Below are 56,763 nucleotides of genomic sequence, written 5' to 3' on the forward strand. Positions count from 1 at the left end.
GAGGGAGTGCAGGCCGGGCATGGCCATGTGGTCCTGATTGGGCTGACAGATGCGCATGTCGTACTTGGTGATCTCGTCGCCGTGCTGGCCAACGGTGACGCCGGCCAGACGGACGTAGGGCGCCTTGACCTTGGTGTGGTCGAGATTGAAGCTTTCGACGTTCATCTTGTCGCTCATCGGGCGGACCTCGCGAGTCGGTGGAAATCAGCGGCACATCTTAACGAAATCGGGCCACGGGTGCACGGCAGGCGCCGGTCTCCGTGGCCCTGTTGCCGGGGCCTGACCCCAAGGGGGACTGAAGGGTCTGACCCCAAGAGGGAGTTAGGCTTGAGCGTCGTGCATCTCGGCGGCGAGCAGGGTGTTCTCGAGCAGCGAGGCCACGGTCATCGGCCCCACGCCGCCGGGGACCGGCGTGATGTAGCTGGCACGGGCGGCGGCGGGCTCGAACTCCACGTCGCCGATCAGGCGGCCATCGTCCTGGCGGTTGATGCCCACGTCGATGACGATGGCGTCGTCACGGACCCATTCGCCCTTGACTAGCCCCGGCACGCCGACGGCGACCACCAGCAACTCGGCACGACGCACGTGCTCCTCGAGGTTGCGGGTGAAGCGGTGGCAGACGGTCGTGGTGCAGCCGGCCAACATCAGTTCCATGGCCATGGGGCGGCCCACGATGTTGGAGGCGCCGACCACGGTGGCGTCCAGGCCGCGCACGTCCACGCCGGTGTCCTGCAGCAGGGTAATGATGCCCTTGGGCGTGCAGGGACGCAGCAGCGGCAGGCGCTGGGCGAGTCGGCCCAGGTTATAGGGGTGGAAGCCGTCGACGTCCTTGTGGGGGAGGATGCGCTCGAGGATCGGGCGCGAATCGAGGTGGTCGGGCAGCGGCAGCTGGACCAGAATGCCATCGACGCTCGTGTCGGCGTTGAGGCGATCGACCAGATCCTCGAGCTCGGCCTGGGAGGTCTCGGCGGGCAGCTCGTACTTGATCGACTGGATGCCGGCTTCCTCGCAGGCGCGCTGCTTGTTGCGCACGTAGACGGCGGATGCCGGGTCTTGCCCCACCAGCACGACGGCAAGCCCGGGGACCCGTGCTCCGGCCTCGCGGCGTGCCTGCACCTGGCGTGCGACCTGCTGGCGGACTCGGGCGGCAATGGACTTGCCATCGATCAGTTGGGCGGACATCGAGTTTCCCTCTGGGTGAAAAGAAGACGGTGAGAAAAAGAGCGGCGATTTTCGCATGAGCCGGCGTTCAGGCAAAGCGATCTCGGGGACCGGCCGCGGGGCAGGGCGGTCATGGGGAGCAGGCGGGCGGTGATGAAGACAAAGGAGGATCGGCTAACATCCTGATCAAAGGGCATTGTGGCTTGACGAGCGCGGAGAGATCCGTAAAATACGCAGCGCTCGATGAGGCCCCTGCGGCGGCGTCGAGGCCGTGCAAGAGCCGGCGGGGTGTAGCGCAGTCTGGTAGCGCGCCTGCTTTGGGAGCAGGATGTCGGGGGTTCAAATCCCTCCACCCCGACCACAAGCTGTTGATTGAATAGAAGAAAGTTCAATTTTCTGCTTGCGGTAAGATGCTCGGGAACGTAGAATGCGCCCATAGCTCAACCGGATAGAGCAACGGCCTTCTAAGCCGTAGGTTGCAGGTTCGAGTCCTGCTGGGCGTGCCAGTCCAGATAGCGTCTAAGCGGTCTCGTGTCGGTCGAGCGAAATCGAAATGGTGGATGTAGCTCAGTGGTAGAGCCCCGGATTGTGGCTCCGGTGGTCGTGGGTTCGATCCCCATCATCCACCCCATTTCGATATCACCCCAGGCAGTGGTGGATGTAGCTCAGTGGTAGAGCCCCGGATTGTGGCTCCGGTGGTCGTGGGTTCGATCCCCATCATCCACCCCATTGCCTCCCTTCTTCTTTGTTTTTCAGTGATCTCCCGTCGTTATCGCTTCGTGACGCTGCCATCCATTTCGAGGTGGGCGGCGATTTTGTCGTTTCCGGCAGCTGCGATTGCCGCGTCCGGTCGGACCAGGGCACGGAGAATCGACGATATCCCCTTGTCTAATCGGGTGATCGCCCCCATAACTTCGTGCATGGCGCTTGCCACTGCTGGGCGGGATTCATAGAATCCTTGCCCTTGAATGTTTCAACGCTCTTCACGCAGCGCTTTTTTACACACTGAACGCCCCAGTCGGCAGAGGACAATTCATGCAAGTTTCCGTCGATACGACCTCCCAGATTGAACGCCGCATCACGGTGCAGGTGCCGGCCGCCGAAATCGACGATGCCGTTGCCGCTCGCCTCAAGGACGCCGCCAAGAACGTGCGCCTGGATGGTTTCCGTCAGGGCAAGGTGCCGATGTCCGTGATCCGCCAGCGCTACGGCCGTGGCGTGCGCGACGAGGTGGTCGGTGAGGTGATGCGCGAGCGTTACGTCAAGGCCATCACCGACGAGAGCCTGAACCCGGCCGGTAACCCGCAGATCGAAGCCCACGTCAACGAGGCGGGCAAGGATCTCGAGTTCACCGCGACCCTGGAGATCTATCCGGAAGTCGAGCTGGCCTCCATCGAGGGCACCGAAGTCGAGCGTCCGGTGGTCCAGGTCACCGACGCCGACGTCGACGAGATGATCGAGACCCTGCGCAAGCAGAACGCCGCCTGGGAAGAGGTGGAGCGTGCTGCCGAGGACGGCGATCAGGTCAACATCGACTTCCAGGGCTACCTGGGCGACGAGCCGTTCGAAGGCGGCAGCGCCGAGGGTCACGACCTGGTGATCGGTTCCGGCAGCTTCATCCCCGGCTTCGAAGAGCAGCTGATCGGCGCCAAGGCCGGTGAGGAAAAGGAGCTCAAGGTCACTTTCCCCGAGGATTACCAGGCCGAGCAGCTGGCCGGTCAGGAAGCGACCTTCAAGGTCAAGGTCAACGGCGTCAAGGCCCAGGCCCTGCCCGAGATCGATGCGGCCTTCGTCGAGAAGTTCGGCGTCGAAGACGGTGATCTGGCCAAGTTCCGTGACGAGATCACCAAGAACATGACCCGCGAGGCCAGCCAGGCCGTCGACAATCGCGTCAAGCAGCAGGTGCTCGAGGCGCTGAAGCAGGCCAACGACATCCCGGTGCCGCAGGCCCTGATTCAGCAGGAGACCGACGGTCTCAAGCGTCAGGCCGCTCAGCAGTTCGGCCTCGGCGAGGACTTCGACGTCAGCCAGCTGCCGGACGAGCTGTTCGCCGAGCAGGCCAAGAGCCGCGTGCAGATCGGCCTGCTGCTGGCCGAAGTGATCAAGGTCAACGAGCTCGACGTCTCCGACGACGAGATCAAGGCCAAGGTCGAGGAGCTGGCTCAGCAGTACCAGGAGCCGCAGCAGGTCGTCGAGTACTACATGGGCAACGACCAGATGAAGGATCAGGTCAAGTCCGCGGTCCTCGAGGAGAAGGCCGTCGACGTGCTGCTTGGCCAGGCCAGCGTCAAGGACGTCGAGATGAGCTACCAGGATGCGCTGGCCGCCGCTCAGCAGCAGGGTGGCCAGGCCGACGACGAAGAGGCCGACGAGGCCGAAGCCCAGGCCTGATGGCCGCTTTCACCCTTCCGCCCGCCGTGGGCGGAAGGGTGGACGTCCTGCCGGGATGTCGCTGATCGGCGGTGACGCATGGCGTTTTTCGCCATCGGCGAGGCGCGGCGTTGAATAGTGCGCTATTCACCCCCACCTTTCCCTGAGGTATGAAAACTCCGTGACCCCGCGAGATCAGCCCAGCCCGGCGGGCTACTGGTGTCGCCCCCACACATCGGACGCAAGGACATCACCATGAGCAACGAGTTCGATACCCAATCCGCCGGCGGCCTGGTGCCGATGGTGGTCGAACAGAGCGCACGCGGCGAGCGGGCCTACGACATCTACTCCCGCCTGCTCAAGGAGCGCGTGATCTTCCTGGTGGGGCCGGTCGAGGACTACACGGCCAACCTGCTGGTGGCACAGATGCTGTTCCTGGAGTCCGAGAACCCGGACAAGGACATCCATCTGTACATCAATTCGCCGGGTGGCTCCGTCACCGCGGGGATGTCGATCTACGACACCATGCAGTTCATCAAGCCCGACGTCTCCACCGTGTGCATCGGTCAGGCGGCGAGCATGGGTGCGCTGCTGCTGGCCGGCGGCGCGGCGGGCAAGCGCTACTGCCTGCCCAACTCGCGGATGATGATCCACCAGCCGCTGGGCGGCTACCAGGGTCAGGCCTCGGACATCGAGATCCACACCCGCGAGATCCTCGGTATTCGCGAGAAGCTCAACCAGATCCTGGCCGATCATACCGGTCAGGACTTCGAGACGATCGCCCGGGATACCGACCGCGACAACTTCATGAGCGGCCCTCAGGCGGCGGAATATGGCCTGATCGACGCCGTGCTGGATAAGCGGCCGACATCCTGATAGCGTGAAATCAACCACGCTGTGATTACGTGATTCCCGGCGGCCCACGGGCCGCCGCTGCGAGAGAGGTACGCGAATGGCCGACGGCAAAGGCAAGGACGAAGGCGGCAAGCTGCTGTACTGCTCGTTCTGCGGCAAGAACCAGAACGAAGTGCGCAAGCTGATTGCCGGCCCGTCCGTCTATATCTGCGATGAGTGTGTCGATCTGTGCAACGACATCATTCGCGAGGAGGTGCTCGATGCCGATGCCGAGAGCGACGAGGAGCGTCTGCCTGCCCCCCGCGAGATTCGTCACACCCTCGACGACTACGTGATCGGCCAGGACCGCGCTAAGATGGTGCTGTCGGTGGCGGTCTACAACCACTACAAGCGGCTGCGCTATGCGTCCAAGGACGAAGTGGAGCTCGGCAAGTCGAACATCCTGCTGATCGGCCCGACCGGTAGTGGCAAGACGCTGCTGGCCGAGACGCTGGCGCGGCTGCTCAACGTGCCGTTCACCATCGCCGATGCCACCACGCTCACCGAGGCGGGCTACGTCGGCGAGGATGTCGAGAACATCATCCAGAAGCTGCTGCAGAAGTGCGACTACGATGTGGACAAGGCCCAGCGCGGCATCGTCTACATCGACGAGATCGACAAGATCTCGCGCAAGTCGGATAACCCGTCCATCACCCGGGACGTCTCCGGTGAGGGCGTGCAGCAGGCGCTGCTCAAGCTGATCGAGGGCACTACCGCCTCGGTGCCGCCCCAGGGGGGTCGCAAGCATCCGCAGCAGGAGTTCGTCCAGGTCGACACCACCAACATGCTGTTCATCGTCGGCGGTGCCTTCGCCGGCCTCGACAAGGTCATCCGTGACCGCGCCGAGAAGGGCGGCATCGGCTTCAACGCCGAGGTGAAGAGCAAGGACGAGACCAAGGGTGTCGGCGACCTGCTGATGGACGTGGAGCCCGAGGATCTGGTCAAGTTCGGCCTGATTCCCGAGTTCGTCGGCCGTCTGCCGGTGATCGCGACCCTGACCGAGCTCACCGAGGATGCGCTGATCCAGATCCTCACCGAGCCGAAGAACTCGCTGATCAAGCAGTACGCCCGGCTGTTCGAGATGGAGAACGTCGAGCTCGACTTCCGCGAGGACGCGCTGCGTGCGGTGGCTCACAAGGCCATGGAGCGCAAGACCGGGGCGCGCGGCCTGCGCTCCATCCTCGAGTCGGTGCTGCTCGACACCATGTACGAGATTCCTTCCCTGGAAGGCGTCTCCAAGGTGGTGATCGATGCTTCCGTCATCGCCGGCGAAAGCGAGCCGCTGCTGATCTACTCCCAGCAGGAATCGCAGAAGGTCGACGGCACCGACGGCTGAGACGCCCGTCTCGCGCCGGTGCGCTGCCCGCGATCGGGCCGCGTCGACCCAAGGGCCGCCTCGGCGGCCCTTTTCTTTGCGCCGTCATTGCCTTGGCCTTGCAATGCCGCGTCATCGCCCCCATTCCTTGGGTATCTCCACTGATCGTTTGAGGAAGGTCTGCGATGCAGCAGAACGCCGAACAGACCCTGAGTCTGCCCCTTTTGCCGCTGCGGGACGTGGTCGTCTACCCGCAGATGGTCATCCCGCTGTTCGTCGGCCGTGAAAAGTCCATCCAGGCCCTGGAAGCCGCCATGGAGGCCGACAAGCGCGTGCTGCTGGTGGCGCAGCGTGAGGCCAGCAAGGACGATCCGGATAACGAGGATCTGTTCGACATCGGCACCGTGGCCGAGATCATGCAGCTGCTCAAGCTGCCCGACGGTACCGTCAAGGTGCTGATCGAGGGCGAGTCCCGGGCCGACATCCAGGACATCCTGTCCGTCGACGACGGCTACAGCCGCGCCGAGGTGGTGCTGCGCGACAGCGAACCGCTGTCCGAGCGCGAGCAGGATGCCCTGGTGCGCGTGCTGCTCAACCAGTTCGAGCAGTACGTCAAGATGTCCAAGAAGGTGCCCAACGAGGTGCTCAACTCGCTGTCGGGCATCGAGGATCCGAGCCGGTTGGTGGACACCATCTGCGCCCACCTGTCGCTGAAGATCGACGACAAGCAGCAGCTGCTCGAGATGGATCGCGTGCGCGACCGCATCGAGCATCTGATGGCGCTGATCGAGTCCGAGATCGACCTGCTGCAGGTGGAGAAGCGGATTCGCTCGCGGGTCAAGGACCAGATGGAGAAGTCCCAGCGCGAGTATTACCTGAACGAGCAGATGAAGGCCATCCAGAAGGAGATGGGCGAGCTCGAGAATGCGCCCAACGAGGCCGACAAGTACGAGCAGGCCATCGAGGCGTCCGGGATGCCCAAGGACGCCGCCGAGAAGGCGCGTCAGGAGCTCGGCAAGCTGCGGATGATGACGCCGTCCTCCGCCGAGGCCACGGTGGTGCGCTCCTATCTGGACTGGCTGATCGCGGTGCCGTGGAAGAAGCGCACCCGGGTACGCCATGACCTGGCCCACGCCCAGAAGGTGCTGGACGAGGATCACTACGGCCTCGAGGAGGTCAAGGAGCGCATTCTCGAGTACCTGGCCGTGCACAAGCGGGTCAAGAAGCTCAAGGGCCCGGTGCTGTGCCTGGTGGGCCCGCCCGGCGTCGGCAAGACCTCGCTGGGGCGCTCCATCGCCCGCGCCACCAACCGCAAGTACGTGCGCCTGGCCCTCGGCGGGGTGCGTGACGAGTCCGAGATTCGTGGCCACCGCCGCACCTACATCGGCTCGCTGCCCGGCAAGCCGATCCAGCGCATGAGCAAGGCCGGGGTCAAGAACCCGCTGTTCCTGCTCGACGAGGTCGACAAGGTGGGCATGGACCACCGCGGCGACCCGTCCTCGGCGCTGCTCGAGGTACTCGACCCGGAGCAGAACGACAAGTTCAGCGACCATTACCTGGAGCTGGACTACGACCTGTCCGAGACCCTGTTCATCTGTACCGCCAACTCGATGAACATCCCCGGCCCGCTGCTCGACCGCATGGAAGTGATTCGTCTGCCCGGCTACACCGAGGACGAGAAACTCGCCATCGCCAAGCGCTATCTGGTGCCCAAGCAGCTCAAGGCCAACGGCTTCAAGGACGACGAGCTTGGCTTTGCCGATGAGGCCCTGCTGGAGCTGATTCGCTACTACAGCCGCGAGGCCGGCGTGCGCGAGCTCGAGCGCCAGATCGCCAAGGTCTGCCGCAAGGTGCTGCGCGAGCGCATCGAGAAGGAAGGCAAGGAAGGCGCCCAGGCGCCGGCCATCCTCGCTGCCGCCGACATCGAGGCCTATGCCGGCGTGCGTCGCTACAGCTACGGCCTGGCCGACCAGGAGGACCAGGTGGGTCGCGTCACCGGCCTGGCCTGGACCTCGGTGGGCGGCGAGCTGCTCAACATCGAGTCGGTGGTGACGCCCGGCAAGGGGCGCATCAACAAGACCGGCTCGCTGGGCGACGTGATGAAGGAGTCCGTGAGCGCCGCCCAGACCGTGGTGCGGGCGCGGGCGGAAAGCTTCGGCATCGATCCCGAACGGTTCGAGAAGGAAGACCTGCACATCCACGTGCCGGAGGGCGCCACGCCGAAGGACGGTCCGAGCGCCGGCGTCGCCATGGTCACGGCGATGATCTCTGCCTACACCGGCCGCCCGGTACGCTGCGACGTGGCCATGACCGGCGAGGTCAACCTGCGCGGCGAGGTGATGCCGATCGGCGGGCTCAAGGAGAAATTGCTGGCCGCCAGGCGCGGTGGTATAAAGACCGTGCTTATTCCTGAAGAGAACCGCCGCGACCTGAAAGAGGTCCCGGACAACATCAAGCAGGCACTCGACATCCGGCCCGTGCGTTGGATCGACGAAGTTCTCGAGACCGCCCTGGGTGAAAAAACCGGTGGCCAGGATGAAGAATCTCGAGCGGAAGACAAGGCCTCTTCTCACTCGATGATCAGTACACACTGACGACATTTTTTCCTGCTTGCCGGGGTGAAAACCCCGGCATGACGGGGATTGTCAGGGAAGGTTGCTTGACACGTCTTTCATCGCATTGCTATAAACTATCGCCATGCTGTGATCGCGTCAGTCAGCCGTAAGTCTCGCCGATTAGAGCCAATTTACGTAACAGTCAAGGGGTGAAGTGTGAACAAGTCCGAGCTGATCGAAGCCATTGCTGCGTCTGCCGATATTCCCAAGGCAGCCGCTTCCCGTGCGCTGGACGCCATGGTCGACGCCGTGGCTGACAGCCTGAAGAAGGGCGACAGCGTCTCCCTGGTGGGTTTCGGCACCTTCACCGTCAAGGAGCGGGCCGCGCGTACCGGCCGTAACCCGCAGACCGGTGAGCCGATCGAGATCAGCGCCGCCAAGGTGCCGAGCTTCAAGGCCGGCAAGGCGCTCAAGGATTCCGTCAACTAAGGACACGGCCTTGCCGTCTTCCTGACCGACGTTTCCCTACAGGCGCACCGCTGTCGCGGTGCGCCTGTTTCGTTTTCGGAGCCCCGCAGGCGCCGAGCGTGCTGTGCTCGCCGTCGCGTGGCCAAGGTGGACGCCTGTAAGATGGGCGTCCCGAACCACTTGATCCGCAGAGGCCTGCATGCTGCAAAGTATTCGTGACCGCTCCACCAGTTGGGGTGCCAAGATCCTGGTCGGCGCCGTGGTGGTGACCATGGCCCTGTTCGGCGTGGAGTCCCTGGTGGGGCTGCTGAACAGCGACGTTGAGGAGGTCGCCACGGTCAATGGCGAGCCGATCACGCGTCAGCAGCTCGAGCTGCAGGTGCAGCGGGCGATCCGCAGCGGCCAGGTGCCGCCGGAGCAGGAGCGTCAGCTGCGGGCCGAGACGCTCGACAGCCTGATCACCAACCAGCTGCTGACCCAGTATGCCGAGGAGGGCGGCCTGCATCTCTCCGATGCCCAGATCGACCAGCTGATCGTCACCCTGCCGGAGTTCCAGGACGCCAACGGCCGTTTCGACAGCGAGCTGTTCAAGAATCGTCTCGCCAGCGCCGGCTTCACGCCCATTTCCTTCCGCGCCCAGCTGCGCGAGGACATGAAGCGTCGCCAGCTCCAGCAGGGCCTGGTCATCAGCGAGTTCAGCCTGCCGAGCGAGCAGGAGCGCCTCGCCGAGCTGCAGCGTCAGGCGCGCACCTTCCGTCACTATGCCCTGACCCCGGCCGACCTGGAGGCGGCGCCCGATATCGACGACGCCGACCTCCAGGCCTACTATGAGGCTCATGCCGACGCCTACCAGCGCCCCGAGCAGGTCAAGCTGGCCTACGTGGTGCTCGACAAGCAGGCCATGGCCGAGGACGTCGAGGTCAGCGACGAGGACCTGCGCCAGGCCTGGCAGGATGAAGCGGCCAGCGCCGACCGCCGTGTCTCCCACATCATGGTCAGCTTCGGTGACGAGCGCAGCCGCGAGGACGCGGTGGCCCGCCTGGAGGAGGTCAAGTCCCGGCTGGCCGACGGCGAGGCCTTCGCCGATCTGGCCGCCGACTATTCCGACGATACCTCGACCAGCGATGCCGGCGGTGACCTGGGCGTGATCGGCCGCGGCTTCTTCGGCGAGGCCTTCGAGGACGCGGCCTTCGCGCTCGACGAGGGGCAGGTGTCGGATATCGTCGAGACCGACAACGGCCTGCACCTGATCCAGGTCACCGAGCTCGATCGCCCGCCGTTCGAAGAGGCCCGCGACCGCCTGCGCCAGGACGTGGCGCTGGCGCAGGTCGAAGACGCCTTCAACGACAAGGCCCAGCGGCTGATCGACGAGAGCTTCGCCGCCGAGGACCTGGCCAGCGTGGCCGAGGATCTCGGTCTCGAGCGTCGCCAGAGCGACTGGGTGAGCCGTGATGATGTCGACGGCGTGCTGTCGGAGCCGGGCGTGATGCGCCAGGCCTTCAGCGATGACGTGCTGGAAGAGGGCTTCAACAGCGAGGTCATCGAGCTGGACGAGGATCGCCGCATGGTGCTGCGCGTGGTCGAGCATCGCGATGCCACCACGCTGCCGCTGGACGAGGTGCGCGACCGTGTCGTGGCGGCCGTCGAGGCCGAGAAGACCCGCGAGGCCCTCGAGGCGCGCGCCGACGAGATGCTCGCGTCGCTGCGTGGCGGCGAGACCCTGGGACTCGACTGGCAGCGGGCCGAATCGCTGAGCCGCCAGGCCGAGAGCGGTCTGGCTCAACCGGTGATCGAGGCCGCCTTCCGTCTGCCGCATCCGTCGGAGGGCGAGACCGTCTACGGCCGTGCCAACGACGGTCAGCGGGTGGTGCTGATCGGGCTGGAGTCCGTCACCGAGGGCGAGGCCAATGCGCAGATCGAGTCCTTCGTGGCGCGCATGGCCCAGCAGCTGCGCTCCCAGGCGGCGGTCAACGGCCTGCTCGACCATCTGCGTGAGCAGGCCGAGATCGAGCGTCCCTGACGGTCGACTCGACTCGCGCCACGGTAGAGGCAAGAGGAAGAAGGGGGCTTCGGCCCCCTTTTTTCGTGTCTGTCGTTCGTGTTGTCGCAGCGAATCTGACCGAGCCAGTCGGCTCGCTATTTATACCGTTATCTTTCATGCTTTACCCTCGTTGAGGCGTCGTCCTGGGGCGCGGAGCGGTGAGCATGCGATGATGACCACCGATCTTCCTTCCGTCGACGAGAGTTGCCCATGGCCCGGCCGCCGCTTCGCGATATTCCCGCCCATCTGATCACCGGCTTCCTGGGGGGTGGCAAGAGTACGCTCATCCACCACCTGATCGCGCACAAGCCACCCGGCGAGCGCTGGGCGGTGCTGATCAACGAGTTCGGCCAGGTCGGCGTCGACCAGACGATGTTCGCCGAACGCGACGATGTCGTGGTTCAGGCCCTGCCGGGCGGCTGCCTGTGCTGTCAGCTGGCCACGGTGCTGCAGACGAGCCTGGTGCAGCTTCTGCGACGCGAGCGGCCCGACCGGCTGATCATCGAGCCCTCCGGGCTCGGCCACCCGTCGGGGCTGATCGAGCTGCTGCGGGGAGAGGCCTTCGCCGGTGTGCTCTCGCTTCGGGACGTGGTGACGGTGCTGGATCCGCGGCGCCTGGACGATCCGCGCGCGCGAGGCCACGAGACCTTCCTCGATCAGCTGCGGCTGGCCGACGGCGTGGCCCTGACCATGGTCGATCGGCTCGACGCGGCGCGGGTGACGGCGGCGCGGGACTGGCTGGCCGAGACGCTGCCGGGTGAACGCTGGGTCGTCGAGGCGCCTCACGGTCGCCTGCCGGTCGCGCGGTTGCTCGAGGGTGGCGCTCACCGGGAGGGAGCCGAGCCTGCCTCTCCGGCGGCGCATCGTGCTCAGGCCACGGCTCAGGCCCAGATCCAGACCCAGACCCAGACCCAGACGCCGGGGCTCTTGCTCGATCTCGACGCCCGGGCGCCGCGCGTCGGGGCGCCGGTGCGCGAGAGCGGCGCGTCACTGGGCCATGAAAGCCTCGGCTGGCGCTGGCATGCCGATGAGGTCTTCGCCGCCGCGGCCATCACGGCCTGGCTGGACGCCCTGCCGGCGGCGCTGCGGGTCAAGGGCGTGCTGCACACGGACACGGGATGGGTCACGGTCAATCGCGCGAGGAACGACGCGCCGCTCTCGCCCAGCGAGTGGCGCCGCGACTCGCGCCTGGAGCTGATTGCCGAGGCCGGAGGGATGCCGGACGCCGAGGCGCTCGAGGCCGGGCTTGTCGGCTGTCGTCGATCGGTGACTTGACCTGGATCAGGCATCATTTCGCTCTGTCGCTGGCGGCCTCGCGATGACTCACTAAACTTACTTGCTGTTGAGCAGAGACGGGGCCAGACCCTTCATCGGACTTAGGATTTGCTATCCTAAGGCCGCTGAAGGGTCTGACCCCAAGGTAAAACGAGAGTGTGCCTCAGTCCTGCAGCGGGAAGTCGCGCAGCACCAGCGCCTGTCCCGGGACGCTCTCGATTTCCCAGCCCTGGTCCGGCTGCCAGTCGCCCAGCACGAAGCGACGCGCCGGCGTGCCGTCGATGTCGACGTCATGGATGGCGGGGCGGTGGGTATGGCCGTGAATCATCGTGGTCACGCCGTGCTCGCGCAGGGCCTCGACCACTTCGGCCGGCGTCACGTCCATGATGTCCTCGGCCTTGTTCGAGTTGGCCTCCCCGGACTGGTCGCGCAGCTGCCTGGCGAGCGCGATGCGCTCGGGAATCGGCATGGCCAGGATCTGCGCCTGCCACTGCGGGTCGCGGGCCTTGGCGCGGAAGGTCATGTAGGCCTCGTCCCGGGTGCACAGGCTGTCGCCGTGCATCAGCAGCACCCGCTCGTCGCCGAGGTTGACCACGCTGGGATCGGGAAGCAGGGTGGCGCCGGCGGCTTCGGCGAAGCGTTGCCCGAGCAGGAAGTCGCGGTTGCCGTGCATCAGGTAGATCGTGGTGCCGGCCTCGGCGCGCCGCTTCAGGGCCTCGGCGATGCGCGCGGCGAGCGCGGCGGTGCCGGTGGGGTCGGCGGCGCCGAGGTCCAGCAGGTCATCGCCGATCCAGGCCTCGAAGAAGTCGCCGAGGATATAGAGCGCCTCGGCGCCGGCGGCGCGGGTCTCCAGCCAGTTCAGGAAGCCCTCGGTGATGGCCGGGGCGCCGGGATGCAGGTGAAGATCGGAGATCAGCAGGGTCGACATGGCATCTCTCGCGGGCAGAGGATGAAGGAAAACGCCCCCGCCGGAAGGCGAGGGCGCGGGACTCACGGGGCGAGGACTCAGGCCTCGGCGTCGTCCTGGACGTAGGCGCGCTGGATGATCACGTCCTCGGCCGGCACGTCGGCGTGCATGCCGCGGCGGGTGGTGGCCACGCCCTTGATGCGCTCGACCACGTCCATGCCCTCGACGACCTCGCCGAACACGCAGTAGCCCCAGCCTTGCAGGTTCTTGCCGCGATGGTTGAGGAAGTCGTTGTCGGCCACGTTGATGAAGAACTGGGCGCTGGCGGAGTGCGGGTCCTGGGTGCGGGCCATGGCCAGGGTGCCGCGGGTGTTGGCCAGGCCGTTGTCGGCCTCGTTCTCGATCGGGCCGCGGGTCTGCTTCTGGTTGAAGTCCAGGTCGAAGCCGCCGCCCTGGACCATGAAACCGTCGATCACGCGATGGAACAGGGTGTTGTCGTAGTAGCCGTCGCGCACGTACTGCTCGAAGTTGGCGGCGGTCTTCGGCGCCTTGTCGTGGTTCAGGGCGACATGAATATCGCCGAAATTGGTCTGCAAGATGATCATCATGATGTCCTGTCTTCTCGAAGCGGGATGCCTTGGCGCCCTATGGGCAGGTGGCGCTATAATAGCCGTTTTGCGTCGATGCGCGAAGCCGTGGTCAGGCCCGCGGCGTCGCGACGACAGGCCCGCGTTCAACCAGAGGTTGCCCAATCAACATGACCAGCGAGACCACCAGCGCGCCGAACTTCATTCGCAACCAGATCAGCGAAGAGATCGAGGCCGGCCGACAGGGGAAGATCGTCACCCGCTTCCCGCCGGAGCCCAACGGCTTCCTGCACATCGGCCATGCCAAGTCGATCTGTCTGAATTTCGGGCTCGCCGAGCAGTTCGGTGGCGACTGTCATCTGCGCTTCGACGACACCAATCCGGCGAAGGAAGAGCAGGCCTATATCGACGCCATCAAGGAAGACGTCAGCTGGCTGGGCTATGAGTGGGCCGGCGATGTGCGCTTCGCCTCGGACTACTTCGAGACCCTCTACGAGTGGGCCCAGCACCTGATCCGCGAGGGCAAGGCCTACGTCGATGATCTGTCCCCGGAAGAGATGCGCGAGTATCGCGGCACCCTGACCGAGGCCGGCACGCCGAGCCCCTACCGCGAGCGCAGCGTCGAGGAGAACCTCAACCTGCTGGAGCGCATGCGCGTCGGCGAGTTCGCCGAGGGCGAGAAGGTGCTGCGCGCCAAGATCGACATGGCCGCGCCGAACATCAACCTGCGCGACCCGATCCTCTATCGCATCCGCCACGCCTCGCACCATCAGACCGGCGACACGTGGAAGATCTACCCGTCCTACGACTTCACCCACGGCCAGTCCGATGCCCTGGAAGGGGTGACGCACTCCGTCTGCACCCTGGAGTTCGAGGATCACCGCCCGCTGTACGAGTGGTTCCTGGACAACCTTCCGGTGCCGGCCAAGCCGCGCCAGATCGAGTTCGCGCGGCTGAACCTGAACTACACCCTGACCTCCAAGCGCAAGCTCAAGCTGCTGGTGGACGAGAACATCGTCGACGGCTGGGACGACCCGCGCCTGCCGACGCTGTCCGGCATGCGTCGCCGCGGCTATACCCCGGCCTCGATCCGCAAGTTCTGCGAGATGATCGGCGTGACCCGCGCCGACGGCGGCCTGGTCGATATCGCCATGCTCTACCACGCGATCCGTTCTGACCTCGAGGACAACGCGCCGCGCGCCATGTGCGTGCTCAAGCCGCTCAAGGTGGTGCTGACCAATGTCGCCGAGGACTTCGCGGAGACCTACCGGGTCGCCGGGCATCCGGCCCGCGAGGACATGGGCGTGCGCGAGATTCCCTTCGGCCGGGAAATCTACATCGATCGCGACGACTTCATGGAGGAGCCGCCGAAGAAGTTCTTCCGCCTGGCGCCGGGCAAGGAAGTGCGGCTGCGCAACTCCTACGTCATCCGCTGCGACGAGGTGATCAAGGACGAGGCCGGCGAGGTCAGCGAGCTGCGCTGCTCGGTCGATTTCGATACCCTCGGCAAGAACCCCGAGGGCCGCAAGGTCAAGGGCGTGATCCACTGGGTCAGCGCCGCCCAGGCGGTGCCGATGGAGGTGCGTCTCTACGACAACCTGTTCACCGTCGAGCAACCGGACAAGGACAAGGACGCCGACTTCCTCGAGCACCTCAACCCCGAGTCGCTGACCGTGGTGCAGGCCATGGGCGAGCCGAGCCTGGCCGATGCCGCGCCCGAGAGTCGCTTCCAGTTCGAGCGGGTCGGCTACTTCTGCGCCGACCGCCACGCCTGCCGCGACGGCAAGCTGGTGTTCAACCGCACCGTGGGACTCAAGGATGGCTGGGCCAAGGCCCAGAAGAAGGGCTGACATGCAGATCTACAACACCCTGACGCGTCGCAAGGAAACCTTCACGCCCATCGAGCCGGGCAAGGTGCGCATGTACGTCTGCGGCATGACCGTCTATGACTTCTGTCACCTGGGCCACGCCCGGGTGATGGTGGCCTTCGACGTCATCACCCGCTACCTGCGGGCCCGCGGCTACGACGTCAGCTACGTGCGCAACATCACCGACATCGACGACAAGATCCTCAAGCGGGCGGACGAGAACGGCGAGACCATCGAGGCGCTCACCGACCGCATGATCGATGCCATGCACGAGGACGAGGGCCGCCTGGGCGTGCTGCGTCCGGACGCCGAGCCGCGTGCGACCCAGCACCTGGACGAGATTGTCTCGATGATCCAGACGCTGATCGACAAGGGCTATGCCTACGCGGCGGACAACGGCGACGTCTACTACCGGGTGCGCAGGTTCGACGGCTACGGCAAGCTCAACAACCGTGACCTGGACGACATGCGCTCCGGCGCCCGGATCGACGTCGACGAGCACAAGGAAGACCCGCTCGACTTCGTGCTGTGGAAGGCCGCCAAGCCCGGCGAGGTCAACTGGCTCTCGCCCTGGGGCGAGGGGCGTCCGGGCTGGCACATCGAGTGCTCGGCGATGTCCACCTGCTGCTTGGGCGAGACCTTCGACATCCACGGCGGCGGGCCGGACCTGACCTTCCCGCACCACGAGAACGAGATCGCCCAGAGCGAGGCCGCCACCGGCAAGCCCTACGTCAACACCTGGATGCACGCCGGCGCGGTGCGGGTGAACCAGGAGAAGATGTCCAAGTCGCTGGGCAACTTCTTCACCATTCGCGACGTGCTCGAGCATCACGACGCCGAAGTGGTGCGCTACCTGCTGGTGTCGAGCCACTACCGCAGCCCGATCAACTACGCGCCGGAGTCGCTGGCCGACGCCCGCAAGTCGCTGGAGCGTTTCTACAATGCTCTGGACGGGCTGGCCCTGGACGGGGTCGAGGTACGGGAAGGCGAGGTCGATGCGCGCTTCGACGAGCGCTTCACCGCGGCCATGGACGACGACTTCAACACCGCCGAGGCGGTGTCGGTGCTGTTCGACCTGGCCCGCGAGCTCAACCGCGCCAAGAAGGAAAGCCCCGAGCAGGCGCCGGCCCTGGCCGCCGAGCTCAGGCGCCTGGGCGGGGTGCTCGGCCTGCTGCAGCAGGCGCCGGCGGCCTTCCTGAAGGGCGCCGGGGCCGGCGAGCTGCCGCTGACCGAGGCCGAGATCGAGGCCAAAATCGCCGAGCGTGCCGCGGCCAAGAAGGCCCGCGACTTCGCCACCGCTGACGGCATCCGCGACGAGTTGGCCGCACTGGGCATCGTGCTCAAGGACAGCCGCGAAGGTACCGGCTGGGTGTTCGAGGCGCCGGGCGACTGAGTCCTGATACTCGATCGATCCGCAATGGAAACGCCCGGCCTTGTGCCGGGCGTTTCGCGTCTGGGGGCAGAAGACTCAGTGCGTTTCCTCGCCCAGCGTCTCGTCGACCAGTGCCATGGCTTCGTCGAGGCTGACGGCGACCGCGTCCCAGGGCAGGGTCGATCCGACGAGATGGCAGTGGTAGAGGGCATCGTCATCGATGTCGACACGGTGGATGTCGTTGCCCCGGTCGTCCTGCCACCAGTCGGCGTGGACATGATGCCAGCGCGGGGCGATCCGAGCGTTCATGTTCATGCGTCACCTTCCTTCGTGAGCCGCCCGCTCGGGCGATTGCTCAGCAAGCCTTCCAGATTTTCAGGCGGGGTTCCGTCAGCCCGTGCCAGCGTGAATAGAAATCGATCCGACGCTGGGCGTTGGCGAGGTCTACCGGGCCAAGGTCTTCATGAGGGGCGTGGGCGAGACAGCCGACGTCGACCCGTTCATGGGGCCGGGAGCGCGTTCGGAGGCGTGACTCCTGGCGTTGGCCGCGGCCCATCGGCCGCGCTCGAGGGAGTGAGTGTTGCTCAACGGGCATGTGGGGCAACCGCAGTACCTGGTTCATGTGGCATTCCTCCGAACGGCATGTAACCCAGGGAGCGACTCACTGTCGCCGGTCTGTCGGACCGCCGGGGGCGGTCTTATGGTCAGCATAGTTGAGAAACGCTGTTTGTAAATTCAGGTTACAAAATATGTCGCTCAAGTCCGGCGCGAGAAGGCCGTTAGTGCATCATGCCGGTGGCAGCGGGAGGCGATGGGGCCAGGCATCGTCGACGACGAAGACGCGCTGCCAGCTCGGGGACGAGGTGGTGTCGAGAAGGATGGCGAGCTGAACCGGCGCGCCGCCGCGGAGAAAGTGCAGGCGCAGCCGATGCTCGAGGACCGACAGCGGGCTCATCTGCGGGAGGGGAGGAAACGCCAGCCAGTGAGGCTTGCACAGCCAGGCGCCGAGCGCGTTTTCCGGCAGGCGCTCGCACCAGGCTGGCCAGTCGTGCCAGTGCAGCCACTGGCCGCGCAGGTGGTCGGGCGTGGCCTGGCGCGGGGAGGGCAGAGGCGTCTGCCAGGGGTGGAACAGCACCCCGGGCATGGCCAGGCGCTGACGCAGCCCCGGCACCGGCGCTCCCAGCCGTTCGGCCAGCGCCTGGCGCGCCAGCGGGCGCTGGGCCAGCGGCAGCTGGTGGTGCTCCAGGTGATGGCGCTTGAGGGCCAGGCTGTCGAGCCCGCCGGGGCCGACCCAGCGAGCCTGATCGTCGTCGGCGCCCGGGCCCTCGGTGAGACCCAGGTAGTACTTGATCGCCACCTCGAGATGGACGGGCACAGGATCCGGCGACTCGGCGTAGATCAGGTCGAGCTCGCCCAGGGTACGACGCTCCTGAAGCACCGGCAGGTTGTGGGCGAGCAGGCGGGTATTCGGTGCGGTATCGAGCAGGAACTGCCACAGGCGCTCGTGATAGTGGCCCATGCGGCCCTCCAGGGCCGCGCCGACGTAGCGCTCCAGATCGCTCGGGGCGTCGTCCAGGTGGCTCAGATAGTCGCTCAGGGCGGCGTCGCTCTCGAGACCCAGGCTGCGGCGATCGGGGCGGCCGGGGGTCTCGAGGGTGATCAGGTCAGGTGCTTGCAACAGCCAGGCCAGGTCGCGTACCAGCGGGTGGCGCCAGGGGCGGATGTCATCGCGGAATGGCGGCATGCGGTCTCGCTCCGGGCGTTGAGATGGCGCTCTGACAGCGAAGCTATACAGGTCTTATACTCCAGCATACATTCATTCGGGAAGCGGGTGGTATCCATGCAGCCAGCACTGACACGTCTCGCCGCCATCGCGGCCGGCACCCTGATGACCCTGGGCGCGGCGCAGGCCCAGGACGCCGCCGGAGAGCCGGTGGTGATCGCCTCCAAGATCGACACCGAGGGCTCGGTGCTCGGGCAGCTGATCCTGCAACGCCTGGAGGCCGGCGGCATCGCGGTGGAGGATCGCCTGCAGCTGGGCGCCACCAGCATCGTGCGCACGGCCCTGACCGCCGGGGAGATCGATCTCTACCCGGAATACACCGGCAACGGCGCTTTCTTCTTCGACATGGCCGACAGCCCGGTGTGGAAGGACCCCGAGCAGGCCTATGAGACGGTCCGTCAGAAGGATCGCGAAGCCAACGATCTGGTGTGGCTGACGCCCGCCGAGGCCAACAACACCTGGGCGATCAGCGTGCGCGGCGATCTGGCCCGCGCGCACGAGCTGGCGAGCCTCGAGGACCTGGCCGGCTATCTCGACGACGGCGGCGAGTTCAAGCTGGCGGCGAGCGCCGAGTTCGTCGAGTCGCCCCAGGCGCTGCCGGCCTTCCAGGACGCCTATGGCTTCGAGCTCTCCGAGGACGAGCTGCTGGTGCTCTCCGGCGGCAATACCGCCGCCACCATGCGGGCCGCCGCCCAGCAGACCAGCGGCGTTAACGCCGCCATGACCTACGGCACCGACGGCGGCCTCAAGGCCCTCGATCTGCACGTGCTGGACGACACCCTCGGCGTGCAGCCGGTCTATCAGCCGGCGCCGGTGGTACGCGCCGAGGTGCTCGAGGCGCATCCCGAGATCGAGACCCTGCTGGCGCCGGTGTTCGAGGCGCTGGACCGCGACACCCTGCAGCGGCTCAACGGCGATGTGGCCGTCAACGGCCGTGATCCGGCCAAGGTGGCCGGCGACTTCCTCGACACCCTGGACGAATGAGCCGCGGGGTGAACGAGGAGACAGGGAACAGGGACGTGCCTCGCCCCAACGTCGTGCTGCTGAGCCTGCTGATGGCGACCCTGGTCGCCTGGAGCGGGCTCGATGCCGTCAGCGTGGCGCCCAATCGCATCGTACCCGGCCAGGGCTATGCCGCCTGGGAGGCGGCCGGCTGGCCAGTTTTTTTGATCAGCCTGGCGCCGCTGCTCGCCGTGCTGGCGCTGGCCTGGCGCCCGCAACGATGCCGCCTGCGCTGGGCCCTGGGGCTGGTGGTGGCGATGCTCGCCGCACTGCCGGCCTGGCTGGCGCTGGCCGCGGCCAGGCTGGTCGAGGCCGATCTGCCCCAGGCGCGCATGGGCGTGAGCGCCGGGGTCTGGGTGGCGCTGTTCCTGCTGCTGCTGGCGCTGATCGAGCTGCGCACGCGTTTGGCGCTGTCGCGGACGCTGGGCTGGTCGCTGCTGCTGGTGCCGCTGGCGAGCTTCGCCGCCTGGCTGACGTTCGGCCTCGAACCGCTGGCGCTGCGACAGGAGTTCCTGGCCCGCCGCGACGGCTTCATCTCCGCCATCGGCGAGCATCTGCTGCTGGTCGGCGCCGCCGTCGGCATCAGCCTGGTGCTCGGCGTGGCCCTGGCGCTGGCCATGCGCCGCTGGGCGCGCTGTCGCACCCTGGGCTTCGCGGTGCTCAACTTCCTGCAGACCATCCCCAGCCTGGCGCTGTTCGGCCTGCTGCTGGCGCCGCTGGCCTGGCTGGGCGCCCACGTCGAGTGGCTGGCGGCGCTGGGCGTGAGCGGCATCGGCGCCGCGCCGGCGCTGCTGGCGCTGGTCGGCTACAGCCTGCTGCCGATGGTGCGCAACACCTTCGTGGCCCTCGATGAGGTCGACCCCGGCGTGATCGACGCCGCCCGGGGCATGGGCATGAGCCGCGGCCAGGTGTTCCGTCAGGTGCGTCTGCCGCTGGCCGCCCCGGTGATCCTCGAGGGCATTCGCATCACCACCGTGCAGGCCATCGGCCTGACCGCCGTGGCCGCGCTGATCGGCGCCGGCGGCCTCGGCACCTTCATCTTTCAGGGGCTGGGGCAGGCGGCCATGGACATGGTGCTGCTCGGCGCCCTGCCGATCCTGGTCATGGCGCTGCTCGCCGATGCCTTGCTGGGCGCCCTGACCGACCTTACACGCCAGGGAGAGGCCACATGATCGAACTCATCGGCGTGTCCAAGTGCTTCGATGACACCGCCGCGGTGGACGACATCTCGCTGCGCGTCGAACGCGGCGAGCTGTGCGTGCTGGTGGGCACCTCCGGCTGCGGCAAGTCGACGACGCTGCGCATGATCAACCGCCTGATCGAGCACAGCGACGGCGAGATCCACATCGACGGCCAGCAGATCCGCGACTTCCGCGAGGAGACCCTGCGCCGGCGCATGGGCTATGCGATCCAGAGCACCGGGCTGTTTCCGCACTGGACGGTGGCGCGCAACATCGGCCTGGTGCCGCGGCTGCTGAAATGGCCTCCGGCACGGATCCGCGAGCGGGTCGAGGAGCTGATGGCGATGCTCGGCCTGTCGATGCAGGAATTCGCCGGCAAGTATCCGCGCCAGCTCTCCGGCGGTCAGGCCCAGCGGGTCGGAGTGGCCCGGGCGCTGGCCGCCGATCCCGATATTCTGCTGATGGACGAGCCCTTCGGGGCGCTGGATCCGATCACCCGCGAGACGCTCCAGCACGAACTGCGCGAGCTTCAGTCGCGGCTGCAGAAGACCATCGTCTTCGTCACCCACGACATGGACGAGGCGCTGCGGCTGGCCGATCGGCTGGTGGTCATGGACGGCGGACGCATCCGCCAGCAGGGTCATCCGCTTGAGCTGCTGCGCGAGCCCGCCGACGCTTTCGTCGAATCGCTGCTCGGCGGCGAGGACCGCGGCCTCAAGGAGGCGGCGCTGCTGACCGTCGGCGAGCGGATGATGCCGCTGAGCCCGCGGCTGCTGCCGCGGGAGCGGATCTCCCGCCACGCCACCCTGCGCGAGGCGCTGTCGATGATGCTGTGGCGCCACGCCGAGCGCCTGGCCGTGGTCGATGACGAGGACATGCCGGTCGGCGAGCTGTCGCTGCGCCAGCTGGTGGGGGCGAAGCATCATGAGTGAGGCGGTGAGTCGCCTGGTCTCGCGGGGAGGGACGCGCTGGCTGGTGCCGCTGGCCTGGGCCGTGCTGCTGCTCGCCGCCTGCGTGGGCATGCCCTGGCTCGAGGAGCTGTTCCGGCTGGTCGAGCCGGACAGCCGCAGCGTCGTCTATGCCCGGGCCGATTTCCTGACCCTGCTGGGCCGCCATCTGCTGGTGGTGGCCGTCGCGGCGCTGGCCGCGGTGGCGATCGGCGTCGGCGCCGCGGTGGCGGTGACGCGGCGCACCGGCCGCGACTTCCTGCCGCTGGTCGCCCAGCTGGCCTCGATCGGGCAGACCTTCCCGCCGGTGGCGGTGCTGGCGCTGGCGGTGCCGGTGCTGGGTTTCGGCACCCTGCCGATCATCGTCGCATTGCTGCTCTACGGGCTGCTGCCGATCGTGCGCAACACCCTGACCGGGCTCGAGGGCGTCGACTCCGGCGTGCGCGAGGCCGCCCGCGGCATGGGCATGACCAGCGGCCAGCTGCTGCGCCAGGTGGAGCTGCCGCTGGCCTGGCCGGTGATCCTGGCCGGCATCCGCACCTCGGTGACCATCAATATCGCCACTGCGGCGATCGGCGCCACCGTGGGGGCGAGCAATCTGGGCGACCCGATCATCTCCGGCATCGTCAACGGCAACACTGCCTACGTGTTGCAGGGTGCGCTGCTGATCGGGCTGCTGGCGCTGACCGTGGACAGCGTCTTCGCCCGGCTGCAGCCGGCCGCCGCTTAAGAACGCGGCCTCGCCGGCGTGTGACTTTCGTCGTGCTATCGAAGGTTTTCAGTTTACGTTAACGTCAGAGTCGTGCGTTGATCGACGCCCGGGCGATCCCCTGGCGGTCCGACACAAGAGCGACAACACTGCCCCCAAAAGGGGTAAGGATCACGACGATGACCACGACGCGAGATATTCACGTGCCGGAGTTTCTGGCCGGTGACGAGTTCAGCATTCCCACCTATCGGGTGCTGACCCAGGAGGGCACCCTCTGCGAGGGCGCCGAGGCTCCGACCCTCGAGCGCGACGAGGCTCGGGCCATCTACCGGGCGATGATCGCCACCCGGGTGCTCGACGAGCGCATGATGGCCGCCCAGCGCCAGGGCCGGCTCAGCTTCTACATGCAGTGCACCGGCGAGGAGGCCGCGGTGATAGGCACCACCGCGGCGCTCGACGAGGCCGACATGATCATGGCCCAGTACCGCGAGCAGGGCGCGCTGGTCTATCGCGGCTTCACCTTCGACGAGTTCATGAACCAGCTGTTCGGCAACGAGCTCGACTACGGCAAGGGGCGCCAGATGCCGATCCACTACGGGTCGCGCAAGCTCCACTACATGACCATCTCCTCGCCGCTGGCCACCCAGATTCCCCAGGCCACCGGCTACGCCTACGGCCAGAAGCTGGCCGGCGAGGGCCAGTGCACCGCGGTGTTCTTCGGCGAGGGCGCCGCCTCCGAGGGCGACTTCCATGCCGCCCTGAACATGGCGGCGGTGCACGAGGTGCCGGTGATCTTCTTCTGCCGCAACAACGGCTACGCCATCTCCACGCCGGCCATCGAGCAGTTCGCCGCCGACGGCGTGGCGCCGCGGGCCTTCGGCTACCGCATGCACGTGATCCGCGTCGACGGCAACGACATCCTGGCGGTCCACCGCGCCACCCAGGAGGCCCGACGCATCGCCGTGGAGCACAACAAGCCGGTGCTGATCGAGGCCATGACCTATCGCCTGGCCGCGCATTCGTCCTCGGACGACCCCTCCGGCTATCGCTCGCGCAAGGAGGAGGAGGCCTGGCGCGAGAAGGACCCGATCCTGCGCATGCAGCGCTGGATGAGCGACCAGGGCTGGTGGAGCGACGACGAGGAGAAGGAACTGCAGGAGCGGCTGCGCCGCGAGGTGCTGGAGGCCATGAAGCGCGCCGAGAAGCGTCCGCCACCGACCCTCGATACCCTGGTCACCGACGTCTACGCCGAGGTCACGCCGGCCCTGCAGCAGCAGCTCGATGCGCTCAAGTCCCATATCCGCCGCCATCCCGAGGCCTATCCGAAGGGGGCGCGCTTCCTCGATCCCGAGCTGAGCCGCACCGACGACGAGGGAGAGTCCTGATATGCCGACCATGAATCTGCTGCAGGCGATCAACCACGCCCTGGACATCGCCATGGCCGAGGACGAGAAGGTGCTGTGCTTCGGCGAGGACGTGGGTGGCTTCGGTGGGGTCTTCCGCGCCACCAGCCATCTGCAGGAACGCTACGGCCGGGCGCGGTGCTTCAACACGCCGCTGGTGGAGCAGGGCATCGTCGGCTTCGCCAACGGCCTGGCCGCTCAGGGCTCGGTGCCGGTAGCGGAGATCCAGTTCGCCGACTACATCTTTCCGGCCTTCGACCAGATCGTCAACGAGACCGCCAAGTTCCGCTATCGCTCCGGCGACCTGTTCAACGTCGGCGGGCTGACCATCCGCGCGCCCTACGGCGGCGGGATCTCCGGCGGCCACTATCACTCCCAGTCGCCCGAGGCCTACTTCACCCATACGCCGGGGCTGAAGATCGTGGTGCCGCGCAATCCCTACGAGGCCAAGGGCCTGCTGCTGGCGGCCATTCGCGATCCGGACCCGGTGATCTTCTTCGAGCCCAAGCGGCTCTATCGCGCGTCCACCGGCGAGGTGCCGGAGGAGGACTATCAGCTGCCGCTGGGCGAGGCCGAGATCACCAAGGAGGGCAGCGACGTCACCCTGGTGGGCTGGGGCGCCCAGATGGAAGTCATCGATCGCGCGGTCGAGCTGGCCGAGAAGGAGGGCATCTCCTGCGAGGTGATCGACCTGCGCACGCTCTTGCCCTGGGACGCCGACACCGTGGCGGAATCGCTGCTCAAGACCGGCCGGCTGGTGGTGACCCACGAGGCGCCGCAGACCGGCGGCTTCGCTGGCGAGATCGCCGCCACCCTGCAGGAGCGCTGCTTCCTGTACCTGGAATCGCCGATCCTGCGCGTGACCGGCCTGGATACGCCCTTCCCGCTGACGCTGGAGAAGGAGTATCTGCCGGATCACCTCAAGGTCTTCGAGGCCATCCGCGAGAGCGTCAACTACTGAGTCCAGGACAGGAGCAAGCACGATGACCGAGTTCAAGCTGCCCGATATCGGCGAGGGTATCGTGGAGTGTGAAGTCGTCGAGTGGCGGGTCGCCGAGGGCGACGCCATCGAGGAGGATCAGCCGGTGGTCGAGGTGATGACCGACAAGGCCCTGGTCGAGATCACTGCCCCCGAGGGCGGGCGGGTCACCAAGCTGCACGTGGCCAAGGGCGAGATTGCCAAGGTCCACGCCCCGCTGTTCGCCTACGAGATGGCGGACGGTGAATCGGCCGCCGAGCCGGAGGATGCCGAGGCATCGGCGCCGGCGAAGGAGGTCGACGACGACGCTGACACCGACACAGGAGCGCCCCGCCTCGAGACGCCGGCGCCGCAGGCGAGCACCGTGTGCTCCGCCGAGCAGGAGCGCCCCGACCGGGCCGCCTCGGGCCAGGGCCCCCATGGCCGGATTCCGGCCAGCCCCGCGGTGCGCCGCCTGGTGCGCGAGCATGACCTGCGCCTCGAGGACGTACCCGGCTCCGGCAAGGACGGCCGGGTGCTCAAGGAGGACGTGCTGGCGCTGGTCGAAGGCGACGGGGCAGCCGCCGAGCCGGTGGCGCCCGCTGCCGCATCGGGCAGGGGGCAGGATCAGGCTCAGGGTGAGATACGCGTCGAGCCGCTGCGCGGCGTGCGCGCGGCCATGGCCCGCCAGATGGTGGCCGCGGCCTCGACCATCCCGCACTTCCAGTACGGCGAGGAGATCGACGTCACCGAGCTGCTGGCGCTGCGCGAGCGGCTGAAGCCCCGGGCCGAGGCGCGGGAGGTCAGGCTGACCCTGATGCCGTTCTTCATGAAGGCCATGGCGCTGGCGATACGGGACTACCCGCTGCTCAACAGCCGGCTCAACGAGGCCGGCGACGAGATCCACTATCTGCCGTGCTGCAACATCGGCATGGCGGTGGACGGCAGGGCCGGCCTGATGGTGCCCAACGTCAAGGGCGTGGAAGGCCTGAGCCTGCTGGACGTGGCCGGCGAGATCCAGCGGCTGACCGCCGCGGCGCGGGAAGGGCGCGTGGCCCAGGCGGATCTCCAGGGCGGCACCATCAGCATCTCCAACATCGGTGCCCTGGGCGGCACCTATGCCGCGCCGATCATCAACGCCCCGGAATCCGCGATCGTCGCCATCGGCAAGAGCCAGTGGCTGCCGCGCTTCGACGAGGCCGGCGAGCTGACTCGCCGGGCGATCATGACCGTGACCTGGGCCGGCGATCACCGCCTGCTCGACGGCGGCACCATCGCGCGCTTCTGCAACGCCTGGAAGGGCTACCTGGAAGACCCGGAATCCATGCTGCTCGAGCTGAGCTGAGGATCGCCACGGGGAGGACGATGACCCAGCCGCTGCAGCAGTTCTATATTCCGGAAGACCAGTCGGTCTATCTGCTGAGCCATCACGACGCCCGCAAGCTGCGGGAGTGGGTGGCACTGTGCCAGGCCCAGCTCGAGCAGCTGGGCTACCGGCACATCGAGCTAATCGGCAAGGGCGCCTACGGCTTCGTGTTCGCCGGCCTCACCGCCGGCGGCGAGCAGTACGTATTCAAGTTCACCCGGGTCAACCTGCCCCAGTCGCTGCAGGACCGCCTCGAGGAAGAGGCCTTCATGCTCGAGCAGGTGGCCCATCCCCGGGTGCCGAGGCTGATCGCCTTCCAGCGGGTGCGCCACCAGTCGATCCTGGTGATGCAGCGCGCGCCCGGTGAGAACCTGGAGGAGGTCTCGCTGCGCGAGGGACGGCTGTCGCCGCGGCGGGTGGTGCACATCGCCGCCCAGCTGGCCGATATCCTGCGCGCCCTGCGCCGCGAGTCCGGCCCCTCCGGCCGGCCCATCGTCCACGGCGACATCAAGCCCTCCAACCTGGTGTTCGACGAACGCGACGAGAGCGTGGCGCTGATCGACTGGGGCTCCTCGGTGTTCGCCCAGCTCGACGCCGAGCTGCAGTTCGTCGCGGCCAACGTCATGGAGCTGATGTCGGACAACCTGCAGCAGACCAACGCCCGCTTGGGCGACGTCTATTTCATCGGCGACGACCAGCTCAACGGCGCGCTGTCGTCGCCGCGCTTCGACGAGCAGGGCGCCGCCGGCACGCTCTATGCGCTGGCCTCGGCCCAGTCGTGTCGTTTCGGTCACCGCGCGATTCCGGCCACCTCGCTGGGCCTGCCCATGGAGTTCGCGCGCATGCTCGACGGCATGCTCGACCCCGACCCGCGCACCCGCATGAAGGCCGGCGATCACTTCCTGCGCGAGATGCCGCGCCTGTCGCGGCTGGTGATGCTCGACCTGCCGAGCCCGCCCGAGGCGCCATTGGTGCCGGTATGGGCCCGGGCCGCTGACCGCGAGATCGACACCGTGGTCTACAGCTCGCGCAAGGCCTTCCTGCGCGAGGAGGACGGCCGGGAGACCCTCAGCGACGTCAACGACGTGCAGCTCGACCGCTACTACAAGAACTTCATGCAGGGCATGGGCGAGACCGAGAAGGCCTTTCTCGCTGCGGTCAGCCGGCTCGGCAAGTACCCGGTGGTGGGCGGGCTGGCGGTGCGCTGGGAGGCCGACGGCGTCTACATCGACTCCTCGCTGAACCTGCATGATCCCGAGCTCAAGCCGGCCTTCATCGCCGCGGTCAACAACATGGTCGACCTGGCCCGGGGCATCCACCGCCGGGGCATCTTCAAGAGCTGCCTGTTCAATGCCCGCGATACTCTGCACCTGGACCGCGAGGGCCCGGAGCGTCCCTTCGTGATCCCGCCGGACCTGCGGCTGGCCTACGAGGTCAGCGCGGTGCCGGAGCTCGAGGATCGCTCGCGGCTGCACAGCTATTTCGAGGACGGCCCGGACCCGGAGGAGTTCCTGGTGCTGCCCGAGGCCATCATCGCCTCGCTGGAGGCGCTCAACGAGATCCACCACACCGGCATGATCATCTTCGAGGCGCTGCCCGAGCACCTGAAGATCCATAGCCACTACCGGCTGCTCGACCCGTCCCGGGAGGCCGAATTTCGCCGCCGGCTGGACGACATCCTCGCCGCGGTGGGGCGCATCGAGGGGCTCGGCGTCTCGGGCTTCATGAAGATGCCCTACAAGGACACTCGCGTCTTCGCCCACGTGGCCCGCCAGCCGGAGCGCTTCTATCCCCGCGACCCGCGCGCCGCCCTGGCCGTGATGAAAGAGCAGGCCGAGTAAGAAAGGTAACGCCCGAGACGGCGAACCGAACCATGCACAAGCCACGGGGACAGGTCGCAGAGGGGGTTTTTGCCAGGGATGGCAAAAGTTAGCGCCCAGGGATGGGTTCACAGCGCCCCTCGAAGACCTGTCGACGTGGCGGCCTGGCGTCGAGGCCAGGACCAACGCCTGTTCATGCCATGAGCTTGTCGCGGCGATCTGGCAAGATAGGCGGCCTTGGAGCGTCTGACCTCCACGCCGGGCACGCGATGCCCGGGGCAAGCCTGCGCGAGGACGCGGTAAACCCGTCCCTGGGCGCTTCTTTTGACGTCCATGTCAAAAGAACCTCGCTACGCCTTGCCCCGGGCGCGTGCTCGAGCCGCAACAGACGCTCGCGACTGTCAGCAAAGATCAAGGACGCCGCATGGCTCAGCTGTTACGCATCGTGATGATCCACGGTCATCTCGAGGGTGTGGTCGAACTGGATGTCGATGGCCACACCAACATCTGCGGCACCAACGCTTCGGGCAAGACGACCCTGCAGCGCCTGGTGCCGGTCTTCTACGGGGAGCTGCCCAACCGGGTGGTGCCCAAGACCCGTCGCAAGTTCGATGCCTTCTACCTGCCGCATCGCAACAGCTATCTGGTCTACGAATATCGCCGAGAGGAGGGCGACGTCTGCCAGGCGGTGTTGACTCGCAAGAGCGAGGGCGGCGTCGAGTATCGCTTCGTCGGCGCGCCCTATCGCCCCGAGGACTACCTGGTCGAGACCGAGGGCGGCGTGGTCGCCCTCGACTACGCCCAGTGGAACCAGGGGCTGCGCCGCCAGGGCACCCAGGTGTCGCACAAGCTCGGCGCCACCTCGGAATACCGCGCGGTGATTCAGAACGACTTCACCCAGCACGGCGGCGGTGGCGGCCTCCGCGAGGGCCTGAAGCTGCGCCAGGTGGCCGCCCGCTTCAGCCTGGTGCGCGCCGGCCGTCGCATCCGCCACATGGAGAAGTTGGTCTCGGCGGTGCACGCCAAGGAGGGCAAGATGGACACCCTCAAGACCATGCTGGCGGCGATCTTCGAGGAGGACGGCGTCGAGCTGCCGATGACCCGCATCCGCAACACCAAGGCGCGGGAGTGGATCGCCCGCATGCGCCAGTCGATGCGCCTCGAGCCGCTGCAGCAGGCGCTGGCGGACCTGCAGCGCCAGGACCGCGAGATCGCCGACCTGGAGGCCGGCCTGTGGCAGCTGGGTCCCCAGCTCGAGGCCGACCGCGCCCGGGCCGAGCGCGGCCGGGCCGATCTCGAAGCGCAGATCGGCGAGCGCCAGCGCGATTTCCAGGCCCGCGAGCAGGCCTACGAGCAGGCGCGCCAGGACGTCAACGACCGCCTCAGCGAGATGGGCAGCGAGCTCGAGCAGACCCGCACCGAGCTCGACGATCTCCAGCGCCGCTTCGAGGCCTTCGAGGAGGCCGACATGCCCGGCCTGGAGCAGGACCTCAAGGCACTGCCCCAGTGGCGTGAGCAGCAGCAGGGCCTGCGCGACCATCTCGAGTTCATGCAGCAGGCGGTGCAGGAGAGCAAGGCCCGCCTCGAGGCCCGGCTGGTCGAGCTCGGCGATCAGCTCGAGCGCCGTCGCGACGAGCTCCAGGCCCGGATCGACGCCCTCGGCGAGGAGAAGGAAGCCCGCCGCGAGAGCCAGCGCGAGGCCGAGAGCCGCCTCGACGCCGACTACCAGACCCGCCGCCAGGCGCTGGACGGCGACTACCGCGGGCGACTCGAGCGGCTCACCGCGCGCCTCTCCGAGCTCAAGGCCGAGCTCGCCCACGGCACCCAGACCGAGGAGGAAGCCCGCGAGGCCGAGCGGGCCCAGCTGCGCGTCGACGAGGCGCGCAGCGCCCAGGACGCCATCGCCGCCACCCTCGACGCCCTGCGCGGCGAGCTCGACGGCCACAAGCGCGCCCGCGACGACGCCGAACGCGAGCTCGACCGGGTCCGCCAGCAGCGGGCCCGGGCCGAGGCCCGTCTCGAGGCCCTGGAGGTGCAGCGCGATCCGGCCCAGGGCAGCCTGCGGCACTTCCTGAGCCATCACCGGCCCGGCTGGGAGCAGACCCTGGGCAAGGTGCTGGCGCCGGCGCTGCTCGAACGGCGCGATCTCGCCCCGCAGCTCAACGACGACGCCAGCGACGACCTCCACGGCCTGGCCCTCGACCTGGCCGCCATCGCGTTGCCCGACCACGCCCAGGACGAGGCCGGCCTGCAGGCCGAAATCGGCGCCGCCGAGCAGGCGCTGGACGACGCTCGGGGGGCGGAGCAGGACGCCGAGAAGGCGCTCAAGGCCGGTCACGACAAGGTGCAGGAGGCCGACGCGCGTCTCGAACGGGCGGGCGGCGAGAAGCGTCGCGCCGCCGAGGAAGTGGACTACGCCTTGCAGGCCCGTAGCCAGTGTCAGCTGCGTCATCAGCAGGCGCAGCAGGAACGCCAGGCGAGCCGCCGCCAAGCCCTCGAGGAGCAGGAGGCGGTGCAGCAGGCGCTGCGCGAGGAGCGCGACCAGGCGCTGGCGACGCTGGACGAGACCCACCGCGCCCAGCGCATGGAGCTCACCGCCGATCACCAGGGCCAGCTGGCCGGCGTCGATCGCCAGATCGAGCAGTATCGCCGCCAGCTCGGCGAGCTCCGGGAAGACAACCGACGCCAGCGCGAGGAGCTCGAGGCCGCCTTCGATCGCGAGCTGGCCGATCGCGGCGTCGACCCGGTCAAGGTGCGGGAGACCCGGGCGAAGATCGAGGACCTGGGCCAGCGCATCCACGACACCGAGGCGCGGCGGGACGAGCTCGACGCCTACGCCCGCTTCATGCGCCTCGACTGGGGCGAGCGCAAGCCGCGGCTGGTGGCGCGGGAAGCGGAGCTGAGCCAGGCCCAGCAGGCCGCCGAACGCGAGCGCAAGACGCTCAAGGACGCCTTCGACGCCGACCGGGCCGAGCATCGGTCGGCGGTGGGTGAACTCAAGACCCGCCGCGAGGCCGAGCAGGCGCTGATCGAGACCCTGGCGCCGCTGCTCGATACCCTGGAGGGGCTGTCGCTGGCGCCGGCCAGCGAGCCGCTCGGCGAGGCACCGGGTGACGTCGACGAGCGCATCGAGCGCGTCCGCCAGGCGCTCACCGACCACGCCCGCGCGCTCGACGCGCTGCGCCGCGGCTGCGAGAAGATCGAGGCCGACCTGGTCAAGGGCGCCAGCGCCGACTTCCAGGACACCCTGGAGGCCGAACGCGCCAAGCTCGAGGACACCGGTCCGCGCCGCCTGCTGGCGGTGCTGGCCGACATGCTGCAGCTGCTCGAGGGGCAACAGCAGCAGCTGCTGCAGGAAGGCCGCAATCTCGGCGACGATCTCGACAAGTTCTTCACCGTGTTCCGCGACCTCAACCGGCGCATCAACGCCCAGAGCCGGCGGCTTTCCGACGAAGTGGCCGACGACCTCAGGCTCGAGGGCATCGGCAAGGCCGAGGTGAAGATCCAGTCGACCATCGACGAGCTCGGCTTCTGGGAGCCGCTCAAGCGCTTCGCCCAGCGCTACCGCGAGTGGCGCGACGGCGGCCGCACGCTGCCGGACGACGACTACCTCGACGCCCTGGCCGACGTGGTGGAGCTGTTGCGCAGCGACCAGCAGTACAGTGTCGAGAGCCTGCTGCGCCTGGAGCTGCACCTCAACGAGGGTGGCGCCGACCTGGTGATCAAGAACGACCGCCAGCTGCTGGAGTCCTCCAGCCACGGCATGGCCTACCTGATCCTGTGCAAGTTCCTGCTGGCCTTCACCCGGCTGCTGCGCGGCCCGGCCGAGGTGGCCGTGCACTGGCCCATCGACGAGATCGGCACCCTGGCGTATCACAACGTCGAGAAGCTGTTCGACGCCTGCGACAACAACCGCATCCATATCGTCGGCGCCTTCCCCAATCCGGAGTCGGACGTGCTGATGCTGTTCCAGCACCGCTATCTGATCGACCGTGACGAGACCGCGCCCGACAAGCGCCGGCTCAAGCGCATCGAGCCGCGACTGAGCCGCCTGGCCCAGCGCCTGGAGGAGCGCCAGAGCGACCGTCAGGAGGCATCGGCATGAGCGAGGACATGATGTCAGAGCATTCGACCGCAGAGCGTTCCATGGTGGAACTGGGTCCGCTGCTGGAGCGCCTGCTGGCCGGGGATTTCCTGTGCGCGGTCAGCGACGGTACGGCCTTCCGCCGCCTTCAGGACGAGGCGACCCGCGAGCGCCTCGACGCCTACCTGCGTCCGCTCAACCGGCGCCTGGCGAGCAACGAGGAGGGCAGCGTCTACTTCCTGGCCTGGCGCCAGCTGGACGACACCGCCCGCGACCAGCTCTCCCGCCAGCTGGCGGAGACCGTCGGCAGCCTGCTGCCGATGCTCGAATGGCTGCAGCTGGTGCAGGAGGCGCTCGGCCGCGACGGCCCGGTGTCGCCCGGCGACGTGCTCAAGCCGGCCGACTTCAGCTCGCGCTGCGAGGACAACCAGGGGCTGCGCGAGCGCCTCGAGCGCCTGGCCACGGATCCGTTCTTCGGCTCCCAGAGCGAGCAGCTCGATGCCCAGATCAAGCAGGTCTTCAAGCGCCTGCGCGAGCGCGGCTACCTGAGCCAGCCCCACGCCGACCGCCACTATTTCATTGCCACCGCCAAGATCGACTACCTGATCGAGCTGGTGCGCTTCATCCGCGACGAGGAGCAGCTGCCCGTCGACGACCAGGCCCCGGAGGCCCAGGAGCGGCTGCTGTGAGCGCGAGCGACTCAGACGCCCTGGACAACCGCCTGCTCGGCACCGGCGCCGAGCGGCTGGCGCTGCTGGGCAAGCACGCCGAGGCGCTGATGGCCGGCTACGTGCGCGACGAGGTGCCGCTGGAGGGGCTTTCCACCACCGCGCTGAATCGGCTGCTGTCGGCGCGCATCCTGTGGCGGCCCGACGAGCAGGCCGGGGTGAAGCTCGCGCCCAAGGTGCGCGAGCTGATCGCCGAGATGCTGGCCGACGAGACCCGCCGCCACGTCAACGCCGACGTGGCCGAGACGCTTGAGCTGACGCGCGGCCTGGTGCAGAGCTATCGCGAGGCTCGTGACGGCGCCGAGTACTGGCGTCAGGAGCAGCAGCTGCTGCGCCTGCGCCAGGCGGTGGACGACCTCGACGGCCGCTTCGCCGACGCCATCGACAGCCTCTGGCGGCGCCTCAACAGCGATTTCGGCTTCGTCAGCCGGCTGGCCGACAAGATCCGCGAGAACGACCGCGCCCAGAAGCAGATCGTGCGCCTGCTCGACGGCCTGGCGCTGATCGACTTCGACGAGCTGATCGACCTGGTGGGCGCCGACGGGGCGCTGCGCAAGCTGCTGGTCAGCCAGCTCCAGCATCGCCTCAGCCAGCACTACACCAGCCTGCGCGAGGTGCAGCGCCGGCTGATCGAGCTGATGGCGCGCTTCCGCCAGCAGCAGTCGCGCAGCCGCCTGGTGGCGGGCATGGCCGCCTTCCTGCGCGAGCATCCCGGCTTCGTGCCCGGCAACTACGCCCGGCGCAGCGAGGTGCCGGCGCTGGTCAACCGCGCCGCGCCGCTGACCGCCGCCGGCGCGGTGGCGCTCGATCAGGCCCCGGATGCCCGGGTCGTCACCGAGCTGCTCCACGACCTGCCGCGGCCCGCCGCGGCGCCGGAGCCCGTCGCCGCCGCCGTGGCCGCCGAGCGTCACGAGGATTCGATGGTCGCCGCCCGCCAGCAGGCCTTGAGGGAGGACGTCGAACGCTTCTACCTGTCGGTGGTCGAGGGCGAGCCGCTGAGCGCGCTCGAGTACCTCGAGGCCGGCGGACTCGACTGGGGCCCCGAAATCTGGCTGTTCCAGGTGCTCGCCGAGTTCCAGGGCCTGCCAAGGCGCGAGCAGGCTGCGTTCCGGCTGCGACAGCAGGAGACCCGGGCGGCCGCCTTCAACGACGTGCGGCTGATTCACGACCTGCGCCTCGAACTCCGGGATAACGCATGACGATATCTCTCCATGGGGGTGAGGCCGCGCCGCGTGCCTGTTTTAATGGCAACAACGATGGAAAAAGAGACGACGCGCATGCGCAAACTGCTGCTGAACGCCGACATGGGCGAGAGCTTCGGCGCCTGGACCATGGGCATGGACGCCGAGGTGATGCCCCACGTGGACCTGGCCAACGTGGCCTGCGGCTTCCACGCCTCGGATCCCGATGTGATCCGCATGACGGTGCGCCTGGCGCGCAAGCACGGCGTCACCGTGGGCGCGCATCCGGCCTATCCGGACATGGTGGGCTTCGGGCGGCGCCACATGGCCTGCACGCCGGAGGAGATCGAGAACCTGGTGCTCTACCAGCTCGGGGCGCTGGCCGGCGTGTGCCGTGCCGAGGGTCTGGCGGTGGGCTACGTGAAGCCCCACGGGGCGCTCTACAACGACATGATGCGCGATCCCGAGATCCTGGCCGGGGTGATGCGCGCGCTCGTGGCCTTCGACGCCGAGCTGCCGCTGATGGTGATGGCCACCCGCGACGATTCCGCCGCCCGCGAGCTGGCCGAGCGCTTCGGCGTCACCCTGTGGTTCGAGGCCTTCGCCGACCGTGCCTACGACGGCGAGGGACGGCTGGTGTCGCGGCGCGAGCCCGGCAGCGTGCACCATGACCAGGCCACGATCGTCGACCAGGCGCGGCGCATCGCCCGCGGCGAGCCACTCGTCGCCCGCGATGGAAGCGCGCTGATCCTCGCGGCCGACACCCTCTGCGTGCACGGCGACAATGCCGAGTCGATCGCCGCCATCCAGGCCATTCGCCGTGCCCTCGACGAGGACGACGACGGCGATGAGGGGAACGCATGAGCGTCCCCGGCCTGCCGCGACTGGAGTCGGCGGGGCTCGACGGCTGGCTGGTACGGCTGTTCGATGCCATCGACGAGGCCAACCTGCCCTGGATCACCGCCCTGGTGCGCGACTGCGAGGCGGCCTTCGGCAATGCCCTGGTGGACCTGGTGCCGTCCTATACCACTCTGCTGGTGATCTTCGATCCGATGCGGATGACGCCCGACGAGGCGCGAGAGCGGCTCGCCGAGACACTGGCCGCGCTGGCGCCCGACGACGAGGCCGCCACGGGCGAGGTCCACGAGCTTCCGACCTGGTACCACGAGAGCGTCGGCCCGGAGCTGCCGCACCTGGCCGAGCGGGCGGGGCTCGACGTGGCGGAGACCATCGCACGGCACGCCGAGGTGACCTATCGCGTCTATGCGCTGGGCTTCGCGCCGGGATTCGCCTTCATGGGCAGTGTCGACGAGCGCCTCGAGACGCCGCGCCTGGAGACGCCGCGCAAGCGGGTGCCCGCCGGCAGCGTGGGCATCGCCGGACGCCAGACCGCCGCCTATCCCGCCGTCTCGCCGGGGGGCTGGAACCTGATCGGCCGCACCGCCGCGCGGCTCTTCGATCGCGACCGTGACGGCTTCAGCCTGCTCAGGGTGGGTGACCGGGTGCGCTTCGTGCCGGTCTCGAAGGAGGAACTGGTGCGACGGGGCGCCGATGTCACGTCCATGGAGGACACGCGATGAAGGCGGCGATACAAGATGCCGTGGCGGGGCTGCGGGTCATGCGCCCGGGGCCGCTGGCGCTGCTGCAGGACGCCGGGCGCTTCGGGGTGCGCCGGCTGGGCGTGACCCAGGGCGGCCCCGCCGATCTGCACGCCTGGGCCTGGGCCAACCGGCTGGCCGGCAACGCCTGGGGGGCGGCGGCGCTGGAAGTGACGCTCGGCGGCCTGGCACTGGAGGCCGAGCGTGAGTTGACGCTGGCGCTGGCCGGCGCGGATCTCGGGGCGACCCTCGACGACGCGCCGCTCTCGCCCTGGCAGCGGTTTCGCCTGCGACCCGGCCAGGTGCTGCGCTTCGCCCAGCCGGTCGGCGGGCTGCGCGCCTATCTGGCCGTGGCCGGCGGTTTTCGTGCCGAGCCGGTGCTCGGCAGCCTGGCCAGCGTGGTGCGCGAAGGGCTCGGCGGCCACGATGGCCATGGCCACGCGCTGGCCGAGTGCGATGTCCTCCACGTCGGCACCGAGGCGGGGGAGCACCCGATCGGCGACGAGCGGGAGGCGCCCGCGGAGGCGCGCCTGGACTACACGGCGATGCCGCGGCTGTCGCTGCTGCCGGGCGCCCAGATCGCCGAGTTCGAGGGCGCGAGCCTGGCCGTGGCGTTCAATACGGCCTGGCGGGTCGACGACCGCGCCGACCGCATGGGCGTGCGACTGCGGGGGCCGACGCTGCGCTGTCGGCTGACCAGCATGATCTCCGAAGGGCTCGGCCTCGGTGCCGTGCAGGTGCCGCCGGACGGCCAGCCCATCGCGCTGCTCAACGACCGTCAGACCATCGGCGGCTATCCGCGGCTAGGGGCACTGACGCCACTCTCCTGCGCGCGGCTGGCGCAGTGTCTGCCGGGCCAGGAGGTGCGGCTCGCGGCGGTATCGGCCGAGCGGGCGCTGGCCGACTATCGTCGTTTTCGCCGTGCGTTCGCTTGACCCGGTTCAGATGCCGAGGCCGCTTTCGCGCAGCAACTGGTCGATGCTGCGCTCGGCCTTGCGCAGGCCGGCACCTTCGACCATCAGCTCGCTTTCGAGGTTGGCGATGCCTTCGCCGACGAGGCGGTTGAGCAACTCGTTGACGGGCAGGTCGCAGCGTTCGGCCAGGTGCTCGAGGCGCAGTGACTGGTCGCGGGTCAGGTGAAGAAGATGAGGTAGCGGCATGGTGAAGACTCCTCCGTGGGCTCGTGAGGAGTATCCCGCATGGGTCGTGACAGCACGATGACCGGGATCAAGGCGATCCTGCCGCCTCGGCTCATGCCAGGCCGCGGCGCTGCATCGCGTCGAGGATGATCGGCACCGGCGTCATCAGATGCTCGCGCATCATCGTGCGGGCGCGCTCCACGTCGCGGGCCAGGGTGGCGTCGACCAGGGCGGCGTGTTCCTGGCGCTTGCGCGCCAGGGCCTCGTCGGAGAGCACGGTTTCCTGCAGCCACAGGTGGCGATAGCGCTCGACCTGGTCGAACAGCCCCTGGCGCGCCTGCATCAGGTGGGGGGAGTTGCAGCCGGCGACGATGGCCGTGTGGAAGGCCTGATGACGGGTGTCCCAGACGTCGAGCATCTCCTCGGGACTGTGCACCTCCATGACCTTGGCCAGGGTGTGCGCCTTGGCCAGCACGTCGGCTTCCCAGGCGTCGTCGCCGCGCTGGATGGCCAGCTCCAGCATCAGTCCCTCCAGCTGGGCACGGGCATCGTAGAGGTCGGCCAGTTCCTCGCGCGACATCGGCGCGACCCGGTAGCCGCGCTGGCTGATCGCCACCACCAGCCGCTCGGCGACCAGCTGGGACAGGGCCTCGCGCAGCGGACCGATGCCGAGGTCGTAGCGTTCCTTGAGCCGGCTCATCAGCAGCTTCTCCCCGGGCGGATAAACGCCGCGGATGATGTCCTGCTTGAGCCAGCGGTAGGCGCTGATGCCGAGGTTCTGCTTGGGAGTGCTGTCCATGGTGCTGCCGTTCCCTGTGATGGTCGGCCATGATACCCGATCGGCGCCGCCGTCGAGAATCCGCCCTGGCCGGGTTCAGCAGCGATAGCCGGTCAGGAAACGCTCGTCCAGCCGGCGCTTCCAGTACCAGGCCAGCCGTCCGCCCCACCAGGCGCCGCCGCGCATTGCCAGCGCCTGACGACGGCCCAGGTCGAGGATCGACAGCGCCCGGGACTGCGGGCGATAAGGGCGCAGCGCCTCGCCGTGCCACCAGGCGGCGAGGTTGTCGAGCAGCACCGGCGCCTGGCGCACGCCGTAGACGCCGAGCCGTGGCAGCTCGTGGTCGATCATGGCGGCGCAGTCGCCGGCGGCGAAGACCCAGGGGAGCGCCGGGCTCTGCAAGTAGTCGGTGACCGCCAGGCCCCGCCCGGGGATGATCGGCAGACCGAGCCGCTCGAGCAGCGTCGGTGGCGCCAGGCCGACGGCATGGATGACGTGATCGGCGGGTATGAAATGGGCGTTGTCCTCACTCGGCGGCTGATTCGGTGGTGTCGCCATGCTGCCACCGGGCAGATGGCCGACCAGCGCGAGCCCGGTCTCGACCGCGATGCGGCGTTGGACGAGCCGCCGATGCAGCCAGCGCACCGCGCCTCGCGGGGCGCCCGGCAGCAGGTCCGATGACCGGGTCAGCAGGCGAATGGTCGGATCGACGCCGTGGCGATCGGCCAGGGCCCGCAGCTGGCAGGCCACTTCGACGCCACTGGCGCCGCCGCCGGCCACCAGCAGGCGTGGGCACTTTCCCGCGGCGAAGTCGTGCGCCAGCCGATGTCGCAGCGCCACCAGTCGGGGAATCGGCTTGACCGGCCAGATATCGGGGCCCTCGGGATGAGCGGGCGGCGTGTTCACCGTCGAGCCCAGGTTGAGCGAGACGGCCGACACCGCCAGACGCCGGCCGTCGTCCAGCAGCGCCTCGTACCGGTCGGGATCGAGCCCGGCCAGACGGCCGCGCAGGCCCTCGACCCCATGGCGGCGGGCCAGCGCCATGGGCTCCAGGCGGTCCGCGGCGGGCGAATGCTGGCCGCCCAGCACGCCGCCGGCCATGCCGGAGTACCAGAAGCCGCCGGGGTCGAGCAGCATTACCCGGGGCATGGGCAGACGGGCGCGCTGGCTGACCAGATGCAGGTGCGCATGCCCGGCCCCCACCAGCAGCAGCGGGGCGTCGGCGAGCGGAGTCGGTATCGACGCGGGCATGGTAAGGTCGGGGGATGCGTTGGTCGCCATGGAGCGCCGTCGGGTGGCCAGGGTACCGTCATCTTGGGCTGGTGAGCCCGCGTGCGCCACTCCTCTCGCGTACGCCATGTCGGAGAACCGGCACCAGGGCAGGCGGTGAGAATGAGACCGTCCGACACCGTGCGTTAGCACTTTCGGTTGACGTTTGGCATGACAAGGTCTCAGATAAAGCATTGAACAACAATGAGTCGGATGAACCCGATGTGGGTGCGAGCGCGGAGACCATACCTTACGTCATGCCTTGGGGCCTGCCTCGCAGGACTCGCCCTCTTGGCCGCCTCGCTTAGCTCCGCCGAGTCCGATCGCGGTGAAACGACGGAACGCCCTGACAATGTGGTGCCGCGCATTCAGGTGCTGGCGTCCTATCACCGCGGCAACCTGTGGACCGACGAGCTGCTGGCCCGCCTCGACGAGGCGGCCGAGCGGCTCGGCGTGCCGTCGCTCGACGTGGACTACCTGGATGCCCGGCGTCTGGGCCGCGAGCGGGCCTTCATGCTGCAGCGGGAGCGCCTGGAAGGGCGGCAGGCGGTGACGCCCAGCGATCGCCTGCTGTTGATCGATGATGCGGCCCTGGCCTTCTACCTGGCCCGGCCCGAGGACTGGCAGTCGCCCTCCCGGGTGGTGGCGATCGGCATCAACGATCCCGACCTTCAGCGCCAGGCCCGGGCGCATGGCATCAAGCGCATCATGACCACCGGGGTGGCCGAGTCGTCGTTGGCTTTCCTCGGTGAGGCGTTCGGCGCGACGTTGCCCTGGCTGGTGCTGGGGGACGAGACCGCCGTCGGCGAGGATCTGACCCGGGGCTTCGTGTCGCGCCTGCGGGCGTCCTCGTCGGGGCGCCTGGCCGGTGTGCTGTGGGACTGGACGCCCGAAGAGGTGGTCCGCACGCTGCAAACCCTGCCGGTCGACACCCGGGTGTACCTGGTCGAGGGGCAGACCACCGGCAGCGGCGACTTGGACCCGAGGCAGCGTCTTTGGCTCGAGACGCTGGAGGACCAGGGCGTGCCGGTGTTCTGCCATCTGCCGTACCAGCTGGACCTGGGCTGTGCCGGTGGCGTTCTGCTCGACACCCGGCGTGTGGCCACCCTGGCCATCGAGACGCTGCTGAGTCCGGTGTTCGAGCGCCAGCCCGAGCGCCAGGTCGTCATGGCGGGCCGTCGGGTGCTGGACGCCCGCTGGCATGCCCGGGTGCCGACGCCGTTGGCCGCCACCATCGAGTGGGTCGGCGTCGACGCTGCCATGCAGCAGGTCGAGGGGCAGCGCTCGTTGTTGCTGTGGGTTGGGATCGGCGTCAGTGGTGTGCTGGGCGCGGGCCTGCTGTTGCTGAGCCGGTCGCGGCGACGCATCGCGCGTCGCCAGCGCCGGCTGATGGTCGACCATGCGACCGGTCTGCCCAGCCAGCAGCTTTGGGAAGTCGAGGCGCCGCGTCGGGACGGCTGCCTGTTCGAACTTGCTTCTCCGCAGCTGCGCGAGGCCCGCGAACGCTTCGGGCTGGTCACCGCGCAGGCGATGCTGCGCGAACAGCTGCCGGCGATGCGCGAGGCGCTGCCCGCGGACTGGCACCTCTACGCGGGGACCGGCATGAACCTGCTGGGCGCGGTGCCGGCATCGTCGCGGCCGGAGGACGTGGAGGCGCTGTTCGACAGCATCCTGGCGCACCTCGGTGAGCTCTCGCCCGGCGGTAGCGGCCAGCGGCTGACATGGTACGCCAGCCTGCTGTGTCTCGATGAGCATAGCGGCGACATCACCCAGTGCCGCGACGCCCTCAATGAGGGCGTGAGGCATCTGGCGCGGCGCGGCTGGCCGCAGCCCCTGCGCCGCGTCTCGCCTCGTGCGCCCGGTGGGACGACCCGTTTCCGTCATCTGGCAGAGGCGCTGGAGGTTCTGATCGAGGCACCGCAGTCGCAGTGGCGCCTGGTCTTCCAGCCGCAGTTTTCCCGCCTCGATCATCGCCTGCTGGGCGCCGAGGCCCTGCTGCGCTGGCAGCATCCCGAGTTCGGCGAGGTGTCGCCCGGCGAGTTCCTGCCGGTGGTCGAGAGCCTCGGCCTGACCCGGCAGCTGGATCGCTGGGTCAGCCGCACGGCCATCGACTGGCTGTGCCGGCATCGGGAGCGGTTGGATGGCGACTTCCGACTGTCGATCAACGTCGGCCTGTCGAGCCTGGAAGACGTGGACTTCGTCGCGGCACTGGGGGATGCCCTGCACGAGCGGGCACTGCCGCCGAGCTGCCTGGAGATCGAGATCACCGAGCACGCCGACTTCGGGGAGCTGATACACATCGAGCAGGCGCTGATCGGCCTGCGTCGCCTCGGCGTGCGCGTCTCGCTGGACGACTTCGGCACCGGCTACACCGCCTTCCGGCTGCTGCAGCGGCTGCCCTTCGACGCCGTCAAGCTGGACCGCGAGCTGCTTGCGGCGGCCGAGCGCCACGAGCGGGCGGTCGAGGCCTATGCGGCGATGATACGCTTCTGTCGCCAGCTGGGCCTGGAGGTCGTGGCCGAAGGCGTGGAGAACGCGACCCAGGCCCGCTGGCTGGCATCGCTGGACGTGCAGCTGCTTCAGGGCTTCCATCTGGGGCGGCCGAGCGAATCCGAGACCTTCCTGTTTCGCTATGCCCCGGTGCGATCAGGCGCGGACCTCTGAGGCCGGGCGTCGCTGCCAGGCCGACCAGCTGTAGAGTGCCAGGCCGATCCAGATCAGCACGAAGGTTGCGAGCTGCGTTGGCTTCAGCGGCTCGTCGAACACGAACAGCGCGATCAGGAACTGCAGGCTGGGATTCAGGTACATCAGGAACCCCAGGGTGCCCAGGCGCAGGCGGCGGGCGGCGCCGGCGAAGGCCAGCAGGGGCAGGGCGGTGATCACCCCGCAGGCCAGCAGCAGCAGCGTGGTACGGCTGTCGCCGAGGAAATGCGACAGGCCGGCCTGACTGAGCGCCCCCAGGGCCACGAGCCCCAGCGGCATCAGCAGCAGGGTCTCGACCAGCAGTCCGGAGAGGCCGTCCAGCGGCACCTGCTTGCGCAACAGCCCGTAGGTGCCGAAGCTCAGCGCCAGCACCAGGCTGATCCAGGGCAGGGTGCCGATCAGCGCCAGCTGCAGGGCGATGGCCACCCCGGCCAGGCCCACCGCCAGGCCTTGCAGGCGGCTCATGCGCTCGCGCAGCACCAGCATGCCCAGGGCGATGTTGATCAGCGGCGTCAGGTAGTAGCCAAGGCTCGCCTGCAGCACCCGATGGGTCTCGACGGCGTAGATATACAGCCCCCAGTTGACGGCGATTAGCACCGCGCAGGCCAGCACTCGTCCCAGGCGCCGCGGCTTGGCCAGGGCCTCGCCGACCGGCTTCCAGCGCCGCAGTACGGTCGCCACGCCGGCCAGGAACACGCACGACCACAGCACCCGGTGTACCAGGATCTCGTAGGCGGGCACCTCGTCGAAGAGGGCAAAGAACAGCGGGAAGCAGCCCCACATCAGGTAGGCGGCCAAGCCATAGCCGACTCCCTGGGCGGCCCGGGTATCGCGATCGGTCGATGACATCTTTACTTTCCTAATCAATGAAACCAAAGCTTATCATGCGGGCGTCGACCGGTGCGTGGTGGCTGCGCCATCGGCCGCTGTCGTTTAGGCTATGGGGGCCGTTTCGATCCCCAATGGAGTCCTCGATGAGCGAACTCAGAACGACCCTGGTGCAGGCCGACCTGTGCTGGGAAGACCCCGAGGCGAACTGCCGGATGCTGGAGGCGTCGCTGGGCGAGCTCGACGGCGGCGATACCGACCTGATCGTGTTGCCGGAGATGTTCGCCACCGGCTTCACCATGAATTCCCGCGAGATGGCCGAGCCGATGGCAGAAAGTGCCACCGTGGCCTGGATGCGTGAGCAGGCGACCCGGCGCGGCTGCGTGGTCACCGGCAGCGTGGCGATAGTGGAAGACGGCGACTGCTTCAACCGTCTGATCTGGGCGCGCCCCGACGGCAGCCTGGTGCACTACGACAAGCGGCACCTGTTCCGCATGGCCGGCGAGCACGAGCGCTATGCCATGGGCCACGAGCGGGTGATCGTCGAGCTCAAGGGCTTCCGGATCCTGCTCAGCGTGTGTTACGACCTGCGCTTTCCGGTGTGGCTGCGCCAGCGGCCCGCGCCGGGCGAGCACTTCGAGTACGATGCCCTGCTGTGCGTGGCCAACTGGCCGGCACCGCGTCGCCACCCGTGGCGGGTGCTGTTGCAGGCCCGGGCCGTGGAGAACCTGTGCCCCGTGATCGGCGTCAACCGTGTCGGCGAGGATGCCAAGGGCCTGGCCTATGCCGGTGATTCGATGCTGGTGGACGCCAAGGGCGAGCCGCTGATCGACGAGCCCCGCGATACGACCTTCGTCAAGACCGGCACGCTGTCGCTGGATGAGCTGCACGCCTTCCGCGAGAAGTTTCCGGCCTGGCGCGATGCCGATCATTTCGGCCTGACCGACGGGGTGGGTGCCTGATGCGACTGGATCGATTCCTCTCCGAAAGTACCGAGATGACCCGCAGCCTGGCCAAGCGGGCGCTGCTGCGCGGCGAGGTCGAGGTCAACGGTGAGCGCGAAAAGAAGGCTGCCCGCCATCTCGCGTCCGATGACCGCGTGACCTGGAACGGCGAGCGCCTGGCGCTGGTCGGGCTGCGCTACGTGATGCTGCACAAGCCCGAAGGCGTGGAATGTACGGCGCGACGCGGCCTCTATCCGCGTGCGATGGATCTGATCGACCTGCCCAAGGCCGAGCGGCTGCAGACCGTGGGGCGCCTCGACGTGGAGACCACCGGGCTGCTGCTGCTCAGCGACGACGGCCAGTGGTCGCATCGCGTGACCTCGCCGAAGCGCGGCTGCGCCAAGGTTTATCTGGCGACCCTGGCGCGCCCCCTGGAAGGCGCCGAGGCCGAGCGCGCGGTGGCGGCCTTCGCCGAGGGCATCGAACTCGAGGGTGACGAGGCGCCGACGCGGCCGTCCGAGCTCGAGATGCTCGACCCGCTGCACGCGCGGCTGACCGTCCACGAGGGTCGTTACCATCAGGTGCGCCGCATGTTTGCCGCCATCGGCAATCACGTCGAGATACTGCATCGCGAGTCGGTCGGTGCACTGGCGCTGGACTCGGAGCTGGCGCCCGGTGAGTGGCGTGAGCTCACGGCCGACGAGGTCGCGCTTTTCTAGCGGCGCTTCTTCGTGAGGCCGATGCTCAGCTAGCAGTGATGATCCGGTTGCGGCCGGTTTCCTTGGCGCCGTACAACGCACGGTCAGCCAGATCGGGCAGCGTCATGGGATCGGCGGTGTGCGCTGGGTAGGCAGCGATACCGCAGGACAGGGTCACCGGGCCCAGCATGCGGCCGTCGTGCCAGTAGACGCGGTCGGCCAGGCTCGCCATCAGCGAGGCGGCGCGCTCTCTTGCCGTATCGGCGCCGGTGCCGGGCAGCAGTACCACGAATTCCTCGCCGCCGATGCGGCATATCTCATCATCGTCGCGGAAGTGTTCCCGGAGCGCCATCGCGATGCCCGCCAGGACCCGGTCGCCCGCTGCATGGCCGTGACCATCGTTGATCCGCTTGAAGTGGTCGATGTCGAGCATCGCCATCGCCAGCGGCGTCTGCCGGGACCGGGCCCGGCGGGATTCCTGTCGCAGGCACTCGTCGAAGTGGCGGCGATTATGCAGGCCGGTCAACGGGTCGGTGGTGGAGTCGATCTCGAGGCGTTCCACCAGCTGCTGTAGCTGGTGCGTCCGTTCCTCGACTTCTTGTTCGAGCTGGTGGTTGAGGCGCCGGAGTTCCCTCTGTGTGTGGGCGTAGTCGATCAGCGAGATGCCCCCGATGACCAGGGCAAAGGCCAGCGCGCCGGCGCTGGTGGGTACCCGCTGCCAGGGCAGCAGGCCATGGGCCACGGCCATGTCGACCAGCAACAGCGCCCCGAACAGAGCGAAGGCGGCCAGTATGGCCCTCTGGCGAGTGTCGAACCGGCCGAGATGGGGCGCGATGATCGCCAGCAGCAGACTGATGCTGAGCACCAGAAGTACATCGAAGACCGGAAAGGTGATCGAGAGATTGATCCAGCCGAGCCCGCTGGCCCCCAGCGCGCCCACCAGGTAGACAAGGTGAAACTGCCAGATACGCCGGATACGGCGTGATCGCGTATCGGCGAACCAGTGCTCCAGTAGGCGCCCCAGCGCGATAGGAAGGGTGAAGTAGCCTGCGGCGGCGAGGTTGTCCCACAGCAGGGGGCGGTCGATCAGCAACTGGTCGACCGGGCTTTCGGCAATGATCATGATGCCGGAGGCCAGCGCGAACAGACTGATGGGCATAAAACGGCGACGGTCGTCCTGGAACAGCGCGAAACCTACCGCGAAAAGCGCCAGGAGCAGGCACAGCGGGCCGACGATGAGTGCACCCAGAGCGTCGCGCAGAAGCTTGGGGAAGAGATCGGCGCGTTCGATCAGCATGATCTCGCCCCACAGGCCGATGGCGGTGTAGTCGGAGTAGACCCGCAGGGTCAGTTGTCGACCGCCGAAGTCCTCGGGGAGGCGGATCATGTGCCAGGGCCAGCCTGCGAAGCGGCCATTGCCATCATCATCGAAGGTGCCATGTTGGTAGAGGCGTTCGCCGTCCAAGTAGACGTCGGCGATCAGGTTGATGCTGGTAATGTAGAGTGCCGGATCTTGCCAATCACCCTCAGGGAGGGAGAGTCGGAACCAGGCATGGGTTTGTCCTCGGCGTCCGGGCGGGTTGGCGGGGAAATCGATGGCGTTCCAAGCGTCGTCGTCTCCTGGTTTCACCCAGGTTGGGACGCCATCGGCAGACACGGGGGAGTCGCCCCAGCGATACTCCCAGCCGGTTCCCAGATCCCGAGGTGCCGCCATCGCCGAGCCGAGCCAGAGGGCGGCCACACACAGGAGTACGGCGGTGGTCAGCCACGCCCTTGTCTGAGGCATCCCGGTTCCTCTCGTTCCTTCCCCTCGGCATTCGGCAAGTATAAACAGGTCCCGATTCGGTACCAGCAAAACCGTCGCGCCGGTCGCCGTGTTTTATACCGTTATCTTGCGTAACGGCTAAACCATCATCGATCCTGAAGCATCCTGGTCATCAGGCCGCGGGGAGACGCCGGCGACGCTGACGACGACGTTCATGGCGACATTGGCGACAGCCCCGCGGCCTCGACCAGTGCTCGGGTGTAGTCGGTGGTCGGCTGGGTCAGCACGGCCTCGCAGTCGCCCTGTTCGACCACCTCGCCGTCCTTGAGCACCAGCAGGCGATGGGCCATGGCGCGCACCACGGCCAGGTCGTGGCTGATGAAGAGGTAGCTGAGCCCGCGCTTGCGCTGCAGCTCGCGCAGCAGGGTGACGAGCTGCTTCTGCACGGTGCGGTCCAGCGCCGAGGTCGGTTCGTCGAGCACCAGCAGCGACGGCTCGAGGATGATGGCCCGGGCCACGGCAATGCGCTGGCGCTGGCCGCCGGAGAACTCGTGGGGATAGCGGGCCCCGCATTCCTCGGGCAGGCCGACCTCGCGCAGGGTGTCGCGCACGCGGCGGTCGACCTCGGCGTCGTCCAGTTCGGGATGGTGGAAGCGAAGCCCCTCGCTGACGATGTCGGCCACCGGCATGCGCGGTGACAGCGAGCCGTAAGGGTCCTGGAACACCACCTGGAGTCGCCGCCGCTGGCGACGCAGGGCGTCGCCGTGGAGGCGGTCGAGACGCTCGCCGTCGAAGGTGATCTCGCCTTCGCTCTGCTGCAGGCGCAGAAGCGCCAGGGCCAGGGTGGTCTTGCCGGAGCCGGATTCGCCGACGATACCGAGGGTCTCGCCCGGCGCCACCGTCAGGTCCAGCGGCTTGACCGCCTCGAAGGCCGGCGGTCGGCGGCTGAACAGCTTCTTCGGCCGCTGGAAGCGAATGCCCAGCCCCTGGGCGCTGAGCAGCGGGGTGCGATGGGTGACCGGTTCGGGGCGTCCGGTGGGATCGGCGGCCAGCAGTTCTCGGGTGTAGGCGCTCTCGGGGGCCTCGAACACCCGCGACACCGGGCCGGTCTCCTGCACTCGGCCGTGGCGCATGACGCAGACCCGGTCGGCGTGACGGCGCACCAGATTGAGGTCGTGGGTGATGAACAGCATGCCCATGCCGTGGGTATCGCGCAGCTCGGCCAGCAGCGCCAGGATCTCCTGCTGCACGGTGACGTCCAGCGCGGTGGTCGGCTCGTCGGCGATCAGCAGCCGCGGGTTGTTGGCGATGGCCATGGCGATCATCACCCGCTGGCGCTGGCCGCCGGAGAGCTGGTGGGGCCAGGCGTCGAGCAGCTCCTCGGCGCGGGGCAGCTGGACCTGTTCGAGCAGCTCGCGGGCGCGCCGGCGCGCGGCCGCGCCGCGCAGCCCCTGGTGCAGGCGCAGGGTCTCGCCGATCTGGCGGGCCACGGTGTGCAGCGGGTTGAGCGAGGTCATCGGCTCCTGGAACACGAAGCCGACCCGGCCGCCGCGGATCGCCCGCCAGTCGCGGTCGGACAGGCGCGCGAGATCGGTGTCGTCGAGCCGGCGCGTACCGCTGACGCGGGCGCTGGGGGGAAGCAGGCCCAGGGCGCCGAGTGCCGACACCGACTTGCCGGAGCCGGACTCGCCGACCAGCGCCAGGGTCTCGCCGCGGCGCACTTCCAGCGACAGTCCCTCGACCACCGGGGCGTCGTCGAAGGCGATGGTCAGATCCTCGAGGCGAAGCAGGGTCTCGTCGCTCATCTGGCGCTCCCGGTGGCGGTCTGGCGCTCGCCGTCGGCCGGCTCGGACTTGCCGCTGGCGTGCTGGATGTGGCGCGGATCGAAGGCGTCGCGCAGGCCCTCGCCGATGAACACCAGCAGCGACAGCATCACCGCCAGGGTCAGGAAGGCGGTGATGCCGAGCCACGGCGCCTGGAGGTTGTTCTTGCCCTGGGCCACCAGCTCGCCCAGCGACGGTGAGCCCGGCGGCAGGCCGAAGCCGAGGAAGTCCAGGGCGGTGAGCGTGGTGATGGCGCCGGTGAACAGGAACGGAATGAAGGTCAGGGTGGCGACCATGGCGTTGGGCAGCACGTGGCGGCGCATGATGATTCGCGACGGCAGCCCCATGGCCTTGGCGGCGCGCACGTATTCCAGGTTGCGGGCGCGCAGGAACTCGGCGCGCACCACGTCGACCAGCCCCAGCCAGGAGAACAGCAGCATGATGCCGAGCAGCCACCACAGGTTCGGCTCGACCAGGCTGGCCAGGATGATCAGCAGGAACAGCACCGGCAGCCCGGACCAGATCTCGATCAGGCGCTGGCCGATCAGGTCGACCTTGCCGCCGAAGTAGCCCTGCACGCCGCCGATGATCACGCCCAGGGCCAGGGAGCCGGCGGTCAGCACCAGGGCGAACACCACCGACAGGCGGAAGCCGTAGATCACTCGAGCCAGCACGTCGCGGCCCTGATCGTCGGTGCCCAGCCAGTGGTGGGCGTCGGGGGGCGAGGGCGCCGGATGGTCGAGGTCCTGATCGAGGGTGTCGTAGGAGAACGGGATCGGGGGCCACAGCATCCAGCCGTCGGCCTCGATCGCCTCACGGGTGTAGGGATCGCGATAGTCGGCCGGCGTGGGCAGGAAACCGCCGAACTCGCTGTCCGGGTAGTCGACGACCAGCGGCGCGTACCACTGACCCTGGTAGTGGACCAGCAGCGGCCGGTCGTTGGCCACCAGCTCGGCGCCGAGGCTGATCACGAACATGGCCAGGAACAGCCACAGCGACAGGCGCGCGCGCGGGTTGCCGCGGAACACGGCCAGCCGGCGGCGGGTGATGGGGGAGAAACGCTCGCTCAGTGCCATGTTCAGGACTCCCGGGTCTCGAAGTCGATCCGCGGGTCGACCCATACGTAGGTCAGGTCGGAGATCAGCTTCAGGATCAGCCCGATCAGGGTATAGAGATACAGGGTGCCGAAGATCACCGGGTAATCGCGCTGCATCACCGCCTCGAAGCCCAGCAGTCCCAGGCCGTTGAGCGAGAAGATGACCTCGATCAGCAGCGAGCCGGTGAAGAAGATCGCCACCAGCGCCGAGGGCAGACCGGCGATGATGATCAGCATGGCGTTGCGGAAGACATGGCCGTAGAGCACGCGACGGTCGCTGGCCCCCTTGGCCCGGGCGGTGAGCACGTACTGCTTGTGGATCTCGTCGAGGAAGCTGTTCTTGGTCAGCATGGTCAGGGTGGCGAAGCTGCCGATCGCCGAGGCCAGCACCGGTAGGCTGATGTGCCAGAAGTAGTCCTTGAGCTTGCCCCAGGCGGAGAGCTCACCGAAGTCCGGCGAGGTCAGGCCGCGCAGCGGGAAGACGTCCCAGTAGCTGCCGCCGGCGAACAGCACGATCAGCAGGATGGCGAACAGGAACCCCGGGATGGCGTAGCCGACGATCACCAGCCCCGAGCTCCAGACGTCGAAGCGCGAGCCGTGGTGCAGCGCCTTGCGGATGCCCAGCGGGATCGAGATCAGATACACCAGCAGGGTGGTCCAGAGGCCCAGCGAGATCGACACCGGCAGCCGCTCGAGCATCAGCTGGGTGACCGGCTCGCCGCGGAAGAAGCTCTCGCCCAGGTCGAAGGTGGCGTAGTCGACCAGCATGTCGAAGAAGCGCTGGTAGGCCGGCTCGTCGAAGCCGAACTGGGTTTCGAGGCGGTCGATGTACTGTTGCGGCACGCCGCGGGAGCCGCGGGATTCACCGCCACCGCCGGCACTGTCTCCGCCGCCGCCCTCTAGGCGGGTGCTGGCCTGGGTCGACAGGCCCTCGAAGCGGGCCAGCATCTGGTCGATGGGGCCGCCCGGGGCGGCCTGCACGATGAGGAAGTTGAGCAGCATGATCCCCAGCAGGGTAGGGATCATCAGCAGCAGGCGGCGCAGTACGTAGGCGGCCACGGCGTTTCCTTAGGGCTTCTATGAAATCTCGACGAGAGAAGCGCTTTCTCGGCGACGAGCCTCGGCGAGGACGCGGTGACCCCATCCCTGGGCGCTTCTCTTGACCAGCGGCGCTAATGCGCGTCCTGCGCCGCTTGCAGGGCCGGTGTTGGCCCTCCTTGGCCAACCCGTTCGGCGAGAATCGCCTCACCCCCTGTCAAAAGAACCTCGCCTCGACCTGGCGCTCATCTGCCAGCGAGCATGGTACCTCGTAGCCGCCTCACCGATTGCGCTGTCGGGCCTCGATCTCGGCGCCGCGCTCGGGGTCGACCCACCAGGCGTCGAGGTCGAGATTGTACTCGGGGAAGGGCTCCTTCCAGCCGAACTTGTCCCAGACCGCGATGCGGGTGCTGTCCAGGTGCCACTGGGGAATGACGTAGAAGCCCCAGCGCAGCACTCGGTCGAGAGCCCGGGCGGCGGTGTCCAGCGCCTCGCGGCTGTCGGCGGCGATCAGGTCGTCGACCAGGGCGTCGATCGCCGGGTCGGCCAGGCCGATCAGGTTGCGGCTCTGCGGCGCGTCGGCGTACTCGCTGCCCCAGAACTCACGCTGTTCGTTACCCGGATTGGCGGATTGCGGAAAGCTCCCCACCACCACGTCGAAGTCGAAGCGGCGCAGTCGGTTGAGGTACTGATTGACGTCGACGATGCGGATGTCGCCCTGCACGCCGAGCCGTGAGAGGTTGCGCAGCAGCGGCTGCACGACGCGCTCGAACTGGGTGTCGTAGAGCAGCACTTCGAAGGACAGCGGCTCGCCGGTCTCCGTGTTCACCAGGGTACCGTCGTCGCGATTCTCGTAGCCGGCGGCATGGAGCAGCGCCAGCGCCTCGCGCAGGCGAGCACGCATGTCATCCGGCCGCTCCACGGGCAGCGGTTCGTCGAACACCCGCTCGGGAAGGTCGTCGCGCCAGGGCTCGAGCAGGGCCAGTTCGGCGTCGCTCGGCAGGCCCTCGGCGGCCATCTCGGAATTCTCGAAGTAGCTGTGGGTGCGTTCGTAGGCGCCGTAGAAGAGGTTTTGATTGAGCCACTCGAAGTCGAAGACCAGGTTCAGCGCCTCGCGCACCCGGGCGTCCTGGAATGTGTCGCGGCGAGTGTTCAGCACGTAGGCCTGCATGCCGGCCGGCTGGCCGTCGGGTACTTCCAGGCGCCGGACGAAGCCGCCTTCGGCGGCGGGGAAGTCGTAGGCGGTGGCCCAGTGGCGGGCGCTGGACTCGATGCGCATGTCGAGATTGCCGGCCTTGAAGGCCTCGAGCGCCACCGTCTGGTCGCGATAGTAGTCGTAGACCAGCCGGCCGATGTTGTGGCGGCCGCGATTGACCGGAAGAGCCTTCCCCCAGTAGTCGTCGACCCGTTCGTAGACGATGCGCCGGCCGGGATCGACCTCGGTGATGCGATAGGGGCCGGAGCCGAGCAGGGCGTCGCGAGTGGGTCGCTCGAAGTCTCGGTCTTCCCAGTAGTGGGCCGGCAGGATCGGCATCTGGCCGAGGATCAGCGGCAACTCGCGGGAATCGCTGTCGGCGAGGTCGAAGTGCACGGTGTTCTCGTCGACCACCCGCACGTCGCTGACGTCGGCGTAATAGGCGGCGTAGAACGGCTGGCCTTGCTCGGTGAGCGTCTCGAAGCTGAAGACCACGTCGGCGGCGTCGACCGGCTCGCCGTCATGAAAGCGGGCATCGGGGTCGAGGTCGAATTCGATCCACCGGCGGTCCGGGTCGAGGCGGATGCCTTCGGCCAGCAGCCCGTACATGGTGAAGGGTTCGTCCGGATTGGCCACCATCAGGGTGTCGTAGATGGCGTTCAGGCCCGAGGCCGGCGTGCCCTGAATGATGAAGGGATTGGTGGAATCGAAGCTGCCGTTGGCGCTGCGGGTCAGGGTGCCGCCGACCGGGGCATCGGGATCGGCGTGAGGGAAGTGGTCGAAATCCGCCGGCAGCGCCGGGTCGCCGTAGAGGGCCAGGCCGTGGCGCGTGGGCACGTCGGCCGGGGCCGCGGCCAGGGCGGGCGTCGCCGCCAGGGCCGTCGTCAGCAGGACGATCGATCGCATCGGTCAGCATCCTTGTACCAGGTCGGGGGGCGACGGCCCCCCTGATCATCTACCGGAAAGTGTCAGCTGCTGGCCGGGTTGTAAAGCGTTGGGGCTGTCGAGGCCGTTCCAGCGGGCCAGGTCGGCGACCGCCACGGCGTGTCGGGAGGCGATGGCGGAGAGGGTGTCGCCGCGCTGTACCACATGGACCTCTTCAGCGCTGCCAGCGCTCGGGGCGGTGCGCTCCAGGGCGACCAGCAGCGGTTCGGCCCGGTCGGCGGGCACCAGCAGCTCGCTGACCTGGCCGGGGCGGGCGGTGTCGCCGCGCAGGCCGGGGTTGAGGGCCGCCAGCTCGCCGGTCGGCACGTCGGCCAGCTTCGCGGCCTCGCCGAGGCGCACGGTGCGCGTCACCGGCACGCGCTCGAAGGCCGGCGTGCCCTCGATATCGGGCAGCGTCACGCCGTAGCGCTCCGGTTCGCCGACGATGGCGGCGATGGCCAGCAGCTTGGGTACATAGTCCATGGTCTCGTTGGGCAGGTCGAGATCCCAGTAGTCGCCCTGCTTGCCCTGGGCCAGGGCGCGTCGCTGGGCACGGTTCACGGTGCCGGCGCCGGCGTTGTAGGCGGCCAGCGAGAGCTCGATGTCGCCCTCGTACCACTGGTCGGCCTGGTACTCGATGTAGTCCAGGGCGGCCTGGGTCGAGCGCACCACGTCCAGGCGGCCGTCCCAGCCGCGCGAGCGGTTCAGGCCCAAGGCATCGCCCGTGCGCGGCATGATCTGCCACAGGCCGGCGGCGCCGAAGTGGCTGCGCGCCTCGGGGTCGAAGGAGCTCTCGACGAAGGGCACCAGGGCGATCTCGCCGGGCAGGCCACGGTCCTCGACCCGCTCGAGGATCCACGCCAGCCAGGGGCGGGCGCGCTCGGCGATCTCGGCGACGTTGTGCGGCTTGGCGCTGTATTCGTCGATCCAGTGCTGAACGCGGGCGTGGCCGGCGCCGCTCTGCCACTGATCCTGCCACTGGAAGGTGTCGCGCAGGCGCGACCAGGCGTCGGCCGGCTGCAGTTGCAGGTGGCTCCAGAAGGTGCGCTGGCCTTCCGGCTCGCCGCGATGCACCGGGGCGAAGCTCGGGGTGTCGGCGCCCAGCTGTCCGGCGGGCAGGGTCGATGCCTTGGTGTAGGCGCCGGCGATCAGGGCGCCGGTCATGGCGATCGTGCTGGCGAATCCGAGGAGTCGCCGGCGCGATGTGTGATAGGTCATTCAGGGGCCTCCGGGGCGGGCGTTGCCGTCCGTGAATCAGGCGGGCAACGCGAGTTGCCGGGTGGGTCTCAGAAGTCGTCTTTCCAGGCGCGCAGCGTGGCGAAGGTGGTCACGGCGTCGGCGGTGTCGCCCTGGGGGGCGGCCGCCCGACGCACGCCGGCGTCCTCGCAGCGCAGGAAAGGGTTGATGCGCCGTTCCCGACCGATGGTGCTGGGCAGGGTGGGGCGCTCGAGCTCCCGGGCCCGCCGGCACTCCTGCTCGGCGGCGTCGATGTCGGGGTTGTCCGGGTCGGCGGCCTTGGCGAAGGCGAGGTTCGCCAGGGTGTACTCGTGGGCCGCGAAGACCAGGGTGTCCTCGGGCAGCGCGGTGAGGCGCGCCAGCGAGGCATGCATCTGTTCGGGGGTTCCTTCGAACAGACGTCCGCAGCCGGCACTGAACAGGGTGTCGCCGCAGAACAGCAGCGGCGGAATGCCGGCGGTGAAGAACGCGATATGATCCAGGGTGTGGCCCGGAACCTCGAGGACCTCGAACAGGCGTCCGATCACCCGCACCTCGTCGCCGGCGCCGACGCGCTCGTCGATGCCTTCGATGGCGGGGTTGTGCGGGCCGATCACCCGCGGCGAATAGCGCTGGATCAGCTCGGGCAGGCCGCCGACGTGATCCGCGTGATGATGGGTGACGAGAATGCTGCCCAGGGTCAGGCCCTCGCGTTCCAGGGTCTCGATCACCGGGGTGGCGTCACCGGGATCCACCACGCAGACCTCGGGGCTCGTGTCCTGCCGCAGCATCCAGATATAGTTGTCGCGAAAGGCGGGAATCGGTGTCACGCTCAACATGGGCTCGGGGTCCTCGCGCCGGGGCCGGTATCAACCGAGCCGGTGGCGCCTTGAATCGGATCTTTGCAAAATCGAGTACTCTGGAGAGATGAACGGATCATGTCAAATTCGCAGGATGCGATGAGCCTGGCGCGACTGGTGCGAGAGGGGCGCCGTTTTTGGGCGAGCCCTCCGGGCCAGGCCGTGTGGCAGGCCCAGCGCGCCTGTCTGGGGCCGTTGTGCGAGCGCTGGTTCGGGGCCCACGGGCTGGAACTCGGGCTGGCGCCGAGCCTGGCCGACATGTGTCCGGTGCGTCACGCGCTGTGCTGGGCGCCGACACCTGAGCTGGCCTCGCACGAATCCACCCTGGTGTGTCCCCTGGACGCGCTGCCGCTACCCGATGGTTGTCTGAGCCTGGTGGTGGTGCATCACCTGCTCGAGATCGCCCCCGACCCCCACCACCTGCTCCAGGAAGCGGCTCGCGTCACCGCCGACGACGGTCACCTGATCCTGTTCGGCTGGCACCCCTTCGGCCCGAGCGGCTGGCGGCGCTGCCGACCGGCCCGACGCCGCCAGCTGCCCGGGCGCGGCCGCTGGCGCACGCCGGGGCGTCTTGCCGACTGGCTGGCGTTTGTCGATTTCGAGGCCCAGCGGGTAGACTACTGCGGCTTTCGCCTGCCCGGCGGCCTGGCCCGCAATGCCCGGCTCGAGACGCTCGGGCGCCGGCACAACCTGCCGTTGGGCGACAGCTACATGATTCATGCGCGGCGCCGGTCCCAGCTGGTCCAGCCCGGGCGCGGCAGGGTGGTCTTTCCGACGCCGCTGGCCGGCTCGGCGCTGGGCAATGTGTCTGGCCGGTCCGCCACCGACGAAGGTGATCGAGGGTGACAGACCAACCACCATCAGGGGCGTTGCCCGAAGTGACGATCTATACCGACGGCGCCTGCCGCGGCAATCCGGGGCCGGGTGGCTGGGGCGCGCTGCTGTGCAGTGGCCCCCACGAGAAGCCGCTCAAGGGCGCCGAGCAGAAGACCACCAACAACCGCATGGAACTGATGGCCGCCATCATGGCGCTGAAGGCGCTGACCCGGCCGTGCCGTGTCGAGCTGTGGACCGACTCCGAATACCTGCGTCGCGGCATCACCGAGTGGATTCACGGCTGGATCAAGCGCGGCTGGAAGACCGCCTCCAAGCAGCCGGTCAAGAACGCCGAGCTGTGGCGGGCCCTCCACGAAGAGGCGCAAAGGCATCGCGTCGAGTGGCATTGGGTCAAGGGCCACAGCGGACATCCCGGCAACGAGCGCGCCGACAGCCTGGCCAACGAGGCCATCGACGAGATGCAGGCCAAGGCCTGATTCACGCATCAATACCGCCGATCACCACAGGTAACGCCCCATGCGCCAGATCATCCTGGATACCGAGACCACCGGCATCGACCCCCGTGACGGCCATCGCCTGATCGAGATCGGCGCCGTGGAGATGGTCAATCGCCGGCTGACCGGCAACACCTATCACCAGTTCATCAATCCGCAGCGAACCATCGACGCCGAGGCGGTGGCGGTGCATGGCATCACCGACGAGTGGGTCGCCGACGAGCCGCTGTTCGCCGAGATCGCCGACGAGTTCTGGGCCTTCATCGAGGGGGCGGAGCTGGTGATCCACAACGCGCCTTTCGACGTGGGCTTCATCGACCATGAGCTGGGCATGCTGAACCAGGCCCGCGGCGAGCCTCGTCTGGGCCCGGTGGCCGATCACTGCCGCATCCTCGACACCCTGCAGATGGCCCGGGACAAGCACCCGGGCCAGCGCAACAATCTCGATGCCCTGTGCAAGCGCTACGACATCGAGAACGGCCACCGGGTCCTTCACGGCGCCCTGCTCGATGCCGAGATCCTGGCCGACGTCTACCTGGCGATGACCGGCGGCCAGACGGCGCTGTCGCTGGATGCCAGTGCCGGTGAGGGCAATGAGTCCGCGGCCAGCGGCGGGCTGAACGTGCGCCGGGTCTCGCTGACGCCGGGCACGCTCAAGGTGCAGGCACCGGACGAGGCCGAATGGCAGGCCCATCGCGACAAGCTGGCGACCGTGCGCGAGGCCGGCGGCGAGTGCCGTTGGGACACGCTGGAGGGCTGGCCCGGCCGGGAGACGCCCTGATGCTGCGTCGCGAACTGCCCCATGAGGAAACCGCCGGGCGGGTGATTCGCCTGGCCCAGGGCCGCATCGCTCCGGCCGGCGACGGAGGGCCCTTGCAGTCCTGGCAGCCCTGGGCCCCGGCCATGCAGCCCCTGTGCTGGTGGCATGACGCGCCGGTGGCCCTGTCGGTGGAAGACGCTCCCGGCGATGACTGGATCGAGGGCCGGGAGTGGCTGGCGCGACTGCCGGAATCCTGGTTCGCGCTGGTGTCCACGGCGTTGCAGGTCGGTGCCTGGCTGCGCCATCACCGTTTCTGCGGCAGCTGTGGGGCGCCGGCCTCGCGGCTCGATCACGAGTTCGCCATGCACTGTGAACGCTGCGGCCATCGCAACTATCCGCGTATCTCGCCGTGCATCATCACCCTGGTGACGCACGGCGAGTCGCTGCTGCTGGCCCGCAGTCCGCGTTTTCCGCCGGGGCGCTACTCGACGCTGGCCGGCTTCATCGAGCCGGGGGAGTCCGCCGAGGAGGCGGTTCGCCGTGAGGTGTTCGAGGAGGTGGGATTGACGGTGGGGCGGCTGCGCTACTTCCAGAGCCAGGCCTGGCCCTTCCCGCACTCGCTGATGCTCGGCTACTTCGCCGAGGCGGCCAGCCGGCGCATTCGCATCGACGGCCACGAGATCAGCGATGCCGCCTGGTTCTCGCCGCGCCTGCTGCCCCAGCTGCCGCCGCCCTATTCGATCTCGCGGGCGCTGATCGAGACGCACCTGGCCGAGGTGGGGGCCAGGTAAGGCACTTGGTCACTCGGGGCCACTTGGGGTCAG

47 protein-coding genes and 4 tRNA genes (1 of these 51 cut by a window edge) are annotated in these 56,763 nt (G+C 68.2%); 34 read left to right on the forward strand and 17 right to left on the reverse strand.

The window, feature by feature from the left end:
- Both C9J49_RS07460 and folD read right to left on the reverse strand, forming a co-directional pair.
- A protein-coding gene (locus C9J49_RS07460; protein ID WP_046078594.1) for an S-ribosylhomocysteine lyase crosses the window boundary here: on the reverse strand, positions 1-177 show its 5' portion. It extends 297 nt beyond the left edge of the window; the window shows 177 of its 474 coding nt (coding positions 1-177); it begins with the start codon at positions 175-177; its stop codon lies beyond the left edge, outside the window.
- Between the two features lie 144 nt (positions 178-321).
- The gene (gene folD / locus C9J49_RS07465) at positions 322-1,182 is read right to left on the reverse strand and encodes a bifunctional methylenetetrahydrofolate dehydrogenase/methenyltetrahydrofolate cyclohydrolase FolD (RefSeq protein WP_035593433.1); all 861 of its coding nucleotides are present in this window, start codon (positions 1,180-1,182) and stop codon (positions 322-324) included.
- Positions 1,183-1,445: 263 nt separating this feature from the next.
- Between folD and C9J49_RS07470 the strand changes: the two genes are divergently transcribed.
- The 11 genes from C9J49_RS07470 (at position 1,446) to C9J49_RS07520 (ending at position 12,079) form a co-directional block, all read left to right on the forward strand.
- Positions 1,446-1,522: transfer RNA gene (locus tag C9J49_RS07470), tRNA-Pro, on the forward strand.
- 68 nt (positions 1,523-1,590) lie between these two features.
- Positions 1,591-1,667, forward strand: a tRNA-Arg gene (locus tag C9J49_RS07475).
- A gap of 50 nt (positions 1,668-1,717) precedes the next feature.
- Positions 1,718-1,792: transfer RNA gene (locus C9J49_RS07480), tRNA-His, on the forward strand.
- A gap of 23 nt (positions 1,793-1,815) precedes the next feature.
- Positions 1,816-1,890 (forward strand) — tRNA-His (locus C9J49_RS07485).
- Between the two features lie 306 nt (positions 1,891-2,196).
- Positions 2,197-3,552: a trigger factor gene (gene tig / locus C9J49_RS07490; RefSeq protein WP_107181843.1), complete on the forward strand. Its 1,356-nt coding sequence runs from the start codon at positions 2,197-2,199 to the stop codon at positions 3,550-3,552.
- Between the two features lie 234 nt (positions 3,553-3,786).
- Entirely contained in the window at positions 3,787-4,407 is a 621-nt protein-coding gene (clpP, locus tag C9J49_RS07495; protein WP_016855021.1) for an ATP-dependent Clp endopeptidase proteolytic subunit ClpP, read from the forward strand.
- Between the two features lie 76 nt (positions 4,408-4,483).
- The gene (clpX, locus tag C9J49_RS07500) at positions 4,484-5,761 is read left to right on the forward strand and encodes an ATP-dependent Clp protease ATP-binding subunit ClpX (protein ID WP_035593428.1); all 1,278 of its coding nucleotides are present in this window, start codon (positions 4,484-4,486) and stop codon (positions 5,759-5,761) included.
- Positions 5,762-5,925: 164 nt separating this feature from the next.
- Positions 5,926-8,334, forward strand: coding sequence for an endopeptidase La (gene lon, locus C9J49_RS07505; RefSeq protein WP_107181844.1), 2,409 nt, complete (start codon positions 5,926-5,928; stop codon positions 8,332-8,334).
- Between the two features lie 177 nt (positions 8,335-8,511).
- Positions 8,512-8,784: an HU family DNA-binding protein gene (locus C9J49_RS07510; RefSeq protein ID WP_016855018.1), complete on the forward strand. Its 273-nt coding sequence runs from the start codon at positions 8,512-8,514 to the stop codon at positions 8,782-8,784.
- Between the two features lie 178 nt (positions 8,785-8,962).
- On the forward strand, positions 8,963-10,783 hold the full coding sequence (locus C9J49_RS07515; protein WP_107181845.1) for a SurA N-terminal domain-containing protein: 1,821 nt from the start codon (positions 8,963-8,965) through the stop codon (positions 10,781-10,783).
- 231 nt (positions 10,784-11,014) lie between these two features.
- Complete coding sequence (locus tag C9J49_RS07520) at positions 11,015-12,079, forward strand: GTP-binding protein (protein ID WP_107181846.1); 1,065 nt, start codon at positions 11,015-11,017, stop codon at positions 12,077-12,079.
- Between the two features lie 163 nt (positions 12,080-12,242).
- Here the strand turns inward: C9J49_RS07520 and C9J49_RS07525 are convergent, their stop codons facing one another.
- Positions 12,243-13,007, reverse strand: a complete 765-nt coding sequence (locus C9J49_RS07525) for a UDP-2,3-diacylglucosamine diphosphatase (RefSeq protein ID WP_107181847.1) — start codon at positions 13,005-13,007, stop codon at positions 12,243-12,245.
- A 77-nt stretch (positions 13,008-13,084) separates the two neighbouring features.
- The gene (locus C9J49_RS07530) at positions 13,085-13,591 is read right to left on the reverse strand and encodes a peptidylprolyl isomerase (RefSeq protein ID WP_046078599.1); all 507 of its coding nucleotides are present in this window, start codon (positions 13,589-13,591) and stop codon (positions 13,085-13,087) included.
- A gap of 152 nt (positions 13,592-13,743) precedes the next feature.
- On the opposite strand from C9J49_RS07530, the gene C9J49_RS07535 reads away from it, so the two are divergent.
- On the forward strand, positions 13,744-15,423 hold the full coding sequence (locus tag C9J49_RS07535; protein ID WP_046078600.1) for a glutamine--tRNA ligase/YqeY domain fusion protein: 1,680 nt from the start codon (positions 13,744-13,746) through the stop codon (positions 15,421-15,423).
- Between the two features lies 1 nt (position 15,424).
- A complete protein-coding gene (gene cysS / locus C9J49_RS07540; protein WP_107181848.1) occupies positions 15,425-16,834 on the forward strand; it encodes a cysteine--tRNA ligase in 1,410 nt (469 codons plus the stop codon).
- 75 nt (positions 16,835-16,909) lie between these two features.
- Here the strand turns inward: cysS and C9J49_RS07545 are convergent, their stop codons facing one another.
- Positions 16,910-17,128: a hypothetical protein gene (locus tag C9J49_RS07545; RefSeq protein ID WP_046078604.1), complete on the reverse strand. Its 219-nt coding sequence runs from the start codon at positions 17,126-17,128 to the stop codon at positions 16,910-16,912.
- 472 nt (positions 17,129-17,600) lie between these two features.
- Positions 17,601-18,557 (reverse strand): DUF1853 family protein, encoded by a 957-nt coding sequence (locus C9J49_RS07550; RefSeq protein ID WP_107181849.1) that lies wholly within the window; start codon positions 18,555-18,557, stop codon positions 17,601-17,603.
- A gap of 96 nt (positions 18,558-18,653) precedes the next feature.
- Here C9J49_RS07550 and C9J49_RS07555 point away from each other — a divergent pair, with 96 nt between their 5' ends.
- The 14 genes from C9J49_RS07555 to C9J49_RS07620 all read left to right on the forward strand — a co-directional run bounded on the left by C9J49_RS07555 (position 18,654) and on the right by C9J49_RS07620 (position 36,508).
- Positions 18,654-19,580, forward strand: a complete 927-nt coding sequence (locus C9J49_RS07555; protein WP_046078606.1) for an ABC transporter substrate-binding protein — start codon at positions 18,654-18,656, stop codon at positions 19,578-19,580.
- Positions 19,577-20,770, forward strand: a complete 1,194-nt coding sequence (locus C9J49_RS07560; protein ID WP_107181850.1) for an ABC transporter permease — start codon at positions 19,577-19,579, stop codon at positions 20,768-20,770. Before C9J49_RS07555 ends, C9J49_RS07560 begins: the two co-directional genes overlap by 4 nt.
- Positions 20,767-21,711 (forward strand): ABC transporter ATP-binding protein, encoded by a 945-nt coding sequence (locus C9J49_RS07565; protein ID WP_107181851.1) that lies wholly within the window; start codon positions 20,767-20,769, stop codon positions 21,709-21,711. The genes C9J49_RS07560 and C9J49_RS07565 overlap by 4 nt, the downstream gene beginning before the upstream one ends.
- Positions 21,704-22,456, forward strand: a complete 753-nt coding sequence (locus C9J49_RS07570; protein ID WP_107181852.1) for an ABC transporter permease — start codon at positions 21,704-21,706, stop codon at positions 22,454-22,456. The genes C9J49_RS07565 and C9J49_RS07570 overlap by 8 nt, the downstream gene beginning before the upstream one ends.
- Before the next feature lie 158 nt (positions 22,457-22,614).
- The gene (locus C9J49_RS07575) at positions 22,615-23,820 is read left to right on the forward strand and encodes a thiamine pyrophosphate-dependent dehydrogenase E1 component subunit alpha (RefSeq protein ID WP_107181853.1); all 1,206 of its coding nucleotides are present in this window, start codon (positions 22,615-22,617) and stop codon (positions 23,818-23,820) included.
- Between the two features lies 1 nt (position 23,821).
- Positions 23,822-24,799, forward strand: coding sequence for an alpha-ketoacid dehydrogenase subunit beta (locus C9J49_RS07580; protein ID WP_107181854.1), 978 nt, complete (start codon positions 23,822-23,824; stop codon positions 24,797-24,799).
- A gap of 22 nt (positions 24,800-24,821) precedes the next feature.
- A complete protein-coding gene (locus C9J49_RS07585) occupies positions 24,822-26,141 on the forward strand; it encodes a 2-oxo acid dehydrogenase subunit E2 (RefSeq protein WP_107181855.1) in 1,320 nt (439 codons plus the stop codon).
- A 20-nt stretch (positions 26,142-26,161) separates the two neighbouring features.
- Entirely contained in the window at positions 26,162-28,003 is a 1,842-nt protein-coding gene (locus tag C9J49_RS07590) for a protein kinase (RefSeq protein WP_107181856.1), read from the forward strand.
- A 403-nt stretch (positions 28,004-28,406) separates the two neighbouring features.
- A complete protein-coding gene (locus C9J49_RS07595) occupies positions 28,407-32,087 on the forward strand; it encodes an ATP-binding protein (RefSeq protein WP_107181857.1) in 3,681 nt (1,226 codons plus the stop codon).
- 41 nt (positions 32,088-32,128) lie between these two features.
- A complete protein-coding gene (locus C9J49_RS07600; RefSeq protein ID WP_107181932.1) occupies positions 32,129-32,755 on the forward strand; it encodes a hypothetical protein in 627 nt (208 codons plus the stop codon).
- On the forward strand, positions 32,752-33,993 hold the full coding sequence (locus C9J49_RS07605; protein WP_107181858.1) for a hypothetical protein: 1,242 nt from the start codon (positions 32,752-32,754) through the stop codon (positions 33,991-33,993). Before C9J49_RS07600 ends, C9J49_RS07605 begins: the two co-directional genes overlap by 4 nt.
- 78 nt (positions 33,994-34,071) lie before the next feature.
- On the forward strand, positions 34,072-34,839 hold the full coding sequence (locus C9J49_RS07610) for a 5-oxoprolinase subunit PxpA (RefSeq protein ID WP_107181859.1): 768 nt from the start codon (positions 34,072-34,074) through the stop codon (positions 34,837-34,839).
- Positions 34,836-35,555: a 5-oxoprolinase subunit PxpB gene (gene pxpB / locus C9J49_RS07615; RefSeq protein ID WP_107181860.1), complete on the forward strand. Its 720-nt coding sequence runs from the start codon at positions 34,836-34,838 to the stop codon at positions 35,553-35,555. The genes C9J49_RS07610 and pxpB overlap by 4 nt, the downstream gene beginning before the upstream one ends.
- Entirely contained in the window at positions 35,552-36,508 is a 957-nt protein-coding gene (locus C9J49_RS07620; RefSeq protein ID WP_107181861.1) for a biotin-dependent carboxyltransferase family protein, read from the forward strand. The genes pxpB and C9J49_RS07620 overlap by 4 nt, the downstream gene beginning before the upstream one ends.
- Positions 36,509-36,514: 6 nt before the next feature.
- Here the strand turns inward: C9J49_RS07620 and C9J49_RS07625 are convergent, their stop codons facing one another.
- The 3 genes from C9J49_RS07625 to C9J49_RS07635 all read right to left on the reverse strand — a co-directional run bounded on the left by C9J49_RS07625 (position 36,515) and on the right by C9J49_RS07635 (position 38,771).
- Positions 36,515-36,733 (reverse strand): hypothetical protein, encoded by a 219-nt coding sequence (locus C9J49_RS07625; protein WP_035593372.1) that lies wholly within the window; start codon positions 36,731-36,733, stop codon positions 36,515-36,517.
- A gap of 91 nt (positions 36,734-36,824) precedes the next feature.
- Entirely contained in the window at positions 36,825-37,511 is a 687-nt protein-coding gene (csiR, locus tag C9J49_RS07630) for a DNA-binding transcriptional regulator CsiR (protein WP_035593369.1), read from the reverse strand.
- A gap of 75 nt (positions 37,512-37,586) precedes the next feature.
- The gene (locus C9J49_RS07635; protein ID WP_258393813.1) at positions 37,587-38,771 is read right to left on the reverse strand and encodes an NAD(P)/FAD-dependent oxidoreductase; all 1,185 of its coding nucleotides are present in this window, start codon (positions 38,769-38,771) and stop codon (positions 37,587-37,589) included.
- 345 nt (positions 38,772-39,116) lie between these two features.
- Between C9J49_RS07635 and C9J49_RS07640 the strand changes: the two genes are divergently transcribed.
- Positions 39,117-41,423, forward strand: coding sequence for an EAL domain-containing protein (locus tag C9J49_RS07640; RefSeq protein ID WP_181454261.1), 2,307 nt, complete (start codon positions 39,117-39,119; stop codon positions 41,421-41,423).
- Here the strand turns inward: C9J49_RS07640 and rarD are convergent.
- A complete protein-coding gene (gene rarD, locus C9J49_RS07645) occupies positions 41,406-42,311 on the reverse strand; it encodes an EamA family transporter RarD (protein WP_107181864.1) in 906 nt (301 codons plus the stop codon). The genes C9J49_RS07640 and rarD overlap by 18 nt on opposite strands.
- 125 nt (positions 42,312-42,436) lie before the next feature.
- Between rarD and C9J49_RS07650 the strand changes: the two genes are divergently transcribed.
- Together C9J49_RS07650 and C9J49_RS07655 are read left to right on the forward strand one after the other, a co-directional pair.
- Positions 42,437-43,252: an amidohydrolase gene (locus tag C9J49_RS07650; protein WP_046078624.1), complete on the forward strand. Its 816-nt coding sequence runs from the start codon at positions 42,437-42,439 to the stop codon at positions 43,250-43,252.
- Complete coding sequence (locus C9J49_RS07655; RefSeq protein WP_046078625.1) at positions 43,252-43,953, forward strand: pseudouridine synthase; 702 nt, start codon at positions 43,252-43,254, stop codon at positions 43,951-43,953. The genes C9J49_RS07650 and C9J49_RS07655 overlap by 1 nt, the downstream gene beginning before the upstream one ends.
- 25 nt (positions 43,954-43,978) lie before the next feature.
- Here C9J49_RS07655 and C9J49_RS07660 read toward each other — a convergent pair whose 3' ends face one another.
- The 7 genes from C9J49_RS07660 to gloB form a co-directional block, all read right to left on the reverse strand.
- Positions 43,979-45,718 (reverse strand): GGDEF domain-containing protein, encoded by a 1,740-nt coding sequence (locus C9J49_RS07660; protein WP_107181865.1) that lies wholly within the window; start codon positions 45,716-45,718, stop codon positions 43,979-43,981.
- Between the two features lie 191 nt (positions 45,719-45,909).
- Positions 45,910-47,502, reverse strand: coding sequence for an ABC transporter ATP-binding protein (locus C9J49_RS07665; protein WP_107181866.1), 1,593 nt, complete (start codon positions 47,500-47,502; stop codon positions 45,910-45,912).
- Positions 47,499-48,596 (reverse strand): ABC transporter permease, encoded by a 1,098-nt coding sequence (locus C9J49_RS07670; protein WP_107181867.1) that lies wholly within the window; start codon positions 48,594-48,596, stop codon positions 47,499-47,501. Before C9J49_RS07670 ends, C9J49_RS07665 begins: the two co-directional genes overlap by 4 nt.
- Before the next feature lie 2 nt (positions 48,597-48,598).
- Positions 48,599-49,675 carry a microcin C ABC transporter permease YejB gene (locus C9J49_RS07675; protein WP_107181868.1) on the reverse strand — a complete coding sequence of 359 codons (1,077 nt, stop codon included), beginning with the start codon at positions 49,673-49,675 and terminating at the stop codon, positions 48,599-48,601.
- 259 nt (positions 49,676-49,934) lie between these two features.
- Entirely contained in the window at positions 49,935-51,755 is a 1,821-nt protein-coding gene (locus C9J49_RS07680) for an extracellular solute-binding protein (protein WP_107181869.1), read from the reverse strand.
- 45 nt (positions 51,756-51,800) lie between these two features.
- A complete protein-coding gene (locus C9J49_RS07685) occupies positions 51,801-52,991 on the reverse strand; it encodes a transglycosylase SLT domain-containing protein (protein WP_107181870.1) in 1,191 nt (396 codons plus the stop codon).
- A 68-nt stretch (positions 52,992-53,059) separates the two neighbouring features.
- Positions 53,060-53,827, reverse strand: a complete 768-nt coding sequence (gloB, locus tag C9J49_RS07690; protein ID WP_046078633.1) for a hydroxyacylglutathione hydrolase — start codon at positions 53,825-53,827, stop codon at positions 53,060-53,062.
- Between the two features lie 99 nt (positions 53,828-53,926).
- Between gloB and C9J49_RS07695 the strand changes: the two genes are divergently transcribed.
- Genes C9J49_RS07695 through nudC form a run of 4 tightly spaced genes read left to right on the forward strand, consistent with a single transcriptional unit; the run spans position 53,927 to position 56,730 of the window.
- Complete coding sequence (locus C9J49_RS07695) at positions 53,927-54,694, forward strand: methyltransferase domain-containing protein (protein ID WP_046078634.1); 768 nt, start codon at positions 53,927-53,929, stop codon at positions 54,692-54,694.
- Positions 54,695-54,717: 23 nt separating this feature from the next.
- Positions 54,718-55,161, forward strand: coding sequence for a ribonuclease HI (rnhA, locus tag C9J49_RS07700; protein WP_375700486.1), 444 nt, complete (start codon positions 54,718-54,720; stop codon positions 55,159-55,161).
- A gap of 40 nt (positions 55,162-55,201) precedes the next feature.
- Entirely contained in the window at positions 55,202-55,960 is a 759-nt protein-coding gene (dnaQ, locus tag C9J49_RS07705) for a DNA polymerase III subunit epsilon (protein ID WP_107181871.1), read from the forward strand.
- The gene (gene nudC, locus C9J49_RS07710; protein WP_107181872.1) at positions 55,960-56,730 is read left to right on the forward strand and encodes an NAD(+) diphosphatase; all 771 of its coding nucleotides are present in this window, start codon (positions 55,960-55,962) and stop codon (positions 56,728-56,730) included. Before dnaQ ends, nudC begins: the two co-directional genes overlap by 1 nt.
- Positions 56,731-56,763: the final 33 nt, after the last annotated feature.

This window comes from Halomonas sp. SL1, from assembly GCF_003030865.2.
Lineage (GTDB): Bacteria > Pseudomonadota > Gammaproteobacteria > Pseudomonadales > Halomonadaceae > Halomonas > Halomonas halophila.

Excerpts from the sequence above, each read along its gene's own strand:
- folD (WP_035593433.1), bottom strand. The coding sequence starts at position 1,182 with ATGTCCGCCCAACTGATCGATGGCAAGTCCATTGCCGCCCGAGTCCGC.
- tig (WP_107181843.1), top strand. The coding sequence starts at position 2,197 with ATGCAAGTTTCCGTCGATACGACCTCCCAGATTGAACGCCGCATCACG.
- clpP (WP_016855021.1), top strand. The coding sequence starts at position 3,787 with ATGAGCAACGAGTTCGATACCCAATCCGCCGGCGGCCTGGTGCCGATG.
- clpX (WP_035593428.1), top strand. The coding sequence starts at position 4,484 with ATGGCCGACGGCAAAGGCAAGGACGAAGGCGGCAAGCTGCTGTACTGC.
- lon (WP_107181844.1), top strand. The coding sequence starts at position 5,926 with ATGCAGCAGAACGCCGAACAGACCCTGAGTCTGCCCCTTTTGCCGCTG.
- C9J49_RS07515 (WP_107181845.1), top strand. The coding sequence starts at position 8,963 with ATGCTGCAAAGTATTCGTGACCGCTCCACCAGTTGGGGTGCCAAGATC.
- C9J49_RS07520 (WP_107181846.1), top strand. The coding sequence starts at position 11,015 with ATGGCCCGGCCGCCGCTTCGCGATATTCCCGCCCATCTGATCACCGGC.
- C9J49_RS07525 (WP_107181847.1), bottom strand. The coding sequence starts at position 13,007 with ATGTCGACCCTGCTGATCTCCGATCTTCACCTGCATCCCGGCGCCCCG.
- C9J49_RS07530 (WP_046078599.1), bottom strand. The coding sequence starts at position 13,591 with ATGATCATCTTGCAGACCAATTTCGGCGATATTCATGTCGCCCTGAAC.
- C9J49_RS07535 (WP_046078600.1), top strand. The coding sequence starts at position 13,744 with ATGACCAGCGAGACCACCAGCGCGCCGAACTTCATTCGCAACCAGATC.
- cysS (WP_107181848.1), top strand. The coding sequence starts at position 15,425 with ATGCAGATCTACAACACCCTGACGCGTCGCAAGGAAACCTTCACGCCC.
- C9J49_RS07545 (WP_046078604.1), bottom strand. The coding sequence starts at position 17,128 with ATGAACATGAACGCTCGGATCGCCCCGCGCTGGCATCATGTCCACGCC.
- C9J49_RS07550 (WP_107181849.1), bottom strand. The coding sequence starts at position 18,557 with ATGCCGCCATTCCGCGATGACATCCGCCCCTGGCGCCACCCGCTGGTA.
- C9J49_RS07555 (WP_046078606.1), top strand. The coding sequence starts at position 18,654 with ATGCAGCCAGCACTGACACGTCTCGCCGCCATCGCGGCCGGCACCCTG.
- C9J49_RS07560 (WP_107181850.1), top strand. The coding sequence starts at position 19,577 with ATGAGCCGCGGGGTGAACGAGGAGACAGGGAACAGGGACGTGCCTCGC.
- C9J49_RS07565 (WP_107181851.1), top strand. The coding sequence starts at position 20,767 with ATGATCGAACTCATCGGCGTGTCCAAGTGCTTCGATGACACCGCCGCG.
- C9J49_RS07570 (WP_107181852.1), top strand. The coding sequence starts at position 21,704 with ATGAGTGAGGCGGTGAGTCGCCTGGTCTCGCGGGGAGGGACGCGCTGG.
- C9J49_RS07575 (WP_107181853.1), top strand. The coding sequence starts at position 22,615 with ATGACCACGACGCGAGATATTCACGTGCCGGAGTTTCTGGCCGGTGAC.
- C9J49_RS07580 (WP_107181854.1), top strand. The coding sequence starts at position 23,822 with ATGCCGACCATGAATCTGCTGCAGGCGATCAACCACGCCCTGGACATC.
- C9J49_RS07585 (WP_107181855.1), top strand. The coding sequence starts at position 24,822 with ATGACCGAGTTCAAGCTGCCCGATATCGGCGAGGGTATCGTGGAGTGT.
- C9J49_RS07590 (WP_107181856.1), top strand. The coding sequence starts at position 26,162 with ATGACCCAGCCGCTGCAGCAGTTCTATATTCCGGAAGACCAGTCGGTC.
- C9J49_RS07595 (WP_107181857.1), top strand. The coding sequence starts at position 28,407 with ATGGCTCAGCTGTTACGCATCGTGATGATCCACGGTCATCTCGAGGGT.
- C9J49_RS07600 (WP_107181932.1), top strand. The coding sequence starts at position 32,129 with ATGGTGGAACTGGGTCCGCTGCTGGAGCGCCTGCTGGCCGGGGATTTC.
- C9J49_RS07610 (WP_107181859.1), top strand. The coding sequence starts at position 34,072 with ATGCGCAAACTGCTGCTGAACGCCGACATGGGCGAGAGCTTCGGCGCC.
- pxpB (WP_107181860.1), top strand. The coding sequence starts at position 34,836 with ATGAGCGTCCCCGGCCTGCCGCGACTGGAGTCGGCGGGGCTCGACGGC.
- C9J49_RS07620 (WP_107181861.1), top strand. The coding sequence starts at position 35,552 with ATGAAGGCGGCGATACAAGATGCCGTGGCGGGGCTGCGGGTCATGCGC.
- C9J49_RS07625 (WP_035593372.1), bottom strand. The coding sequence starts at position 36,733 with ATGCCGCTACCTCATCTTCTTCACCTGACCCGCGACCAGTCACTGCGC.
- csiR (WP_035593369.1), bottom strand. The coding sequence starts at position 37,511 with ATGGACAGCACTCCCAAGCAGAACCTCGGCATCAGCGCCTACCGCTGG.
- C9J49_RS07635 (WP_258393813.1), bottom strand. The coding sequence starts at position 38,771 with ATGGCGACCAACGCATCCCCCGACCTTACCATGCCCGCGTCGATACCG.
- rarD (WP_107181864.1), bottom strand. The coding sequence starts at position 42,311 with ATGTCATCGACCGATCGCGATACCCGGGCCGCCCAGGGAGTCGGCTAT.
- C9J49_RS07650 (WP_046078624.1), top strand. The coding sequence starts at position 42,437 with ATGAGCGAACTCAGAACGACCCTGGTGCAGGCCGACCTGTGCTGGGAA.
- C9J49_RS07655 (WP_046078625.1), top strand. The coding sequence starts at position 43,252 with ATGCGACTGGATCGATTCCTCTCCGAAAGTACCGAGATGACCCGCAGC.
- C9J49_RS07660 (WP_107181865.1), bottom strand. The coding sequence starts at position 45,718 with ATGCCTCAGACAAGGGCGTGGCTGACCACCGCCGTACTCCTGTGTGTG.
- C9J49_RS07665 (WP_107181866.1), bottom strand. The coding sequence starts at position 47,502 with ATGAGCGACGAGACCCTGCTTCGCCTCGAGGATCTGACCATCGCCTTC.
- C9J49_RS07670 (WP_107181867.1), bottom strand. The coding sequence starts at position 48,596 with ATGGCACTGAGCGAGCGTTTCTCCCCCATCACCCGCCGCCGGCTGGCC.
- C9J49_RS07680 (WP_107181869.1), bottom strand. The coding sequence starts at position 51,755 with ATGCGATCGATCGTCCTGCTGACGACGGCCCTGGCGGCGACGCCCGCC.
- C9J49_RS07685 (WP_107181870.1), bottom strand. The coding sequence starts at position 52,991 with ATGACCTATCACACATCGCGCCGGCGACTCCTCGGATTCGCCAGCACG.
- gloB (WP_046078633.1), bottom strand. The coding sequence starts at position 53,827 with ATGTTGAGCGTGACACCGATTCCCGCCTTTCGCGACAACTATATCTGG.
- C9J49_RS07695 (WP_046078634.1), top strand. The coding sequence starts at position 53,927 with ATGTCAAATTCGCAGGATGCGATGAGCCTGGCGCGACTGGTGCGAGAG.
- dnaQ (WP_107181871.1), top strand. The coding sequence starts at position 55,202 with ATGCGCCAGATCATCCTGGATACCGAGACCACCGGCATCGACCCCCGT.
- nudC (WP_107181872.1), top strand. The coding sequence starts at position 55,960 with ATGCTGCGTCGCGAACTGCCCCATGAGGAAACCGCCGGGCGGGTGATT.